At 53.7% G+C, this 57,671-nt stretch carries 43 protein-coding genes, 1 pseudogene and 1 riboswitch (2 of these 45 cut by a window edge); of the genes and pseudogenes, 20 read left to right on the top strand and 24 right to left on the bottom strand.

Annotated features, from left to right (window positions below; genetic code table 11):
- Nucleotides 1–3,321 carry the 5' portion of a response regulator gene (locus HCX89_RS11515; RefSeq protein ID WP_107005544.1) on the bottom strand. Its footprint begins 372 nt before the window's first position, so the window shows 3,321 of its 3,693 coding nt (coding positions 1–3,321); its start codon is at nucleotides 3,319–3,321; its stop codon lies beyond the left edge, outside the window.
- Between the two features lie 146 nt (nucleotides 3,322–3,467).
- A complete protein-coding gene (locus tag HCX89_RS11510; RefSeq protein ID WP_145839744.1) occupies nucleotides 3,468–4,862 on the bottom strand; it encodes a PhoH family protein in 1,395 nt (464 codons plus the stop codon).
- A 354-nt stretch (nucleotides 4,863–5,216) separates the two neighbouring features.
- Between HCX89_RS11510 and rapA the strand changes: the two genes are divergently transcribed.
- Together rapA and HCX89_RS11500 are read left to right on the top strand one after the other, a co-directional pair.
- Entirely contained in the window at nucleotides 5,217–8,123 is a 2,907-nt protein-coding gene (rapA, locus tag HCX89_RS11505) for an RNA polymerase-associated protein RapA (protein WP_145839745.1), read from the top strand.
- A 227-nt stretch (nucleotides 8,124–8,350) separates the two neighbouring features.
- A complete protein-coding gene (locus HCX89_RS11500) occupies nucleotides 8,351–9,343 on the top strand; it encodes a DUF3530 family protein (RefSeq protein ID WP_167716109.1) in 993 nt (330 codons plus the stop codon).
- A gap of 65 nt (nucleotides 9,344–9,408) precedes the next feature.
- Here the strand turns inward: HCX89_RS11500 and HCX89_RS11495 are convergent, their stop codons facing one another.
- Entirely contained in the window at nucleotides 9,409–9,912 is a 504-nt protein-coding gene (locus HCX89_RS11495) for a YqhA family protein (RefSeq protein WP_025010320.1), read from the bottom strand.
- 90 nt (nucleotides 9,913–10,002) lie between these two features.
- A complete protein-coding gene (locus tag HCX89_RS11490; RefSeq protein WP_167716107.1) occupies nucleotides 10,003–10,806 on the bottom strand; it encodes a crotonase/enoyl-CoA hydratase family protein in 804 nt (267 codons plus the stop codon).
- A gap of 365 nt (nucleotides 10,807–11,171) precedes the next feature.
- Between HCX89_RS11490 and HCX89_RS11485 the strand changes: the two genes are divergently transcribed.
- Both HCX89_RS11485 and HCX89_RS11480 read left to right on the top strand, forming a co-directional pair.
- The gene (locus HCX89_RS11485; protein WP_025888766.1) at nucleotides 11,172–12,167 is read left to right on the top strand and encodes a response regulator; all 996 of its coding nucleotides are present in this window, start codon (nucleotides 11,172–11,174) and stop codon (nucleotides 12,165–12,167) included.
- A 16-nt stretch (nucleotides 12,168–12,183) separates the two neighbouring features.
- On the top strand, nucleotides 12,184–13,143 hold the full coding sequence (locus HCX89_RS11480; RefSeq protein ID WP_025010319.1) for a sensor domain-containing diguanylate cyclase: 960 nt from the start codon (nucleotides 12,184–12,186) through the stop codon (nucleotides 13,141–13,143).
- Nucleotides 13,144–13,182: 39 nt separating this feature from the next.
- Here the strand turns inward: HCX89_RS11480 and HCX89_RS11475 are convergent.
- Nucleotides 13,183–13,820: pseudogene (locus tag HCX89_RS11475) on the bottom strand (transposase); the annotation flags it as partial.
- 378 nt (nucleotides 13,821–14,198) lie between these two features.
- On the opposite strand from HCX89_RS11475, the gene HCX89_RS11470 reads away from it, so the two are divergent.
- Nucleotides 14,199–15,470, top strand: a complete 1,272-nt coding sequence (locus HCX89_RS11470) for a hypothetical protein (protein WP_167716105.1) — start codon at nucleotides 14,199–14,201, stop codon at nucleotides 15,468–15,470.
- A 274-nt stretch (nucleotides 15,471–15,744) separates the two neighbouring features.
- On the opposite strand, the gene HCX89_RS11465 is transcribed toward HCX89_RS11470, so the two are convergent.
- The 9 genes from HCX89_RS11465 to HCX89_RS11425 all read right to left on the bottom strand — a co-directional run bounded on the left by HCX89_RS11465 (nucleotide 15,745) and on the right by HCX89_RS11425 (nucleotide 24,137).
- The gene (locus HCX89_RS11465; protein ID WP_133087289.1) at nucleotides 15,745–16,101 is read right to left on the bottom strand and encodes a hypothetical protein; all 357 of its coding nucleotides are present in this window, start codon (nucleotides 16,099–16,101) and stop codon (nucleotides 15,745–15,747) included.
- Nucleotides 16,102–16,301: 200 nt separating this feature from the next.
- Entirely contained in the window at nucleotides 16,302–16,916 is a 615-nt protein-coding gene (gene cobO, locus HCX89_RS11460; RefSeq protein WP_028781212.1) for a cob(I)yrinic acid a,c-diamide adenosyltransferase, read from the bottom strand.
- Entirely contained in the window at nucleotides 16,906–18,540 is a 1,635-nt protein-coding gene (locus tag HCX89_RS11455; RefSeq protein WP_096142565.1) for a cobyric acid synthase, read from the bottom strand. The genes cobO and HCX89_RS11455 overlap by 11 nt, the downstream gene beginning before the upstream one ends.
- 74 nt (nucleotides 18,541–18,614) lie before the next feature.
- Nucleotides 18,615–19,211: a bifunctional adenosylcobinamide kinase/adenosylcobinamide-phosphate guanylyltransferase gene (gene cobU, locus HCX89_RS11450; protein ID WP_096142525.1), complete on the bottom strand. Its 597-nt coding sequence runs from the start codon at nucleotides 19,209–19,211 to the stop codon at nucleotides 18,615–18,617.
- Entirely contained in the window at nucleotides 19,208–19,984 is a 777-nt protein-coding gene (locus tag HCX89_RS11445) for an adenosylcobinamide-GDP ribazoletransferase (protein ID WP_071237201.1), read from the bottom strand. Before HCX89_RS11445 ends, cobU begins: the two co-directional genes overlap by 4 nt.
- Nucleotides 19,984–21,048, bottom strand: coding sequence for a nicotinate-nucleotide--dimethylbenzimidazole phosphoribosyltransferase (gene cobT / locus HCX89_RS11440; RefSeq protein WP_071237202.1), 1,065 nt, complete (start codon nucleotides 21,046–21,048; stop codon nucleotides 19,984–19,986). Before cobT ends, HCX89_RS11445 begins: the two co-directional genes overlap by 1 nt.
- A 17-nt stretch (nucleotides 21,049–21,065) precedes the next feature.
- On the bottom strand, nucleotides 21,066–22,136 hold the full coding sequence (locus HCX89_RS11435; RefSeq protein ID WP_243888715.1) for an iron ABC transporter permease: 1,071 nt from the start codon (nucleotides 22,134–22,136) through the stop codon (nucleotides 21,066–21,068).
- Nucleotides 22,133–23,074 (bottom strand): ABC transporter ATP-binding protein, encoded by a 942-nt coding sequence (locus HCX89_RS11430; protein ID WP_096142524.1) that lies wholly within the window; start codon nucleotides 23,072–23,074, stop codon nucleotides 22,133–22,135. The genes HCX89_RS11435 and HCX89_RS11430 overlap by 4 nt, the downstream gene beginning before the upstream one ends.
- Before the next feature lie 98 nt (nucleotides 23,075–23,172).
- Nucleotides 23,173–23,310: riboswitch (cobalamin riboswitch) on the bottom strand.
- A 68-nt stretch (nucleotides 23,311–23,378) separates the two neighbouring features.
- Nucleotides 23,379–24,137: a histidine phosphatase family protein gene (locus HCX89_RS11425; protein WP_167716103.1), complete on the bottom strand. Its 759-nt coding sequence runs from the start codon at nucleotides 24,135–24,137 to the stop codon at nucleotides 23,379–23,381.
- A 241-nt stretch (nucleotides 24,138–24,378) separates the two neighbouring features.
- On the opposite strand from HCX89_RS11425, the gene metH reads away from it, so the two are divergent.
- The 7 genes from metH (at nucleotide 24,379) to HCX89_RS11390 (ending at nucleotide 36,889) form a co-directional block, all read left to right on the top strand.
- Nucleotides 24,379–28,098, top strand: coding sequence for a methionine synthase (gene metH / locus HCX89_RS11420; protein ID WP_167716101.1), 3,720 nt, complete (start codon nucleotides 24,379–24,381; stop codon nucleotides 28,096–28,098).
- Nucleotides 28,099–28,320: 222 nt separating this feature from the next.
- Complete coding sequence (locus HCX89_RS11415) at nucleotides 28,321–29,823, top strand: hypothetical protein (RefSeq protein ID WP_025011259.1); 1,503 nt, start codon at nucleotides 28,321–28,323, stop codon at nucleotides 29,821–29,823.
- Between the two features lie 209 nt (nucleotides 29,824–30,032).
- Nucleotides 30,033–30,290: a DUF2999 family protein gene (locus HCX89_RS11410; protein WP_025011260.1), complete on the top strand. Its 258-nt coding sequence runs from the start codon at nucleotides 30,033–30,035 to the stop codon at nucleotides 30,288–30,290.
- Between the two features lie 944 nt (nucleotides 30,291–31,234).
- On the top strand, nucleotides 31,235–31,840 hold the full coding sequence (locus HCX89_RS11405; protein WP_025011261.1) for a hypothetical protein: 606 nt from the start codon (nucleotides 31,235–31,237) through the stop codon (nucleotides 31,838–31,840).
- Nucleotides 31,840–34,365, top strand: coding sequence for a hypothetical protein (locus HCX89_RS11400; RefSeq protein ID WP_167716099.1), 2,526 nt, complete (start codon nucleotides 31,840–31,842; stop codon nucleotides 34,363–34,365). Before HCX89_RS11405 ends, HCX89_RS11400 begins: the two co-directional genes overlap by 1 nt.
- 213 nt (nucleotides 34,366–34,578) lie before the next feature.
- Nucleotides 34,579–36,504: a U32 family peptidase gene (locus HCX89_RS11395; RefSeq protein ID WP_144128793.1), complete on the top strand. Its 1,926-nt coding sequence runs from the start codon at nucleotides 34,579–34,581 to the stop codon at nucleotides 36,502–36,504.
- A gap of 10 nt (nucleotides 36,505–36,514) precedes the next feature.
- Nucleotides 36,515–36,889 carry a PH domain-containing protein gene (locus HCX89_RS11390; RefSeq protein ID WP_014386412.1) on the top strand — a complete coding sequence of 125 codons (375 nt, stop codon included), beginning with the start codon at nucleotides 36,515–36,517 and terminating at the stop codon, nucleotides 36,887–36,889.
- 12 nt (nucleotides 36,890–36,901) lie between these two features.
- On the opposite strand, the gene HCX89_RS11385 is transcribed toward HCX89_RS11390, so the two are convergent.
- Nucleotides 36,902–38,593 (bottom strand): ATP-binding cassette domain-containing protein, encoded by a 1,692-nt coding sequence (locus tag HCX89_RS11385; RefSeq protein WP_167716097.1) that lies wholly within the window; start codon nucleotides 38,591–38,593, stop codon nucleotides 36,902–36,904.
- Nucleotides 38,594–39,104: 511 nt separating this feature from the next.
- On the opposite strand from HCX89_RS11385, the gene hipB reads away from it, so the two are divergent.
- Together hipB and HCX89_RS11375 are read left to right on the top strand one after the other, a co-directional pair.
- Entirely contained in the window at nucleotides 39,105–39,353 is a 249-nt protein-coding gene (gene hipB / locus HCX89_RS11380; protein ID WP_025011264.1) for a type II toxin-antitoxin system antitoxin HipB, read from the top strand.
- Nucleotides 39,353–40,654 carry a type II toxin-antitoxin system HipA family toxin gene (locus HCX89_RS11375; RefSeq protein WP_167716095.1) on the top strand — a complete coding sequence of 434 codons (1,302 nt, stop codon included), beginning with the start codon at nucleotides 39,353–39,355 and terminating at the stop codon, nucleotides 40,652–40,654. The genes hipB and HCX89_RS11375 overlap by 1 nt, the downstream gene beginning before the upstream one ends.
- 140 nt (nucleotides 40,655–40,794) lie before the next feature.
- Here the strand turns inward: HCX89_RS11375 and HCX89_RS11370 are convergent, their stop codons facing one another.
- On the bottom strand, nucleotides 40,795–42,162 hold the full coding sequence (locus HCX89_RS11370) for an L-cystine transporter (protein WP_028781110.1): 1,368 nt from the start codon (nucleotides 42,160–42,162) through the stop codon (nucleotides 40,795–40,797).
- A 303-nt stretch (nucleotides 42,163–42,465) separates the two neighbouring features.
- Between HCX89_RS11370 and HCX89_RS11365 the strand changes: the two genes are divergently transcribed.
- Nucleotides 42,466–44,493 (top strand): S9 family peptidase, encoded by a 2,028-nt coding sequence (locus tag HCX89_RS11365; protein WP_167716093.1) that lies wholly within the window; start codon nucleotides 42,466–42,468, stop codon nucleotides 44,491–44,493.
- 77 nt (nucleotides 44,494–44,570) lie between these two features.
- Here HCX89_RS11365 and HCX89_RS11360 read toward each other — a convergent pair whose 3' ends face one another.
- Nucleotides 44,571–45,155, bottom strand: a complete 585-nt coding sequence (locus tag HCX89_RS11360) for a LysE family translocator (RefSeq protein ID WP_117200305.1) — start codon at nucleotides 45,153–45,155, stop codon at nucleotides 44,571–44,573.
- A 108-nt stretch (nucleotides 45,156–45,263) separates the two neighbouring features.
- On the opposite strand from HCX89_RS11360, the gene HCX89_RS11355 reads away from it, so the two are divergent.
- Both HCX89_RS11355 and HCX89_RS11350 read left to right on the top strand, forming a co-directional pair.
- Entirely contained in the window at nucleotides 45,264–45,707 is a 444-nt protein-coding gene (locus tag HCX89_RS11355; protein ID WP_144158747.1) for an Lrp/AsnC family transcriptional regulator, read from the top strand.
- Between the two features lie 118 nt (nucleotides 45,708–45,825).
- A complete protein-coding gene (locus HCX89_RS11350) occupies nucleotides 45,826–47,568 on the top strand; it encodes a diguanylate cyclase (protein WP_167716091.1) in 1,743 nt (580 codons plus the stop codon).
- Nucleotides 47,569–47,600: 32 nt separating this feature from the next.
- Here the strand turns inward: HCX89_RS11350 and HCX89_RS11345 are convergent, their stop codons facing one another.
- The gene (locus HCX89_RS11345; protein ID WP_107005583.1) at nucleotides 47,601–48,803 is read right to left on the bottom strand and encodes a NupC/NupG family nucleoside CNT transporter; all 1,203 of its coding nucleotides are present in this window, start codon (nucleotides 48,801–48,803) and stop codon (nucleotides 47,601–47,603) included.
- A 632-nt stretch (nucleotides 48,804–49,435) separates the two neighbouring features.
- Between HCX89_RS11345 and HCX89_RS11340 the strand changes: the two genes are divergently transcribed.
- Nucleotides 49,436–50,638, top strand: a complete 1,203-nt coding sequence (locus HCX89_RS11340; protein WP_107005528.1) for a porin — start codon at nucleotides 49,436–49,438, stop codon at nucleotides 50,636–50,638.
- Between the two features lie 46 nt (nucleotides 50,639–50,684).
- Here the strand turns inward: HCX89_RS11340 and mtgA are convergent, their stop codons facing one another.
- The 6 genes from mtgA to HCX89_RS11310 all read right to left on the bottom strand — a co-directional run bounded on the left by mtgA (nucleotide 50,685) and on the right by HCX89_RS11310 (nucleotide 56,098).
- Nucleotides 50,685–51,401 carry a monofunctional biosynthetic peptidoglycan transglycosylase gene (gene mtgA / locus HCX89_RS11335; RefSeq protein ID WP_037475400.1) on the bottom strand — a complete coding sequence of 239 codons (717 nt, stop codon included), beginning with the start codon at nucleotides 51,399–51,401 and terminating at the stop codon, nucleotides 50,685–50,687.
- Between the two features lie 206 nt (nucleotides 51,402–51,607).
- A complete protein-coding gene (locus tag HCX89_RS11330) occupies nucleotides 51,608–52,276 on the bottom strand; it encodes an alpha/beta hydrolase (RefSeq protein ID WP_051472849.1) in 669 nt (222 codons plus the stop codon).
- The gene (gene trxC / locus HCX89_RS11325) at nucleotides 52,252–52,677 is read right to left on the bottom strand and encodes a thioredoxin TrxC (protein ID WP_028781103.1); all 426 of its coding nucleotides are present in this window, start codon (nucleotides 52,675–52,677) and stop codon (nucleotides 52,252–52,254) included. Before trxC ends, HCX89_RS11330 begins: the two co-directional genes overlap by 25 nt.
- Nucleotides 52,678–52,757: 80 nt before the next feature.
- Nucleotides 52,758–53,498, bottom strand: coding sequence for a sporulation protein (locus HCX89_RS11320; RefSeq protein ID WP_028781102.1), 741 nt, complete (start codon nucleotides 53,496–53,498; stop codon nucleotides 52,758–52,760).
- A gap of 193 nt (nucleotides 53,499–53,691) precedes the next feature.
- Entirely contained in the window at nucleotides 53,692–54,882 is a 1,191-nt protein-coding gene (locus tag HCX89_RS11315) for a class I SAM-dependent rRNA methyltransferase (RefSeq protein WP_144216899.1), read from the bottom strand.
- Nucleotides 54,883–55,045: 163 nt separating this feature from the next.
- Complete coding sequence (locus tag HCX89_RS11310; protein WP_167716090.1) at nucleotides 55,046–56,098, bottom strand: endonuclease/exonuclease/phosphatase family protein; 1,053 nt, start codon at nucleotides 56,096–56,098, stop codon at nucleotides 55,046–55,048.
- Nucleotides 56,099–56,640: 542 nt separating this feature from the next.
- On the opposite strand from HCX89_RS11310, the gene HCX89_RS11305 reads away from it, so the two are divergent.
- Both HCX89_RS11305 and mgtE read left to right on the top strand, forming a co-directional pair.
- Entirely contained in the window at nucleotides 56,641–57,291 is a 651-nt protein-coding gene (locus HCX89_RS11305; RefSeq protein WP_167716088.1) for a hypothetical protein, read from the top strand.
- Nucleotides 57,292–57,313: 22 nt separating this feature from the next.
- Nucleotides 57,314–57,671 carry the 5' end (the start) of a magnesium transporter gene (gene mgtE, locus HCX89_RS11300; RefSeq protein ID WP_144220422.1) on the top strand. 998 nt of this gene lie beyond the right edge of the window, so only the first 358 of its 1,356 coding nucleotides appear in the window; its start codon is at nucleotides 57,314–57,316; its stop codon lies beyond the right edge, outside the window.

Below are 57,671 nucleotides of genomic sequence, written 5' to 3'. Positions count from 1 at the left end.
ACTACCGCTCTGATTGTCGGTAATTTCAGCCACGGTCGCCGGATGGGGTTTCTCGGCAAAGGCAGAGATTATCTCATCAAACAGAGTCGAGGCCTTGAAGGGCTTTTGCAGCAACGCAAACACATTGGCGTCTTCCACCTCCTGTGCCAGCGGTTCGGCGGCATAGGCCGTCATCATGATCACCACGGGGCGCTTGCTTATTCTGCCATCGGCCACCATCTCGTCCAGAGTACGGATCACCTCGCGGCCATCCATTTCCGGCATCATCCAGTCGATAAGCAGCAGGTCGGTTTCCTGTTTGCCCAGCTTATAGAGGGCTTCGGCACCGCTGGCGGCGGTGTCCACCTCGAAGTGGAAGTCGCGCATCAGGGTGGAGTATATCTGCAGCGCCGTGGAGTTATCATCCACCACCAGCGCCCGCAGGCTGTTGAGCTGCTCCGGCATCACCAGAGGTTCAATCTTGGCCTCTTCGGCGATCTCAAAGCTGATGGTAAAGCTGAACACACTGCCGACACCCGGCTCACTCTGCACTTGCATCTTGCCGCCCATCATGGACACCAGATGCTTACTGATGGACAAGCCAAGGCCGGTGCCGCCATATTTGCGGGTGGTGGAGCCATCCGCCTGGGCAAAGGCGTCAAACAGTATCTCCTGTTGCTCCTTGCTGATACCGATGCCGGTGTCCCGAACCCAGAATTTGAGGGTAATGCGATGATCGCGTTCGCCGACATCTTCACAGCCGAGTTCAATCTCCCCCTGGGAGGTAAACTTAACCGCATTGGACAGCAGATTCACCAGCACCTGGCCGAGACGCAGCGGATCGCCCTTGAGGATCAGCCCGGCGGTCACTGGGGCATACAACAACAGCTCGACCCCTTTCTCCTGAGCCTTGAGTGAGTTGATATCCAGGGCGTGCTCCAGCACCTTATCCAGCGGGAAGGAGACACGCTCCAGTTCCAGCTTACCGGCTTCAATCTTGGAGAAGTCGAGAATATCGTTGATGATCCGCAGCAGTGACTGAGCCGAGAAGCCGGCCTTCTCCAGATAATCTTTCTGCTGCACCGTCAGGTTGGTGCGCTGCGCCAGTTGCAGCATGCCTATGATGGCATTCATCGGCGTGCGGATCTCATGACTCATATTGGCCAGGAATTCACTCTTGTAGAGGTTGGCCAGTTCGGCATCTTTCTTGGCCTCCAGCAAGGCCACTTCATTGCTCTTGCTGCGGGTAATGTCCTTGTGGGTACCCAGCATACGCCTGGGCTCATTGTTGGCGGTAAATTCCACCACCCGGCCACGGGACAGCACCCAGTGATACTGACCACTCTTGCCGCGCATCCTGAACTCTATCTCGTAGGCTCCAATAGGATCGGCCAGATACTGCTCGCGATACTCTTCGACCCGGATCCTGTCATCCGGATGGATCAACTCGTCTATGGTCGACAGCAGCGCCGGAAACTCATTGGTCTTGTAGCCCAGCATGGTGTAATAAGCTGGGTTGCAGATGATCTGTTCCGAATCCAGATACCAGTCCCACAGGCCATCTTCCACCGCGTCCATCGCCAGGTGATAACGTTCTTCCGACAATCGCAGCTGTTCGGCCGATTCATATTCGCGGGTCACATCACGCCAAACGGCAATCAAGCCCAGCATCTCGCCGCGGCGGTTATAAAACGGCAGCTTGAGGGTGTCGAGCAGCACGGGCTTGCCGGCCAGCTCGACCTTTTCCTGATAACGCAGCGGCGCCCTGTCTTTGAGTACCTGTTCATCCTCGGCGCGAATTCTGGCGGCCTGTTCCGGGCTGGTAAGTGTGTCTGAATTCAGGCCTATCATCTCGGCTTCTGTGTAGCCAAGCACCCGCTCGGCCGACTTGTTGCAGCCGAGGTACTTGCCTTCTTTATCTTTGAAGACAATGGCTTCCGGAATAGAGTCCAGCAGAGAGCGCAGCAGGGCATATTCCCGCTCACGTCGCTCTGTGGTTTCTTTCAGCCGTTCGGTGCGCCGGGCCACCAGTTTATCCAGCCGCTTGTTCTGCTCCGCCAGGTGACGGGTATATTGCTGGTTCTCTTCAAAAATGCGGCTGACCAACTGGAACCAGGGCTCCCAGCCCTGGGTGATCTTCTCCGGCGGCCGAATCGGCTCACGGGAACAGTCTTCCAGGTGCGAAAGCAGGCGCGAGGCAGGGCTGACGAAAGAGCGACGAGTCTGCCAGTGCACTATGGTCACCAGCACGGACAGCGCCAGTACCACAAGAATAAAGGTCAGCTGCAGCTTCTCGAACGAGTCCAAAAACAGATCGTCGACATCCTGCAGATAGAGCAGGCGCCAGGGGGCGTTGTGCAGCGCCACTGAGTGGATGTAATAGCCGTTACGGATCATCCCCTCGTGGGCATCGAACAGCTCGGACTCCGGCAGTGAATGCAGCTCGGATGGGATCCGCTGACTGATGTGGTAGACCCGGTTAATGCTGGAGGTATCAAAATCGCTGTGGGAGAGAATATTGTTGCCTTGATCCAGCAAAATCACTGTGCCCGGCATCTTGAAATAGAGACGTATCTGTTTGGCGAGCGATGCCAGTGTCATGTCCAGATTAATGGAGCCGATAAACTCATCTTCGAGATAGATGGGCACCCCGAGCGTGGTCAACAGACCATTGCCGGCCGAGTCCACATAGGCCTCACTCCAGAACACACTGCGCTGGGGGTTCATCGCCGGCGTCGCCAGTTGAAACTGTTTCTTGTTCAGCAGTTCATCGCGAAAACGCTGCTCGTCCGAAGGCCAGGGGTAATAGGACATCATTCGCCGCTTGGACAGGTAATAGATGGCCGAGGCCTTGGGTGCGGCTTCCTTGGCGACCGGGAACGACAACGACAGCTCGAACAGCATCTCCAGTTCCTGATAGAACTTGTCGCTGCGGCCATCGAGAGAACCGGAACCGGTTATCCGCCCCATGTTGGTGAATGGCTCACCACTCTTGGCGTAATTGGGCTCCAGGGTAAAGAACTGACCGCTTTCGTTGAATTTCTCGTACTGGGGCAGTCTGTCCTTGCGTACCTGCTCAGCCAGGCGCAAGTGGTCCACGGCCACATTACGCAGGCTCTTGACCGCACGGATACTGGATTCCAGCAAGAGGTCAATCTGCATCACATGGCGATCGACCTGTTCTTCTCTGAGCTCCATCTGTTGGGTCTTCTGGCGCTCAAAAAACACCCAGGCGGTGAGCAACGCCAGTACAATTACCCCCATATAGGTGTAAAACACTGCGCGGTTGTAATTTTTCTGGATCGGAGATTTCAGCTGCAGATCCGGCTCACTCGATTTCATCCATTACCCTTGCATCACGTCCCATCCCCAAGCGGCGGGAAGGAAGAAGAACAAAGCCAATATCATATACTTAATTTGGTCGAATATGCAGTACCCCGCACAAAGCAAAGGCCCCGAAATGGGGCCTTTTTCAGTAGCAGGGGTTATCAGAGCTGCTCTTCGGCAAACTCCGCCAACCGTGAGCGCACTACGCCGTTGAGGTAGATGTTGGCGCTGCCCTCAAAATTTTTAAAGCGTTCAACCATATAGGTCAACCCCGAGGTGACCGCGGTCAGATAGTTGGAGTCTATCTGCGCCAGGTTGCCACAGCAGATAAGCTTGGTGCCTTCTCCCATACGGGTGATCATGGTTTTCAGCTGTGAGGCTGTCAGGTTTTGACACTCATCCAGCAATACCACTGAGTTCTGGATCGAACGCCCACGCATGAAATTGATCGACTTAAACTGGATATTGGCCTTTTCCATTATGTAGTTGAGTGAGCCACTGGGATTAACGTCATGCTTGTGCAGCACCTCCAGGGTATCGGTAATTGCCGCCAACCAAGGGGCCATCTTCTCCTCTTCCGTGCCCGGCAGGAAGCCTATCGATTCGGCGATTTCCGGAGTATTCCGGGTGACTATTACCTTATCGTAGAGATTACGCTCTACCACCAGCTCCAGTGCCGCCGCCATTGCCAGCAAGGTCTTGCCGCACCCTGCTGGGCCGGTGAGAATAACCAGATCGATATCTGGGTCCATCAAGGCCTGCAGCGCCATGCCCTGATAGATGTTCTTCGGCCTCACGCCCCAGGCCTCCATATTCATCAGGCGCTCGCGACCGAGATCCAGCACATTGAGACTGGTTTCGCTGCGGCCGACCACCCGGCCACAAAACTCGGATTCCTCATCCAGCAGATATTGGTTGATGTAAAAGAGATCGTCGCCCAGGTCCTTGAGCGGCACATCATGCACAGTATGACGGCCATGACGCTCGGTGGCCACCTTGTGCAGATGCTCCCAGAAGTTGCCTTCAAATTGATGAAAACCCTTGGATAGAAAACGTATGTCATCGATCAGCTGATCTGTGCGGTAGTCTTCTACCAGGAGTATCCCGGCACCTTTGGCCTTGAGACGCATATTGATGTCTTTGGTGACCAGCACCACGGTACGGGGCTCGTATTGATTTTGCAGATGCAGGGCTGTGTTGATGATGCGGTTGTCGTTGTTGTCGCCGGGCAGCGAGCCTATGGTGAATTCAATCTGGTGGTCGGGGAAGATAGCCAGAGTACCTGAGGCATCTGTGTGCCCTTCGCGGCTTGGAAGGGGAACCCCTTTGATTATCTGTTCCGGAGTGGTCTTGCCGCCGAGGATATCTTCCAGTGCCCGAATGGCGACCCTGGCATCGCGGCTGACATCCCGCTTTCTGTCTTTTATCTGGTCCAATTCCTCCAGTACCGTCATTGGGACCACAACATCATGTTCTTTAAAGGAGTAAATCGCTAAGGGTTCATGTAATAACACATTGGTATCAAGTACAAACAACTTTCTGTCGTCTTGTTCCATGGCGCCTCCATTTGCGTCAATGAGCTACTCACAGCTTTGTTGTCATGGGCCAGCGCAGGCCTGGGGTTGGGGTATATGGCACTCCTGTTTCTGACAGATGGCGGGTAGGTTTCACCACTGTGACATGGCTTAAACTAATACTGGCACCTTTAGCTGCGGATGACAAATACCCTTTGCAGTCTGTTCAATGGCCACTGCGCGGTATCCGTTTTTGAGTGTAGGATGCTAAAGATGACGATTGGATGACAAGCGGGCGAAAAGGCCTGCGTCATAAGGGGGGCAGGATTGGTATTATACTCGGATTGGTATAACATACGCGCCCTTTGAGAATCCGCCCGGAGATGAGAGTTAAAGATGCCCTTCGCCTTAGGTCAACGCTGGATCAGTGATACCGAATCAGAGCTTGGTTTGGGTACAGTAGTACAACTGGAAGGCCGCATGGTCTCACTGCTGTTCCCCGCCACCGGAGAGAACCGCATGTTCTCCCGCAACGACGCCCCGTTAACCCGGGTGATTTATAACCCAGGTGATCAGGTCAAGAGCCATGAAGACTGGACACTGACCATCAACTCTTTGGATGAAAAAGACGGGCTGGTGATCTACACCGGCATTCACAGCGAAACCGGTGAAGAAGTGCAGCTGAGGGAAACCCTGCTGGATCACAACATTCGCTTCAACAAGCCGCAGGACAGACTCTTCGCCGGCCAAATAGACAGACTGGACAGATTTGGGGTGCGCTACGCCGCCCAGCAACTGCGCCACAATCTGGCCACCTCAGATCTGCTGGGGCTGCAGGGTCCCAGAGTTGGCCTTATTCCGCATCAGCTGTGGATTGCCCATGAAGTCGGGCGCCGCTATGCGCCACGGGTGCTGCTGGCCGATGAAGTGGGCCTGGGCAAGACCATAGAAGCCGGCCTCATCATTCATCAACAGTTGATGACAGGCCGCGCCGAGCGGGTACTTGTGATAGTGCCCGATACCCTGCGCCACCAATGGTTGGTGGAGATGCTGCGCCGCTTTAACCTGCGGTTTGCCGTATTCGATGAAGACCGCTGCATCGAGGCCTTTGCCGACCATGACAACCCCTTCTACACAGAACAGTTGGTGATCTGCTCGCTGGAGCTGCTGCGCAAGAAGCGCCGTCTCGACCAGGCGCTGGATGCCGACTGGGATCTTATGGTGGTCGATGAGGCCCATCACCTGGAGTGGACCGAAGAGGCTCCGAGCCGCGCCTATCAAGTGGTTGAAGCTTTGGCGGAAGTGGTGCCCGGCGTACTGCTGCTGACCGCGACCCCGGATCAACTGGGCCATGAGAGCCACTTTGCCCGACTGCGACTGCTGGATCCGGATCGTTTCTACGACTATCAAGCCTTTATCAAAGAGGAAGAAGGCTACAAAGAGGTGGCCCTCGCCGCCGAGGCGCTGGCCAGTGGCAACAAGCTGCCCGACAATGCCATCAACAGCCTGACCGAGCTCTTGTCCGAGAAAGATATCGCCCCCGCCATTCGCCTTATCCAGGCTGAAGGCGTCGATTCTGAGCAGCAGCAAGCCGCCCGTGACGAGCTGCTGCAGGAGCTGCTCGATAGACACGGCACGGGTCGGGTGCTGTACCGTAACAGCCGCGCCTCGGTCAAAGGCTTCCCGAAACGCATTTTCAACGCCTATCCACAGGCCATGCCGGAGCAGTACCTCACTGCGGCCCGAGTCAGTGCCATGATGAATGGTCACCGCACCCTGGAAATGAAGGCCGCCTACGCGCTGGCGCCGGAAAAAATGTATCAGGAGTTTGATGAAAACTCCGCCGCCTGGTGGAAGTTCGACCCCAGGGTCGACTGGCTCATCGACTTCCTCAAGCAAAACCGCAGCAAGAAAGTGCTGATCATCGCCAGTCAGGCTGCCACCGCGCTGAGTCTGGAAGAAGCGCTGCGTACCCGTGAAGGGATCCTCGCCACTGTGTTCCATGAGGGCATGTCCATCATAGAACGTGACAAGGCCGGTGCCTTCTTCGCCCAGGAAGAAGGTGGTGCCCAGGCGCTGATCTGCTCGGAAATCGGTTCCGAAGGGCGTAACTTCCAGTTCGCCAGCCAGTTGGTGCTGTTCGATCTGCCGCTGAACCCGGATCTGCTGGAGCAGCGCATAGGTCGCCTGGATCGCATAGGTCAGAACCATGATGTAGAGATCCACCTGCCCTTCCTCACCGACACAGCGCAGGAGCGTCTGTTGGCCTGGTACCACGAGGGCCTCAATGCCTTCGAACTCACCTGCCCCGGCGGCCATATTCTGTTCAAGGAGTTTGGCGCCCAGTTGCTGCCACTGCTGGTGGAAGAAAACGAAGAAGAGATGGCCAAGTTGCTGCGCGACACCCGCAGCCGATATAAAGAACTCAAGCAGGCAATGGAGCAGGGCCGCGACAAGCTGCTGGAACTCAACTCCCACGGCGGCGACAGGTCATTGGCATTGGCCGAGAGACTGGCGCAGATGGATAACGACACCCAGCTTATCGGCTCAGTGATCCGTCTGTGGGACATCATAGGTCTGGATCAGGACGATAGAGGTGAAAACACCATAGTGCTGCGCCCGAGTGAGCACATGATGTTTCCCACTTATCCTGGCCTGCCGGAAGATGGCATTACCGTGACCTTCGACCGGGAAACCGCCCTGTCCCGCGACGATATCGCCCTGATAACCCAGGAGCATCCGCTGGTGCAAACCGGTCTGGATCTGATCACGGGCTCTGAAACTGGCACCACAAGTGTTGCCATCCTCAAGAACAAGGCGTTGCCGGCAGGTACTGTGTTCCTGGAGCTTATCTATCTGGCACAGGCCTCGGCGCCCAAGTCCAGCCAGTTGTATCGTTATCTGCCGCCGACACCGCTGCGCATTCTGCTGGATAAGGACGGCAACAATCTGTCTGACAAGGTGAGTTACGAGCATTTCGATCGCCAGCTCAGCGCGGTTAACCGCCATATCGGCAGCAAACTGGTCAATGCCTCGCAGGCGATATTGCATCCTTTGCTGGCCAAGGGCGAAGCCCACGCCATGGAGGCTATGTCCAACCTGCAGGCCGAAGCCCAGCAGCAGATGGAGCGCCAATTGGGCGCCGAGCTGGAACGTCTGGAAGCCCTCAAGGCGGTGAACCCCAATATCCGCGATGCCGAGCTTGAGTATCTGCAAAATCAGATAGCCGAACTACGCGGCTATTTGGATCAATGCCAGCTGCAGCTCGATGCCGTGCGCCTGGTGCTGGTCAGCCACGCCTGATAATCCACTCAAATATCATCCCCCAAGACCCGCTAACTGCGGGTCTTGTTTTTTGCGCTAAATTTCAGAACCCCTGGTGCACCACGCCTTCAAGCATTGGATCGACACACAAACTTTCGATACAACAGCTACTAGTGCACAAATTTGCGGCTTATAATTTTGGCATTGAGTCAATAAAGGCTGCAGAATCATGCTATTCCAGCCTATGAAAAGTTTAAGGAGTTCACTTGGCGCTGATATCCAGGACGATAGCTATGCTGTGCTTTTTCCCTTTGATGGCACTGGCAGCCGACGAGCCAGCCAACAAAGACATGGCCAACCAGGAGCAGACTCAACCGCAACCGGTGCAGAAGCCTGCCAAGCAAACACCTGAAACAGCCCCAATGAAACCCAGAGACAATAGCCGGGCGTTGGAGCATGTCGCCGCCTCAGAACAGCAAAAGATCCAAGTAGATGGCGAGGAGCAAACCGTTCTGGTGCGCCCCTGGAGTGGCCCGAAACAATTGGGCGCAGCGCTGTTGCTGCCGCCCCCCGGCACCCATGCCGATGCCCCCGGGCTCAACGCCTTCTTGCGCCGCAGCATCAATCCGGCAGGCTGGGCCAGTCTCAGCATGACACCACCGCCCTTTCCGGAGCAGCCCAACTTCACCACAGAGGCCCAGGAAATAAGCAAGGCCGGCGATGGCAAGGTGCAGGGCAAGAGTAACCAAGCAACAAGCCGCAGAGAGGCGGAGGAGTGGCAAAAGCTCAGAAAGCAGCAACAGACCTTTATCCAAAAGAGTCTGGCGCAACTGGACGCCTTGGGTGAGCCCTTTCCCGGCAAGCGCTTGCTGATAGCCCAAGATCAGTCCGCCGCCTTGGTGATTGAGTTGTTGGCGGCGCAGGAGTTGGCCAAGCCGGACTTGTTGGTGGTGATCAATCCCTACCTCGACGATCCCTATGCCAATTTGGCACTGCCAAAGAAACTGGCCGGGTTGGAGTTGGCGATACTCGATATCCAATCTCCCGACGGTCACCAGGCCTCGCAGGCTACAGTGGAAAGTCGAAAAACCCTGGCTTCAAGCAAGCCGGACAATCTATATCGGCAGCAGTTGCTGGCGCTGGATCTACGCCAGGATGTTGCTTTTGAAAACACCTTACTGATGATAGAAGGCATGGCCAGAAAGGTGCTGAAACAGCAGGCGCCAAACGAGAAGGCGGCCGCTGAAACCAATCAGTGACCGCCTAATTGCAGAAAGTCGGCCGGCAGACCAAGCTTCCCGTAGAGCAAATATCGGGAGTGCGATTACTCTTTCTTGCCGCCCTTGGAGAACATCAACGCCAGGGAGATGAGCACCACAGTGCCGCCCATGAACAGCAAGTCCAATGCCGAGCTGGGTTTGATATCGGCAAAGAAGGAAAACACCTTGATGATCAGCATCATCAATATCACTTTGCCCAACTTGCTCTTGAGCGCATCTATGCTGGAGATGATCAATATCTTGCCGCCGGTATCCGAGTTACCAGCAGGCTCCAGGTTACGGATAAAGAGCTCATAGAGGCCGAAAGCGAAGATCAGCAGCACAGCCCCGAGCAGGAAGGTATCCAGTATCTCCACCAGTACCATCACAAGATCGTTGCGCACATCATAGCTGCCACTGAGCAGGTATTCCCACAGCAGGGCAAACATATGCAGCACATCCTTGACCCCCATAACAAAAGTGACCAAGGCCGCCAGCACACAGGAGAAGACTCCGACCATGACAGACAAGCGACTGCCCCAGAGCAAGCGTTCAAAAAAAATCCGCATCCCAATTTCCGTCTAAAAATAAAGTGACGGATTTTCAGGCAGTTTTGCCATTGAGGTCAAGTTATTATCCCATCATACGTGATAGGTATCTCACCAGTTTCGCCGCGGTTCAAAGGCCCGCTCGGGATCCTTGCCCTGACGCACGGCGGCAATGGCTCTGTTGCGCCCCAAAAGCAGACGCACCTGGCTCCAGGACTCCCGCGCCAGCAGCCGCCTACGGGAACCGTTCCAGCTGCGGTTAATACTCAGCTTTATCGCCGCCAACGCATCGGGAGAGCGCTCATTGAGCTCAGCGGCCAGTTCTTGTGCCCGGGCCAGAGGCTCACTGCAGCACTCGGTCACCAACCCAAGCTCCAATGCCTTGGAAGCCGGGATTAATTCCGCCGTCATGCTGAGTTTCAATGCCTGATCTTTTGCCAGAATTTCCCGCAAACTCACCAGGCCGCCCATGTCGGGAACCAGGCCCCACTTGGCTTCCATTATTGACAACTCGGCGTCATTGGCGGCAATGCGAAAATCGGCGCCGAGCGCAATTTGCAAACCGCCGCCATAACAACGGCCATCCAAGACGGCAATGACAGGAACCGGCAACTCACGCCAGGCGACAGACACCTGCTGCGCCAGATTGGCATTGCCCGGTAACAGCTTGAACAGCAGTTTCAGCGCTTGCCAGGGAGAGTTGGCCACACTCTTGATATCCAGGCCTGAACTGAATTGGCCGCCCTCACCTCTGAGGATCACCGCCCGCAAATGTCGTTGACGGCGCAAATGACGCGCCATCGCCTTGAGTTCACTGAACATGGTGTAATTAATGGCATTGAGCTTATCCGGCCGATTCAAGCTAACGATAGCCAGCTGTTGTTGCCATTCCAGGCTGAGTGTCTGCCACTGCATCTGCAGGTCCTTGAAAGTTGAAGTTATGTTAACGGTATCACCATCACACTGGTCAGGCCAGAGCAAAAAGCGTCCCGTTTCAACAACACAGAGCAGTCTAAATTTTGACTAACGTCAACAATCTGACATTAGCTTTGACTTAGTGGCGACAAGTGTTCACAATATCGACCCTCAACAGGCAAGCCATTGCACTATAATAAGATTTTCTCCTGCCAAATGTATGAGAAACGGGCATCAAGCCCGAGCTCGCCGATAACTGACTATCGGCCCAGTCCTCACTGATCCAGCGGCATAATCAGAGGATAATCACAAAAATGCCGCTGTAGGTGTTATCTTCAAGTAATGCAGTAGAACAGGAAATCTCTATGGCGATTCCGGTACTCATATGCGACGACTCTGCGCTGGCGCGAAAGCAGATGGCCCGTACTCTTCCCAAAGATTGGGAGGTAGACATCAGCTTTGCCGCCAATGGCGCCGAAGGACTGGAGGCAATTCGCGCCGGCAAGGGCGAGATTGTCTTTTTGGATCTCAACATGCCGGTCATGGACGGCTACGAAGTGCTGCAAACGATTCAGCAGCAAGACCTGCCGGCCATGGTGATAGTCGTCTCGGGCGATATACAAATTAAGGCTCATCAGCGAGTCAAGGCCTTGGGCGCGCTGGATTTTATTCAAAAACCCGTCAGCGCAGATGCCATCAGCAGCATACTGCAGGAATATGGCATTTTGCAGTTGGCCGAAGGCGGCGAAAGCAATGAAGAGCCAATGATCCAGGTGGATATGCGCGATGCCTGCCAGGAGGTTGCCAACGTTGCCATGGGCCGCGCCGCCGATCTGCTGGCCAAGCTGTTGGATGTATTTGTGCTCTTGCCTATTCCCAACGTCAATGTGCTGGAGGTCAGCGAATTGACCATGGCACTCAAGGCCACAGAGGAAAGCCCCAAAATTTCGGCGCTGTGCCAAGGCTTTATCGGTGCCGGGATTGCCGGTGAGGCTCTGCTGCTGTTTCACGACTCCAGCTTTAAGGATATGGCCAAGTTGATGGGCCTGTCGGATCCCGAAGATGCCAACACAGAAATCGAGGTGATGATCGACACAGCTAACGTGTTGATCGGCGCCTTCCTCAGCGGTATCTCGGAGCAACTGGACATGCAATTCAGCCAGGCGCACCCTGTGGTGCTCGGGCGACATTGCACAGTAAACGATCTGATCCACGATAACTCAGATCGCTGGCAACGCACGTTGGCGATGGAGATCAATTATCGTATCGAAGATCACAATGTGCAGTGCGATCTCTTGCTGCTCTTTACCGAAGACTCCTTGCCGACGCTGAATTTCAAGCTCGGCTATCTGATGAACTGACAAAAACAGGTTTGCCATGGCAAAGGATTTGGATGCAATGAATGAACTGCACTGGCTGATCGATATGGTACAAACCATAGAGGTCGGCCTGGTGGTGCTGGACAGAGAGTACAATATTCAGCTGTGGAACGGTTTTATGGAGAACCACAGCGGCGTTTCTCCCAACGATATCAAGGGCGACAACCTGTTTGAACGTTTCCCGGATCTGCCGGCCAACTGGCTCAAGCAGAAGATGGAGTCTGTGTTTCTGCTGAAGAACCGCGCCTTCATCAGTTGGGAGCAGAGGCCCTATGTATTCAAATTCAAGAACTACCGGCCCATCACAGGCCGCGCCGAGTTCATGTTCCAGAATGTCACCCTATTGCCGCTGGCCTCTCTGACCGGGCAGATCTCCCATATCAGCATCATCATCTATGATGTGACGGATATTGCCATCAACAAGCTGCAGCTCAAGAGTGCCAACGAGCGCCTGGAACACCTGAGCCAAACCGATGGCCTGACCCAGCTGCATAACCGCAGACACTGGCAACTATGCATGCAGCGGGAATTTGATCGCCATTCCCGCTATGGCGATCCTGCCAGTCTGGTGATGTTCGATATAGATCACTTTAAGCGGATCAACGACAGCCTGGGGCATATCGCCGGAGACAGGGTTATTCAGCATCTGTCCCATATTCTCAGCCAAAACCTCAGGGAAACCGACTGCGCCGGGCGCTACGGGGGCGAAGAGTTTGCTGTGGTCTTGTCCCACACCAGCGCCGAGGATGCCCGCTCCTTTGCCGAGCGGCTGCGCTCTCAGGTGGAAAGCAGCCGCTTCAGCTTCAATGGTCAGCCGGTGCCCTTTACCATCAGCCTGGGGATCTGCGATCTGAGTGATGAGGTGGAAAACAGCGATCAATGGCTGGCCAATGCCGATCAGGCCCTGTACCAGGCCAAGGTTTCCGGCCGCAACTGTGTCAGTATTTTCAGTGATTGATCCACAGATGACGGCCAATAAAAAACCACCTTCAGCGTTAATGAGATAATTGTTTTTATTCATTTTTAACGCACGTGGATAGGCTCCCATCAAGCTTGAATTGCCTCCTCTTGGTGCATTTCCCGGCGTTTGAGATGACAGTTGAGTCAGTTTAAAAATAATATAACTCGACGCATCTCTAAAACTTAATTGGTTCGGATGTAACGACGGTAAGCTTTTAGCCATCAACACCCTCTTGTATCTGATGAAGTTTTAGGCCAACAGTACACACCATAATTCTTGGATAACCAACTCGGCAATTGACTGCGTAACGTAAAGCGACTCTCCAGAAGATGCTGCTTCACTTCCCGATAGCCCACTTCTATCTCCCATCGATGGGCATATAAATCCACTATCTCTGCCCCAGGATAACGCAAGGGGTCAGTTAATGAGGTCAAAATGGAAACCGACTTACCTTTTATCGTCTTCGTCAGTAAGCGAGCTTCAATACTGTCAGGCAGCATAGGCCACTTCTTTCTGGCTTGAGGCGTGGTGGCTAACTGCACTAGTTGGTCGTGTTTTCCTAAAGAGCGTACCACTTCATATTGCGTCCCTTTCTTCAACGGCAGCGGCCAGTGACTCTTCGGTTGAGCCTGTTACCAGGCGTGCAAAAGTCCTAACGAATGGAAGCCTCTGTCAAGCTGCAATGGTATGGCGATTTATGGAAACGGTTTCACCATTTCCGGGCAGCGGACACGGCAAAGAAGAAATGTAGCAGTATTGCAGTTATTTAGAGCCTTCGCTCAGCTAAAGGGATCTCTATTGTTGTACTGCTGTCTTTTACGCCCAGAAATAGCCGTTGCACTAAAAGCCTCATGCCGCAGCTATTTCCCCCTCCCCCTTGTTCCCTATAAACTAATGACAAAGCGGGACTGTTCACGATAGCATAAGCGAATGAAAAACCATCATTCACTAAGCCCCTCATTTTAATTGTAAATACAGGGGGATTTCGCGAAAGAGTGATGGCAAAAGCCCAGCTACAAGCTTAATGAAACAACTCGCAACAAGGACTTTGCATGAAACAAGGATTGGTATTTCTTGGCCTGACCCTGGGTGGCCTAACCCTCAATGTCAACGCTCAGCAGTGCGATCTCAGCATCACAGGTACTGTGCCCGAAGGGATTAGCCTGGATAAGTTGGTCGTTTCCACCTATGACAAGGAGCTACCGGCCACCAGCAGGGACTACTCCCTGTGCGCCAGTAAGCAAGATCTCCAAGTCGTCGGCCGCCATAGCCCCAACAACACCATCTACCTGATGGATAAGAGTGGTGCCATCCCCAGAGGCATCTATACCGCCGAAGTATTTATCCAGAGCGAGGCGATCACCTTGGGCCCGGCTTCCAGTTTGACCAAGCAAGCCTGTAACCTGCGCTGTGGCTACTATGCCAGTCAAAGGGTACAGAACTCTAAAGAGTTGCAACAACTGGCGGCCGAATACCAACGGCTGTCTGCCAAAGATGGCAAGGCGATTGGCGCCTTCCTTAGCCAAAACCAAGCCAAATTAGATCGAATCTATTACGGCGATATCCACCCTAAGCCATCAGCCCCAATAAGCACGGGCGATCTCTGGGTCGATCCCTACAGCGGCGCGGGACTCTACTTCGATGCCCCCGAAACCATACTCAACAGCACCTTTAGAGATTATGTGAGCTCCGAAGCCAGAGCGGCGCGGCAACAGGATGAGGCCATAGCCGAAGCGATGAAGCAGCATAAAGCTTCACTGCAAGCTCTAGTGAAGGGTTTCAACAGTTGGCAAGAGCGGGTGGAGGCCGTCAACAGAGTCAGCGCGGAGCTAAAGGCCAACCAGGATCCGGCGGCGATAAAGGTGGCGCAAATATTCGATCGCGGCCTTGAGGAAGCCGAGGCAACTCTTAAAAGTTACCTTACCAACGACAACAAGACCCCCATCGCATCTCTGACCCAGGCAAAAAAGACGTTCGAACTCTTGTTGGCCGACTGGACCAACGCCGCCTATATCCACAGCAAGGACAAACAGGCCTTCGCCGCCCTGTTCAGTGAGCAGTTTAAGCAGCAACTACCGATACAAGATCGCGAGTTGGACAAGGCGCTGAGCCGCCTTATCGATCTGCCAAATCATCTGGGGAAGTTGTCTATCGAGGATGGTTATCAGAACATTCAGCTGGAGTTTAACAATCTCCTGCCAGACTCGAACCAACGCTATGACTTTAAGGATGCCCTGCACAGCGTTAGCTTCGTGTATGAGAAGGGAGCCTGGCGACTCGACAGCGTCAGCCAGCTGCCCATTCGCCACTATGATAAGGGCTAGATATAAAATGGGAGTCAAAGGGGTGAGTTTGAATCAACACCTCAACCCCTTGATTCCCACTCTTTCAACAACTCTGGCATCTTGACTTTGTTCACTCTTAACACGCTATTTTTATCAAAATATAATAAACCAAGCCAAAGCAACAATTTATAAATCATAGCAAGCCATCATATTATCTAATCTCTTTATCATAGGTTTTCATCAATTTGGCCAAGGGAGTCATATCAATGTCATGGTCTTAAATTCGGGGGAAAGGTCAGTTTATTATTACTTGTTAGGGTAAAAAGTTAAGATCACGCCTAATCCACCTTGCTTGGTATCTTGCAGCATGCCCACCAGTTTCTAAATATATGACAAATGTAGCCATACACGAATCACAACGATATACATCACTACCGTTGTAAGGGTAATGCGATAAACTCACAGGAGCCATATCTGAAAATGGATTACTACCATTTTTGCTGTAAGTCTGATAACCGAGAAAAGTCATTGGTTCTATTTTACCCATAAAATGAAGTTTGTTTTCCAGGCCATCAGAGTTAGTCAAATGAAGCTTGGATTCCTTTCCGCACTCAGAACAAGAATTAGATTCTTGTTCTGCTACAACATTGAGTAAGTCATCGATATTCATAAAGCCCTCAGAACAGAAATCAAAATGGGAAAAGATGAGTCACTTCAATCCCTAAACCAATGCACCTATTTCAAGCTGTTTGCGGCTGTGGCTAAGCCATCAAGGTTGCTCAGCCCATGAGCATACAATGAGTATGTGATTGGGTGAGCCGACGCAGACAATAACGCCACGGTCGCAAACAGGAAGAAATAGAAGAAATATCAGTAGTCGAAACCAGGCTGGGCTTTAACCCCCGCCTCAAACGCATGCTTCACGCTATTCACCTCACTGACAGTATCTGCCAATTCAATCAGTTGCCTGTGGCAGTTGCGGCCGGTGATGATCACATGCTGCATGGGTGGACGATTTTGCAACGCATTTATCACTCGCTGCAGATCCAGATAGTGGTAGCTGACCATATAGGTGAGTTCATCGAGCAGGAGTATGTCTATGCTGGCATCCTGAAGCCATTTTTCGGCGGCCGTCCAGGCCTTTTCGGCGGCGGCGATATCCTTGGCTTTGTCCTGGGTGTCCCAAGTAAAGCCTGTGCCCATGACTTCGAACTTGACCCCGGCGCCTTCCAGTAGCTTGCGCTCACCGCACTCCCAGGTGCCCTTGATAAACTGCACTACGGCGCCCTGCTTGCCATGACCGACCGCGCGGGCCAGAGTGCCAAAGCCGGAAGTAGACTTACCCTTGCCGTTACCTGTGACTACCAGGAGTATGCCCTTCTCTTCGGTGGCGGCCGCGATTTTGGCATCCACCGCCGCTTTCACTTTCTGCTGCCGCTGTTTATGACGCTCTGCCTTGATATCGGTTTGATTATTATCGGTCACCCTGGTCTTCCTCTTTGAATATGTTGATTATTTTATTGAAATCCAGATGTTGCTCCAGCACATCGGCCAAACGATCCAGCTGTTGCTGACGCTGCTGATTGATATCCACTGTGCGGCCCTGTGGCGCCGTCATCCCGGCCCAGGTGAGCAGCAGTTCACAGGCCTCAGGGCTGTCAAACAGGCCATGCAAATAACTGCCGAGAATTTGATTATCCTCCGACAGCAGACCTTCGTTGCGGGGTGCTGTGGTTTTTGCAGGCTCAGTGATTTTTGCAGGCTCAGTGGCGCTGACACAGTTGGCGTCACTGCCTCGCTCATTAAGCAACAGTGGCTGGGTGCATCTGTCAGGGATCCGCGATGCTCCGCAGTGGATCTCATAACCGGAGACTGATGCCGATGATTGCCCAAGCCTCAGGGTACCGCTGACATTGAGCAGCTGTTTTTCGACTTGCAGCTCGGTAGTGAGTGGCAGGTAGCCCAGCCCTTGGCTGGTACCGGGCAAGTCTTCCAGTCCCAAGGGGTCGGCAATGCTCTGCCCCAGCATCTGAAAGCCGCCGCAGATACCCATAAGCTTGCCGCCATAGCGCAGATGACGGGCTATGCCCTTATCCCAGCCCTGTTGGCGGATAAAAGCCAGGTCGGCGCGCACATTCTTGCTGCCGGGCAGCAGCAGGAGATCCAGCCCTGGAAGTTCGCCCTGATGGGTCGGCCCTATATAATAAAACTCGATATCCGGATGCAGCCGCAGCGGGTCAAAGTCGGTATGGTTGCTGATCCTGGGGTACACCAAGACGCCGACTCGCAGTCGCGTCCCAGTTCTTTCAGATTGAGTTGTTTCAGATTGAGCTCGTGCTGATTGAGCTGTTACCGCCTGCTCGGTAGCAGCCTGAGACTGAGCAGTTGTTTGCACCAGTGCATCTTCGGCGTCCAGATGCAGGGCATCGAGGTAGGGCAATACGCCCAATACCGGCTTGCCGGTGTGAGCCTCGAGCCAATCCAGCCCGGACTGCAGCAATGAGATATCACCGCGAAAACGATTGATCACAAAGCCCTTTACCCTAGCTTGCTCACTCTCGGACAGCAGGGCCAAGGTACCGACCAGGTGGGCAAATACCCCGCCCTTGTCGATATCGGCGATGAGGATCACCGGGCAGTCCACCGCTTCGGCAAAGCCCATATTGGCAATATCGCCCTGGCGCAAATTGATTTCGGCCGGGCTACCGGCGCCTTCTACCAACAGCCAGTCAAACTCCTGCTGCAACCTGTGCCAGGATGCCAACACCGCCTGCATGGCAGCGGCTTTATAGTCACGACTCTCGGGGCCGAAAAAGGCGGCGGCTTCCAGGCTGGTCAGCGCCTTGCCCTGAATAATCACCTGCGCCTTGGTATCTGAGCTGGGTTTAAGCAATACCGGGTTGAAGTCGATTCTCGGCTCAAGACCGGCGGCCACCGCCTGCAGCGCCTGGGCCCGGCCAATTTCACCGCCATCCCGGGTGACGGCGCTGTTGAGTGCCATATTTTGCGGCTTGAAGGGGGCCACTCGCTGACCATGACGATGAAACACCCGGCAGAGTCCGGCTACCAAGGTGCTCTTACCGGCATCCGAAGTGGTGCCCTGCACCATAAGGCTGCGGCCAGGCCGGGCCAGAGCCGAAAATTCAGCTTTAAGTTCTGCGCCATTATGGGGTACTGGGTTACTCATGCCTTGCCCCGCGGATCCGGGCTTGTACCCGAAGCACTCAAGCCTAGGGAGCCACTGCTATCAGAGCTCACAGGCTTTAACGCCAGCGGTAAACCGGCGACCACCAGAGTGACTCTATCGGCCTTGGCGGCCAGCGCCTGATTGAGCCAACCGGCCTCATCCACAAAACGCCGACTCAGCTCCCCAAGCGGCACTATGCCGGAGCCAACTTCGTTGCTCACCAACAGCAGATCGCCGTCAAATCCGGCTACCGCCTGCAGCAAGGCCGCGCGTTCGCTAGCCATATCGGCACCAAAGCAGAGCTGGTTACTGAGCCAAAGCGTCAGGCAGTCTACCAATACCGGCGCTCCAGAGCCTGAGCGCTGCCCAAGCGCCTTGGCCAAATCGAGCGGCACCTCGGCCAACTGCCATTCGAGGCTGCCACCTTGGCGCGCAGTTTGATGGTGGGCGATACGCCGAGCCATCTCCTCATCGGCGGACTCGGCTGTTGCCAGATACCAGGGGCGGACATTGGCCGGGCACAAGTCGGCCAGTTGCCGCTCGGCGTAACCACTCTTGCCGCTGCGGGCACCACCCAGAATAAGATGGATCATGCCGGGCTGCCCCCCAATGCCAGCAACAGCATATAAACCACCAGCTCACTCACCTGCTGCGCCGCTCCCAGGGTATCGCCGGTGTAACCGCCAATCTGGCGCCGGAACCAGAATACCAGGGCCCAACGCAGCAGCAACATGGTCGGCAATAGCCAGAACAGCAGCGTGGTGGACAGCAGTGCCGTCAGCACAATTCCAGTCAGCAGCAAAATACCCAACTCATTGAGCCCCTGCTGCTGCGCCAAAGGTTTGCTCTTGCCCTCGTCGCGAACATAGGTTTCGCTGAAGATAATGCTGGCCGCCGTCACCCGGCTGACACAGTGCGCCAATACCAGGGCCAGCGCCGCCTGGTTGATGTCGTAAAGTGCTAACTCCAGCAGTAACTGGTACTTGAGCAACAACACCAACACCAATGCCAAGGCGCCATAGCTGCCAAGGCGGCTGTCTTTCATGATTTTCAGTTTGTCTTCAACCCGCCAACCGCCGCCGAAACCATCGGCGGTATCGGCCAGGCCATCTTCATGAAAACCGCCGGTAACCAGCACACTGCTAATCATCGCCAGCACTATGGCGATGGAGCTTGGCAATATGCCGGCGGCCAGCAACAACACCAAGGCGGAGATCAAGCCCACCACCACGCCCACCAGGCCAAAGTAGCGGCTGGCCTTGTTGAGGCTGTCGCTGTCCACCGTCAGGGCGCTGGGCACAGGAATACGGGTGAAAAAACCTATTGCGATCAAAAACAGCCGCAGCTGCCCGAGCCAGAATCCCATCAGAACACCTCTTGGGTAGCCGGCTCTACCACCTTGTCGACCCCGGCTTCACCAAAGCTGGCCATCTGGTTGTAGAAGTTGGCCGCCGCCTGCACCAAAGGCAGCGCCAGCGCCGCGCCCGAGCCTTCGCCCAACCTGAGCCCAAGCCGCAGCAAAGGCTTGGCGGACATGGCCTCGAGCAGCAACTTGTGGCCGCGCTCTTCAGACTCATGGGCAAAAATAAGATAATCCCTCACCCCCGGCGCCAAACGCACAGCCGCCAGCGCCGCTGTCGACGCGATAAAACCGTCCACCAGCACGGGCACGCCAAATTCGGCCGCCGCCAACATGGCTCCTGTCATCTGCACTATTTCAAAGCCACCCAGGCAGGCGAGGATACTGAGCGGCTCGGTCAGCTCGCAGTGGTGCAGCAGCAGTGCCTGCTCTATCAGCAGGCATTTGCGCTTAAGCGTCGCGGCATCTATACCGGTGCCGCGGCCGACACATTCACTCACAGGAAGGCCGGTCAGGGCGGCCATCACGGCGGCGGCAGAAGAGGTGTTGCCTATTCCCATCTCCCCCAGCGCCAGCAGGTTGCTGCCGGCATCGATATGGCGTTTTACCAAGGTGCGCGCCATGGCAAACCCTTGATGCACAGCGCCCAGAGTCATGGCGGCGCGTTTGTGGATAGGCCCGGTACCGGCGCCCAGACGCTGCTCTGTAACCTCGGGGATCCCCAAGGGGCTGAGAATGCCGCAGTCAATCACCTCCAGCTCGAAGCCGGTCTGGCGACAAAACACATTGATGGCGGCGCCGCCGGCAACAAAGTTGAGCACCATTTGGGTGGTCACCTCGCTGGGGGCAATCGACACCCCGGCCGCGGCAATACCATGGTCGGCGGCAAACACCAGCATCACGGGACGGCGGATGACCAACTCATCAGTAGCGGAACCGAGCTGAATGCGCCCCAATTGCAGCGCCAAAGCCTCCAACTCACCCAAAGCGCCCAGGGGTTTGGTCTTGTTGTCTATGCGGGCCTGAATCGCGTCATCCAGCGCGTGATTGATTGCTGCTACCTGGTACATCCTTCCCTCTCTTATCGTTATTGGCCGCGTTTACGCAGCACCATCAGGAAAAACAGACTGCCGATGGCCGAGGTGATCACCCCCACCGGCAGCTCTTGGGTGGGCAGTATGCTGCGAGCCAGCACATCGACCCAAACCATAAACAGGCCGCCCGCCAGTGCCGTCAGCACCATGGGGTGCTGCCCCGGCAGCAACAACCTAACAATATGAGGCACCATCAGCCCCACAAAACCAATCCCGCCGCAGTGGGCCACCAGAGTGGCGGTAATAATCGAGCATAACAGCAGCATGGAAACCCTGAGCCTTTGCACCCTTATTCCCAGAGTGTGGGCGGTTTCATCACCGGCAAGCATCGCCAGTACCTGGCGCTTGAAGGCCAGGATCACCAGCAAGGCCGCCAGCACCACCAGAGTGGGCAGTCCAAGCCCATCCCAACTGGCGCGGGCAAAACTGCCCAGGCTCCAAAACAGCAAGGAGGTGGTAGCCTGCGGGGTGGAAAAATACAAGATCAGGCTGGTGAGGGCACTGAACATAAAGGAGATGGCGACCCCGGAGAGCAACATTCGCTCTATCTGGTTGCCGATATTCCTGCCCGCGAGCAGCAGTACCATAAGCACAGCCAAACTGGCACCGATAAAGGCTCCCAGCGGCAGCGATACCCCGGAGATGGCCGAACTCAGCCCAAGGCCGGTCGCCAGGGCGACCGAGACCACGGCGCCGAAGCTGGCGCCCGAGCTGATACCGAACAGGTAAGGATCAGCCAGCGGGTTGCGGGTCACCGCCTGCAATACATAACCCGACAATGCCAGACCGCTGCCGGCGATAAAGGCCAGCAAGATACGCGGCAGGCGCAGATCCCAGACAATACGCTCGCTGATGGCGGACGGCTCCCCCACGCCCAGCAGGTGTTTGCCAATCACTCTTGCCACATCGAAGAGACTGATATCGGCGGCGCCAAAACCGGCGGCGGCCAAGGGTGTCAACGCAGTGCCGAGCAGCAACAGCAGCCAGCACCAGTAAAGTCTGGGCAAGGGTTTGAGAAACCAGCCAATAAGCGAGCGCCCCGGTGCGACCATGGAAGTATTCATGCGCCACCTCCCACCGAGCCTGGGCGCCGGTCAGTTTCCTTGTGGGCAACACAGGTTTCGGCCGAGGCAGGCCCTGCCATAGGCTCGACTATCGCAGCGCCGTGAACCTTGCCACTAGCGAGAGCCGCCGAGCTTACAGCCTTGCCGTGACCAGGCTCTGGCGACTGATAGCCATAAAAGTAGTGGATCAGCGGCCTTCCCAACTGCGGATGCGTCCCCACCTGGCAGCAGACACCGAAGACACCGGCAATTCTGTCTTCGGTCAATACGCTCTGGGGCGAGCCGTGGGCAATACGGCGGCCGTTATCCAACAGCAAGAGTTCGTCACACAGGGCCGAGGCCAGATTGAGATCGTGAATCGAGGCGATCACCGTGACCCCCAGGCTGCGCACCAGCTCGAGGATCTGGATCTGATAGCGGATATCCAGATGATTGGTGGGCTCGTCCAGGATCAAAAGCTTGGGGCGCTGCACTATGGCGCGGGCAATCAAGGCCCTTTGCTTCTCACCGCCGGAAAGCTGCGCGAAAGGCTCTGCGGCCTTGTGCTGCAACCCGACCTGCGCCAATGCCGCCTGCACCTGGGCCTTGTCGGCCGCCGATGGCATATCAAACAACCCCTTGTGGGGAGTCAGTCCCATGGCCACTAATTGAGTCAGATCCAGTGCCAGTTGGGCCGGGGTATCCTGCAGCACCACGGCCACCTCTTTGGCGAAAGCTTTGGCTGACAAACTATTGATATCCTGCCCAAACAGCTGGATCTGACCGCTGTCCGGGCGGATATAACGATAGAGGCAGCGCAGCAGGCTCGACTTACCGGCACCATTGGGGCCTATGAGCCCGAGCATCTTGCCACTTGGCAGCTCAAAACCCACATCGGCCAATACGATGTGACCACCGGGAAGCCAGCTAAGCTGTTGCACCTTGAGTGCCAGGCTCATAACCGCCTCCCGACATTGAGCCTGTGACCAGCAGAAGGCTCAGGCTGCAGTGGAAGAATCATCTATTCGCTCCCCCGGTTTACCCGCCCGGGTTTCTGGTTTGGTTTATCAGCCTGGGCAGGTCTCCTGACTCGTCGCCAACGGCGACTCACAGTTGCGGGCACAGTCCGGGCTTTCCCGGTTCCCTGGGTTGGTTCACCTGCAAAGGTGCCAACACCCTGGCTGCTGCCGCACTTGGCGGCTATTTGGGGTTATTATCCCGGTTTTATCGTCCGGCACAATTGCCTGGCGCAATAGCGCAGCACTATTGCGGCCAGTGGAGCTTGCTGAAACACTGCCATTCCTGGTCACTTTCACCGCTGGCATCACGGCTGGCATAGAGGGTTATTCTGACCCAGGCCGCATAAGGTAGTTCCAAGGCGTTGAACACTGCCGCAGGCGGCATTTGCCCTGGCAGCAAAATCTCGGCCAGCAGCAACCGGATAACTCCGCTGTGAGTCAGGATCAGCGCTGCATCGGCACTTGCTGAGGAACCAGAGCCTTTTGAACCAGAGCCTTTTGAACCAGAGCCTTCGGAAGAATTAGCCTCTCTAGCAAGCCAGCGCTGCACCATAGTCTGCCAGCCATCCAACACCCGGCTACGAAAGGCTGGCAGCGATTCCCCGCCCGGCGGAGTATTGGCCACAGGGTCACGCCAGAAGGCTTCGGCCGCCTCGCTATGCTGCTGATAGACACTCGCCACCTTCATGCCGTCCCAGTCACCGAAGTCCAGCTCCCAGAGCCAGTCATGCTGCTGCAGTGGCGCCGGGAAATAGTCAGGCATATCGGCCTTGAGCTCGGCGGCAAAGGCCTGGCAACGCTGGGCCGGAGAACTCAGCAGCACCAAGCTTTGGGGCGCACTCGGCAACTGCTCCAGCTCACTACTGATAGCCCGCCAGCTACGCCACATCTGCGCTTTGCCCTCATCGCTCAGGGCCACATCACTGCGGCCGCGGATAATCTCACCGCCTTCACATTCGCCGTGCCGCAGCAGATAGATATTCAGTTGCCTATGTTCAGCCACACACTTCTCCCGTCAGAGTCCGGTGGTTACCGGGCCAATTTAACCTTGCCGCAGGCCGCCGGAATCCGTATATTATGGACGTCTATACGTATAAATGTCCAAAATAACTTTCCGCGCCCACACACGCCTTTGGCTATCATGCCAGATAGTGTCCCGGGCGTCAGGTCGGCAGAGATGATGTCGCGGATGCCAAGCGCCGCGAATGTAAAACAGCAATAAGACAGGTATGAAAGGTAACCCTATGGCGACTTCCCAGCACTCCCAAAGCCAGACAGAGCTCAAGCTCAAACAGACCCTCGAAGAGCGGATCCTGATTTTAGATGGCGCCATGGGCACCATGATCCAGGACTACAAGCTGGAAGAAGCCGATTACCGCGGCGAGCGCTTCAAAGATTGGCATTGCGATGTCAAAGGCAACAATGATCTGCTGGTACTGACCCAGAGCGAGATCATCAAGACCATTCACAGGGAATACCTGCTGGCCGGTGCCGACATCATAGAAACCAACACCTTCAACGCCACCACCATTGCCATGGCCGACTACGAGATGCAGAGCCTGGCGGCGGAGATCAATTACCAAGGCGCCAGAATCGCCCGCGAAGTGGCCGATGAGGTGGCCGCCGCCAGCGGTATTCCCCGCTATGTGGCCGGGGTGCTCGGCCCCACCAACCGCACCTGCTCCATCAGCCCGGATGTGAATGACCCCGGCTTTCGCAACATACATTTCGACGATCTTGTATTGGCCTACAGCGAATCTACCGAGGCGCTGATCGCCGGTGGCGCCGACATCATCCTGGTGGAAACCATCTTCGATACTCTAAATGCCAAGGCGGCGTTGTTTGCCATCGAAAATGTGTTCGAGAAACTGGACCAAAGGTTGCCGGTGATGATTTCCGGCACCATTACCGATGCCTCGGGCCGCACCCTGACAGGGCAAACCACAGAGGCCTTTTACCATTCTCTCAGACATATCAAGCCGCTGAGCATAGGCCTCAACTGCGCCTTGGGCCCGAAAGAACTGCGGCCCTATGTCGAGGAGCTTTCCCGTATCAGCGAGTGCTTTGTCTCGGCGCACCCCAATGCCGGTCTGCCCAATGAATTCGGCGGCTATGACGAGACTCCGGCGGAGATGGCAAGCGTGATAGGCCCCTGGGCCGAAGAGGGGCTGCTCAATATTGTCGGCGGCTGCTGTGGCACCACGCCTGCGCATATCAAGGCGATTTCTGAAGCCGTTAGCCTTCACGCACCAAGGCCGCTGCCTGAGCTGCCGGTGGCATGTCGCCTCTCCGGACTGGAACCCCTGACCATAGATGCAAGCAGCCTGTTTGTGAATGTGGGCGAGCGCACCAATGTCACCGGCTCGGCCCGGTTTCTCAAGTTAATCAAAGAAGGCCAGTACGAAACCGCGCTGGAGGTGGCCCGTGACCAGGTAGAAAACTGCGCCCAGATCATAGATATCAACATGGATGAGGGCATGCTCGACGGGGTCGAGATGATGCAGAAATTCCTCAACCTTATCGCCTCAGAGCCGGATATCAGCAAGGTGCCTGTGATGATCGACTCCTCCAAGTGGGAGGTGATTGAGGCCGGGCTCAAATGCATTCAGGGCAAGGGAATAGTCAACTCCATCTCCCTCAAAGAGGGCGAGGCCAAGTTTATTGAACAGGCCAAACTGGTGAAGCGCTACGGCGCCGCCGCCATCATCATGGCCTTCGATGAACAGGGCCAAGCCGACACACGGGAGCGCAAAACCGAAATCTGTACCCGCGCCTACCGGGTGCTGGTGGATAAGGTGGGCTTCCCGCCGGAAGATATTATCTTCGACCCCAATATCTTCGCCATCGCCACCGGCATAGAGGAGCACGATAACTATGCGGTGGACTTTATCGGCGCCATTGAAGATATCAAGGCCAACCTGCCCCATGCGATGATTTCCGGCGGGGTGTCCAACGTTTCTTTCTCTTTCCGCGGCAACAACCCGGTGCGGGAAGCCATTCATGCCGTGTTCCTCTATCACGCCATCAAGGCGGGTATGGATATGGGCATAGTCAACGCCGGTCAGTTGGCCATCTATGACGATATCGACCCTGAGCTGAAGCAGAAGGTAGAGGCCGTGGTGCTCAACCTGCCCTGCCCGGTTGCCGACTCCAGTAACACAGAGCAGCTGCTCGAGGTCGCCGAGAAGTATCGCGGTGGCCCGGGCGGCGCAGGCAAGAAAGAAGATCTCGAATGGCGCAAGTTGCCGGTCAACAAGCGCCTGGAACACGCGCTGGTGAAAGGGATCACCGAATACATAGACGCCGACACAGAAGAAGCGCGCCTGCAGGCCAAGCGGCCGCTGGATGTGATTGAAGGCCCGCTGATGGACGGCATGAACGTGGTGGGCGATCTCTTTGGCGCCGGTAAGATGTTTCTGCCGCAAGTGGTCAAGTCCGCGCGGGTGATGAAAAAGGCGGTCGCCTATCTCAACCCCTATATCGAAGCCGAAAAAGTCGAAGGCCAGAGCAACGGCAAGGTGCTGATGGTTACGGTCAAGGGCGATGTTCACGACATAGGCAAGAACATAGTCGGGGTGGTGCTGGCCTGTAACGGCTATGAAGTGATAGATCTCGGTGTCATGGTGCCGGTGGAGAAAATCATCGAAGTCGCCAAAGCCGAGAAGGTCGACATCATAGGCATGTCCGGGCTCATTACCCCGAGCCTGGATGAGATGGTGCACAACGTTAAAACCTTCGAGCGCGAAGGTCTGACCCTGCCGGCGATTATCGGTGGTGCCACCTGCTCCAAGATCCATACCGCAGTGAAGATAGCGCCTCATTATCCCCATGGCGCCATCTATATTGCCGATGCCTCGCGCGCCGTGCCCATGGTCAGCAAGCTCATCAACAATGAAACCCGCCAGGCCACCATAGACGAAACCTATCGCGAATATGAAATGATGCGCCAAAAGCGTCTGTCGCAGACCAAGCGCAAGCAGATAGTGCCCTTGCAGGTAGCACGGGATAACCGCTGCAGCCACGACTGGGCCAACTATCAAGCGGTGAAGCCCAACACCCCGGGGATCCAGGTGTTTGACGACTATCCGCTGGAGGACTTACTCGATCGCATCGACTGGACGCCGTTTTTCCGCGCCTGGGAGTTGCACGGTCATTTCCCGCAAATACTGGATGATGAAGTCGTTGGTACTGAGGCCCGTAAAGTCTATGCCGACGGCAAGGCGATGCTGGAGCAAATCATCCAAGAGAAGTGGCTCACCGCCAAGGGCGTTATCGGCCTCTTTCCCGCCAACAGCGTCAACTTCGATGATATCGAGATCTACACAGATGACTCTCGCAGCCAAGTGTTGCTGACCACCCATCATCTACGGATGCAGCTGGAGCGAGTGGGCAACCACAACTTCTGTCTCTCTGACTTTGTTGCTCCCAAAGAGAGCGGCGTGGCCGACTATATGGGGGGATTTGCGGTCACCACCGGCCATGGCATCGATGCCCATATTGCCCGTTTCGAGGCGGCCCACGATGACTACAGCGCCATCATGCTCAAGTGTCTGGCCGACCGCCTGGCCGAAGCCTTCGCCGAGCGGATGCACGAGCGGGTGCGGAAGGAGTTCTGGGGTTATGCCAGCGAAGAAAACCTGGATAACGAGGCGCTTATTCGTGAAAAGTACAAGGGCATACGCCCGGCTCCAGGCTACCCTGCCTGCCCGGACCACACGGAAAAAGGTCTGCTTTGGCAGCTTCTTAAGCCAGATGAGTGTATCGACCTCAAGATTACCGAGAGCTTTGCCATGTACCCCACGGCGGCGGTCAGCGGCTGGTACTTTGCGCACCCGCAATCACGCTATTTTGGGGTAAGCAACATAGGCCGAGATCAGGTGGAAGACTACGCCCGCCGCAAAGGGATGACAGTCGCCGAAGCCGAAAAATGGCTGGCCCCCGTATTGGATTATGATCCTGAGTAAAAGAGGCTCTTAAGCGAACAACTGAGCTGTTCAGGGGCTCTCGCCTATTCGGGTGAGGATCCCTGAATTCAAGACCGTTCCACATTTTTGATAACAGCCATACTCATCAAACACTTACTGTATCTCTCCTTCGCCCGTAAGCTGGTGCTTTTTGCAAGAACCTGAAACTGGGATTACTTTTAATGAGGTTGTCTCCATCACTTCATTGAAAAGGAATTCACTATGCGAACAGTGCATTTGGCCGCGGCCTTGCTTTGCCTATCTGGATGTACCAGTACACTCACCACAACGGTCATTAAAAGTAATGACGATCCCGGTGCAACATCGGCCAAGCAAGGTTTGGTTTACCATTTGCCGGCTTCATCGCAAACAGTAACGCTGACTCATAAATTGGTCTTTTGTCGTGTGGTCAATGATACCCTGGAGTTTGATTTCAACACTACCGCAACAGTCAAACAAACAGGGCATCCTGATCTAACCAAAGTATTCGTGATTAACCCTTCAGAGTTACATGCTTTCTCCAAAGCCTGGGGCATGAACGTGGTGATGCATCCTAATGGTTTGCTTAAATCCTTTTCCACCCATGCTGACGACAAATCCATAGAGTTGGGCATGGCGGCGATAAAAACCGTAGCCAACATTGCCGCCATTTCACAGGGAATTCCTATATCGATTGGTTCAGCTTCTCTCCCTCCAAGCGATAAAAACAATCAGGGGCAAGGCGTTACGCCTCCCAAAGCAGCTTGTATTCCAAAACTTTTGCATCAACCCTTGGTATCCGTGGTTATCGATAACCTGAAAGCTACAGTGACAAATAAACAAGGAGAGCTGAAGAAAAAACAGAAGCTCCTGGCCGCAAAAAAAGGGAATACCTCTGCAGAAGAAGCTGCGGTACTCAGCGCACAGAAAGCCGTATCCATGGCGACTCTTGAACTCGATACATTCCAGAAAGAAATCTCAGTGCAACGCGAATACACCATAGATACAGTATCAATCCCCCAAAATCAGCCTTATCTATTGCCTCTTGTTAGTGATGATTTCTTGCCTTGGGTAATATCCCGGGATACCGAGTTAAGAAATGACGTGGCGATAACTATGGCCAATAGATACCTATTTGGACTATCACTTGAAAAACTGGCTGATGTCGGATTAGCGAAAGAGAGCACCTTAAAAGCGGAAGAGGATTATCCGGGGTTGTATTACACAACGTTCGGAACCCGCAAACTACTATTAGTGCGACAAGACACTGCTAAGAAACAAAATAACCTGACGATGGTATTCAGCGGTTTTATTAATGCGCCTGAATTCGGCCACGTAGGCATTTTGCCCTACCAAAACCATATTGGAGAAAGTAACTCTTTTACGGCCGTATTCGACGCCAATGGTGCACTGACTTCAGTCGATTACGGAACTGAACGCCCTGCCTCAGAAAAAGTGGAGTCTGCCCTCTACGAGGTCACTGATTTTTATAGCGATTACGCCAATAATCGACAAACTATCCGCGATGCAGACAAGCTGGAGAGCCAGACATTGACCATCCACGCATTATCGATAGCCAATAGCACTTATCCGAACCTGACCGTTGATCAGTTAACCGCACGTGCCAGCATAGTCCAATCACTGCTCATCAAGCTTGGTGACACGGAGCAGAGTCGGGCGGCAATAACCTCTCTGTCGATGAACATAGACAATGACAATCTGATTCGATTAGCTGAGGCGTTATAAGCTGCCAAAGGTACTCGTCGGCTATCGAGTGGAACTGCTTAATATTTGCAATATAGGCAATTGGTTAGCCACCAATTGCCACTATGACTAGGGCTGATGTAATCGATATCCTGCTTCATTTTCTTTCACTAGTAAGGAAATACCTATTCGGGTCTGTTTCTTCTGTTAAAATCAGCGCAAATTGAATGTTTCAAACCAATGAGGAGCTTATGAATCCTATTATTGCCCTGCTGAAAGAGCACAATATCAGCGATGAACAAATAAACAGCCTGTTCCAGAGCCTGACCGAAAATCCCCTGATGGCCATGGGCACTCTGGGGCAGTTGGGATTGCCACCGGAAAAGCTGCAGGGGTTGATGATGCAAGTGATGCAGAACCCGGCACTGATCAAAGAGGCCGTCGAAGAACTGGGACTGGATTTCTCCAAGGTTGAAGCCGCCAAAGCCCAAATGAACAAGTCTGTTTAATCCTGTGCGCCCTCAAGGCCTGACTCATATGGCTTTGAGGGCCGATGTCATGTTCTGTCATTCATCAAGTATTGGGCTGACAAATTGGCAGTGCCATCAGCTCAGTTCGCTGCAACGCTTAGGAAGGTGCGAATAGGTCCTCGTGGCACTCTGGCTTACACAGCAATTGGCGCTCAAGGCATCTGACTGAAGGCATGCCGGGGCATGTTGAAGTCGGATAACGCAGAGAGCCGGTTGCTGTGAAAGCCCCGAAGGGCGTGGCTTACAGACCTGTCTGCTGTGTTGTGCTTCTTGCAAAGGACTAGGGCCATTTGCTGCGAACCACGCCTTGCATCCAGGCCTGTAAGCCGACGCAGAGCACACATGGGACTTGTTCGCACCTTCCATTTTTGATAGTTCTCTGAATCAATACCCGTATCAAGCGCCCGACAATTTCTGCAATAACTTTGGTGCCCGTCCGGATTGGCCGCTATCACTCGTGCCGGCGTATTACCAAAATCAGCGGGATAGGGATGAAATATATGTTCCTCACCATGAGTCGTTGAACAGTTGGGACACGACTTAAACTTCCGACCGCTTCCCGGCTCCTGCTTACGTAACATTCCGTTATTCAAACGCCCACCACAAAAGTTACAGCTCATCAGCACTCTCCCTGTTATTAACTGATATTCAGCATGGCAAACAGCTCACGCTGAGCAAAAGATAACCAAAGGTGTGTTGAAAGCCAATCTATTCCCTCTTGTCTCTCCGCCATCGCCCTCACCTAACACAAGATTGAGACAAACCGTGTGTGTTTAACAAAAACGCTACAAAACGCTACATCATTTGCCGTGCCTCCCATTGAGTCGGCGTGCTTAAGTAGGTGCTCGGTCAATATTCGGCCAAGGAAGTATGGGTCGATGATCGAAAGCTGAATTTATCCCAATCATACAGGAGGTATTACAGTGACAAGATCCCAGTGGTTCCAGCGTCTATCGGCGCTATGTCTCGTCTCAGCCAGTTTGCTGCTGACACCGGCAGCCGTAGCCCAAAAACATCTCAAACAAAATCTCAGTCAATTGACCAGTCAGGCGTCCAGCATAGTCTCGGGCCAAGTGGTGTCTGTGACCGATGGCTTTGATGAGCGCAAACGCCCCTATACCCAGATCACCATTCGGGTAGGTATGGATGCCAAGAACAAACATAAGGCAGGCAGCGAATATACCTTCCGCCAGTTTGGTTTGCTCAAGCCCCGTTCCATGGGTAACGGCAAAGTCTACCTGGGCGTATCCCCCGAAGGCTTCGCCCGCTGGTCGGTTGGCGAGCAGGTAGTGGCCTTTATGAATCCGGATCTCGGTGCCGGCCTGACTTCTACCGTAGGGCTGGAACAAGGCAAATTCATTGTGCAAAACGGCAAAGTCAGCAATCAACTGGGCAACATAGGCCTGTTTGATGGCATGAACACCCAGTCGCTCAGCCCTGAAGAGCAGAGCCTTATCACCACGGCCGGCGCTGTGGATGCCGCCGCATTTATGTCTCTGGTTGGCAAACTGGTACAGGAGGCCAAATAATGAAGCTTTCAAGAATTGCCACGGCCTTACTGTTGGGCTCAGTCTCCTCTGCCGCGCTGGCCGGTGGCCCGCTGTATATTCACGAACCCACAATGCAGCCCTATAAGTGGGACACTTCCAAGGGGGCGATTCCCGTCTATACCGACGGCGGCCCTGTGATTAAAAACAAGGATGGGGTTGACGTACAAACCTTCACCATTCTGGAAAAGGGGCAGGTGTTCAATCTCGACATCACACTGCCGGACGGCACTGTGATCCCGGCAGGTACAGTGCTGGACAGGGATTACACCTTCCTCAGCATAGCTCAGGCCAATGCCATTACCGCCAAGGCCGTGGGCGAATGGTCAGCGGTGGAAACCTCCACCTTTGAGATGTCGGTGCAGGGCACCATTGAACAGCAAATCGGTATCCAGGACGTCAATCAAACCAATGTCGATCAGATCTATTCCGCCGTAAACGGCTATGGTTTCTGGGTCAACTATGACACCGACGGCCAGATACTGGAACAGTATTTCGGCGTACCACGCAGCCAGGTCCTGGGGATAGCCTTCCCCGAGTGGGCCGATGAAGAAACCGGTGAAATCCTCGAGGCCACTGCCTTGATGAACGGCTGGTACGTGGGTATAGATGACACAGAAGGCGAAATGATTGCCGGGGTATTTACCCATGAATTCGGCCACGCCCTCAACATGTCGCACTCCCAGGCCAATGGCCATCTCAGCTATATGTCGGCCTCTTACAGCCCGCAATATGACGGGGTACCGGGCTGCGCCATCACCAATCAATACACCAGCGCCAGCCAGATAGCGCCGGACACTATTGAAACCATGTTCCCCTTCATCAATGTGTTGGGGATTCAGGGCGCCGAGCAATCAACGGTCAATGTGCGCGACGACATAGTCAACCTGTCCGATCTCTACCCTACAGCGGAATATCGTTCTGGCTACGGCTCGATTTCCGGTACCTTGTACACCAAGGAAGGAGTGGATTATTCGGGCATGAACATGGTGGCCCGCAATCTGGATAACCCGCTGTACGATGTGGTCACTCAACAGTCCGGCAACCTGACTCAAGGGCTTGTAGGCCCGGATGGCAAGTTCACCATCAATGGTCTGACACCCGGCGGTCGCTATGTGCTCTACATGGAGACTATCAAGGCCGGTGGTTATCCTACCCGACAAACCGCCCTCTTGTCAGAGGCCGAATACTGGAACAGCGATGAAAGCAGCAATCCGGCCAGCGATAGAGCCTGTGATTTCACTCCTATCATTGCCGAAGCCGGGGTGACCAAACAGGCCGATATCTATTTCAACGGCTATAGCGATGGCATCCAATATACCCCACTGGTAAGCGCCTTTGTGCTGGATCATGCCAAGAACGGCAAACGTGCCATGGGGATAACCGGCAGCACGCCTTTCCTCTATGACAGCACCAAGAAAGCCCTGTTCGAGCTGCACCCGGCCGGTAATGCCGTGGTTGCCGGACACGCCACCATGAACAAAAACGCTACCAAGGCCGGTGTCATGGCGGACTTCAGTGGCAACGGCATCAGCAATGCCGCCATCTGGGATCTGCGCAGCGACAAGCTGACCTCGCTTGGGGATCTCAACGGTAACAGCTGCGGTGGCTCGGGGCAGTCAGGCACCAACTCCAGCTATGTCTGGGATATGGATGACAATGGCGACACAGTTGTCGGCACCGCCTATCTGGATACTGACGGTAACGGCGCCTGCCAGAGTGCATTCAAGGACGAGATAGTACCCTTTATCTGGACCAAGAAGGCCGGTATGCAGCAACTGCCTTATCAATTTGCCGAAAAGGTTCAATGGCTGCGTGCCGACAGAATAGCCGGCAACGGCAGTACTATTACAGGCACTTATGATGGCACCAGTCAGGTTGCCTGGGTCGATGGCCGCTTCCACGACACCTCAGCTGAGTTTGGCGCCCAGGACTCCTCGGTGATCTCCAACGACGGCAGCACGGTTGGCTTTGGCACCCGCACCGGAGTCACCCTATGGCATACGGACTCGGGCCAACAGGAGAACATAGGCAGCCTGCGCTGGTGTGAGCAGGTACCTTTCAATCACTTCTTCCTGGGTAATCTGTGTGCCGAAGGTTGGGATCACGACAGCATCAGCGCCGAGTTTGGCGTACCGCGTATGCTGCTGCTTGATGCCAGCGACGATCTGTCGATGATTACTGCTCGCTCCGGCAGCCTGTTTACCGGTTTCAGTGGTGGTATCTACCTGGAAGGTTTGGGCTGGATGAGCACCAGGGAGTTCTTCGCCAAGCAGGGCGTTACCGAAGCCAAGGCGCTGACCATAGATAACCCATTTGCCATCAGTGCCAACGGCTCTGAAATGATGGGTGGTATCGCAGGAGCTGTCTTGTCTATCGATGTCGATCTGAACAAAGCCTTTGTCTGCCGGGATGGCCAGGATGTTCAGCTCAGCTTCCCGAAACAGGTGGTTGCTGCCGTCAAAGACGGAGCCGAGTTTGGTCGCTGTGCCCACCTGAACGATTGATGCAAAGTTGAAGTAAACAACTGCCAACGGGAGCCTCAGGGCTCCCGTTTTTTGTCTGCCTAAAACCTTCCATCATGCGGTTGTTCTCAAGCCAGGCTGCCACTTTCCAACCGAAGAAATTGGTGCATCTAATTCCTTAGGCTTTCATGAATTACTGGCTCTGCTATAATTTGTGCCCGAAATTTCCAGGCATTTCCAGACGAGCGGTAAGCCATGTCCACTACAGGTGTTGAACTCTTTAATCCCGGCCAACAGGCACAAGCCCCTGATGCCGCCCCCAGCCAAGCGGTGCAACTGGCCGACAACAAGCTGGAGTTGATGGCTCCGGCCAAGAATGCCGATTTCGGTATTGAGGCCATTCGCCACGGGGCGGATGCCGTCTACATTGGTGGCCCGGCGTTCGGTGCCCGCCATACTGCCGGCAACAGTGTCGAGGACATTGCCCGCCTGTGTGAGTTTGCCCATAGGTATCACGCTCAGGTATTTGTCACCTTCAATACCATATTGCTGGACGATGAACTGGAAGAGGCCAAGCGCCTGATCTGGGCCGTGTACGAGGCAGGTGCCGATGCCATTATTGTGCAGGACTTAGGGCTGCTTGAGCTGGACTTGCCACCGATTGCACTGCACGCCAGTACCCAGATGGACAACAGGGTTCCTGCCAAAGTCGCCTTCCTCGAGCATGTGGGCTTTTCTCAGGTGGTGTTGGCGCGGGAGCTGAGTCTGAGCCAGATTCGCGCCGTCGCCGCCGAGACCAAGATGCGACTTGAGTTCTTTATCCATGGCGCCCTGTGCGTGGCCTACAGCGGCCAATGCTATATCAGTGAAGCCTACACAGACCGCAGTGCCAACCGCGGCGAATGCTCACAGCAATGCCGGATGCCGGGTAATCTCAAGACCCGCCAGGGCGACATCATTGCCAGCAACGACCATATGCTGTCGCTGAAGGACAACAATCAGACAGATAACCTCGAAGCGCTGATCGACGCCGGGATCCGCTCCTTCAAGATAGAGGGCCGACTCAAGGACCTCAGCTACGTCAAGAATGTTACCGCTCACTACCGCCAGCAACTGGATGCCATCATGGCGCGTCGGCCCGAGTTTGAACCCTCGTCCCACGGCCGTTGCAGCTACAGCTTCACCCCGGATCCGGACAAGAGCTTTAACCGCGGCAAGACGGACTACTTTGTCAATGAGCGCAAGGCAGACATCGGCGACTTCCGCACTCCGAAATACTTGGGAGTAGAGGTAGGCAAAGTCAGCAAGATAGGCAAAGACTTCATCCAGGTCGACTCGGATGCCGAGTTCCACAACGGTGATGGCCTGGGCTTCTTCGCCGCCAACTATCAAAAGGCCAGGTTGTCGGATGACAAGCTGACAGGTTTTCGGGTCAACCGCGCCGAGGGTAACACCCTGTACCTGAAAAACATGCCGAAAGATCTCTATGTCGGTGCCACCCTGTATCGCAACAAAGATCAGGCCTTTGAAGCCCTGCTGGCCAAAGAATCTGCCGAGCGAACCCTGTTGCTGGACTTCAGCCTCAGCAATACCCAGACAGGTCTGGCACTGACCGCTGCCGACCGTCATGGCCATCAGGCGACAGTGACCGCTGACTTCGAAAAACAGCAGGCCAAGGATATTACCCGCAACCGTGAATCACTCGGCAAGCATCTCGCCAAGCTGGGCAATACCGATTTTCGTCTCGGACAAGTGGATTTGGGCGATGCCGAAGCCGTTTTTGTACCGGCATCCATCATCAATGGCCTGCGCCGTGATGCCATTGCTGCCCTGGACGAAGCGCGTATTCAGGGGTATCAAAGACCCACACCCTGGGTACGGGACGACAGTGCCCGCTTCCCGCAGCGCAGCCTGACCTATCTTGGCAATGTGGCCAACCAAAAGGCCAAGGACTTCTATACCCGTCACGGGGTGGTATCCATCCGTGATGCCTATGAAGTGCGGCCGGTGAAAGGCGATGCACCCTTGATGATCACCAAGCACTGCATACGTTACAGCTACAACATGTGCCCCAAAGAAGTGCCGGGGATCAAGGCCGAGCCGCTGGAAATGGAGCTGGGTGGCAAGCAGTTCAAGCTGGTGTTCGACTGCCATAAATGTGAAATGCTGTTGGTAGGGTAAGGAGAAAAACATGGGATTTTTGAACGCCTTGATGGGCAACGCCAGTGAAGTGGATCTGGATAAACTCAACGAAGAACTGACGCCGATTATGGCCGACAGCGAACAGTTGCAGCTGGCCTATAAACTGGTTCGCGACATGTTTGTCTTCACCAACAAGCGCCTGATCTTGATAGATAAACAAGGCATGACCGGCAAGAAAGTGAGTTATCACTCCATCCCCTACAAGGCGATAGTGCACTTTGAAGTGGAAACCGCCGGGCGCTTCGATATGGATGCCGAACTCAAGCTGTGGATCTCAGGCCAGGCAGAGCCCCTGGTCAAAGAGCTCAAGCGCGGCACTGATGTGGTAGGTATTCAAAAGACCATAGCCAAATTCACGCTCTGAGGTTAAAAAAGTCTAGGATCCGCTATTTGGCAGGGAAAGCGCTTCTTCAATGCCGGTCTGCGCCACAAACTCCTCATCATGACTGATCAGAATAAAAGCGCCCGGGTATGCTGCCAGTGCCGCGGCCAGACGCGCTTTCGATTCAATATCCAGATGATTGTCAGGCTCATCCAGCAGCAGTAAGGGATTGCCCCGCTGATGACTGACATAAAGCATGGCCAGCTTCATCTTTTCACCGCCGCTGAGACAAGCCACAGTGCGGTGCACCTGCTCGGCGCGAAAGCCTATCTGGGCCAGCAGAGTGCGGCGCTGACTGTCATCCATCAGGCTGGGATTCACCTGGTTATGATCAATCGGGCTGCTATCAACTTGAGCACAGCGCTGCAGGGTTTCCAGCAATGTCCACTCTGGCTTGAGTAAGCTGAAATGCTGATCCAGATAGACACTGTGGCCATTGAGTTGCACTTGCCCAGAGCTCAATGCCAGCCTAGCCTGCAAGACCCGAAGCAAGCTGGACTTACCACTGCCATTGAACCCCGCCAGACGCAGTTTCTCGCCACTGCTGAGGGTTAAATTGATAGGCTCTCGACTGCCATAGGGCAAGACAGCATCCAATAGCCGTACCAGCGTCTGCTTCGCCACTGGCTGGCCAAGGGTTTCGCGCCCCAGAGTCAGGTTTTGCCTATGCCTTTGCTCACACTGCTGTTTCAGCCCGGCAAGCTCAGAGTCCAGCAGTCGCTGATGTTGCCGCTCCCGGGTCGCCATGGCCGCCGCATTGGCACCGGCCCGCTCTTTTTGACGGTCGAGCAACACCTTGGCCTGGCTGCCACTGCGCGCCAATTTCTCCCCTTTGGCTGCCCTCTGTTGTGCCCGCTCCCGGCTCAACTGCGCCTGCTTTCTTGCCTGACGCCGGGCCTTGACGACATTCTCCAACCTGCGTTCAAGCGCTTGCTGTGCCAGGGTGTGCTGATGCCAATAGCTGTCATAGTTGCCTCCATAGGAATCCAACCCCAAGCTGTTGAGCTCCCAGATTTCATCCATCTGTCGCAGCAGATCTATGTCGTGGCTTATCAGCAGGATCTGCCCTGAAAATGCCGACATCCGCTGCCGCAGCCACTGTCTGCCGCCTCTGTCCAAATGATTGGAAGGCTCATCGAGCAGCAACCAGTCGGCCTCGCTTTGAAACAAACGCCATAGTTTCAGCTTGGCCTGCTGGCCGCCGCTGAGGCGTTCGAACTCAAGCTCGGGCTCTGCCGGCAACCCCAGCTCCCGGCAGAGTTCGCAAAAGGTTTGCCGCACCTGCCAGTCGTCATTGAGCTGCTCAAACCAATGACTGTCACAACAGCCCTGCTCTATTTGTGTCAGTGCCTGTAATCTGGTCGCCAAACCCAGGCATTGGCTCAGGTAGCTTCCGGTTTGCATTGTTGGCACTTGGGATGAGGGGCCATCAACCCGGCTTGCTGCGGCCGTTAGCAGCTTTGGTTCTTGCTGCTGCCGGTATATACCGCAAATGCCCCGGCGCTCAACCGTGTCGCTATCCGGCGCTCTCAAACCGCAGAGTATTTCGCCCAGCAAACTCTTGCCTATGCCGTTGCGACCAATCAGGCCGGTCATTCTAGCGCTCAGGTTACAGCTGATATCGGCAAACAATGGCTCAAGGCCATGAGTATAGAGTGAGATTTGTCTTGCATTAAATGCCTGCATCTTGCCTCCTGCAGACAGGGAGGCACGGCGAGATCCGATCCGGGTTTAAGCAGTCATGATATGGCGAATGAGTGCCAACTGACTGCAACAATAAAGACTTGAGCGAACACGCCGACCGACCCTGCCAATCTAATAATGGAAAAGTAAAAAAGATTGGTGATCAGGTGTCAGTTGTTCATTTTGGCGTGAGCTCCAATAGGCGAGGATGGCGGAATTATAACCGCCTGAGACAACAAAAATCCAGCTTGTCCCCTTTGGGGGTTGTCCTTTGGGATGAGAGTGCGGCTCAAAACTAAACAGGATGCTAGAGCAGTCTATGACTCAGCTCAATATCATTGTTCCTTCTGACTTCTATTGACTAAATATCCTCAATAGCGGATATTTAGTCAATTATACCCACCGGGGTATAAAGTAATATTTATCCCAACAAAGGGATAAATGTTATCTCATCCTCTAGTGGGGATATGAGATAACTTTAAAATTCATCTCTAATCATTGAGGGCTGGAACTAATGATATATAGTCCAAAGCAACTCGCAGATATGATGCTACTGATACGCCAAAAGAATGGCTGGACTCAGTCAGAGTTGGCGAAAAAAGTCGGTATAAAGCAAGCAACAATCTCGAACTTCGAGAACAACCCCAACAAAACAACGCTTTCTACCTTCTTTAAGCTTGTACAAGCGATGGATCTAACACTGAGTATCCAAGAAAAAACACAGCTGACTTCGCCAAGTGAAAATGATGATGAGAGTTGGTAATGCAAAAGCTAATAGCATACATGAATGGTGAACTTGTTGGCACCTTGGCGAAGCATAAGAACGGCGCTCACACTTTTCAATATGATAAGGACTGGATAACCAATGCAATGGCTCGCCCACTGTCATTGTCTTTGAGGCTTCAATTACCGACTATCACTTCCGATGCCGTTATCAACTATTTTGACAACCTCTTACCAGACAGCCCACAAGTCAGAGATAGGATCGTTGCAAGGTACAGAGCCTCGTCCAAACAACCATTTGATCTCTTGAAAGAAATTGGAAAGGATAGTGTTGGTGCTATTGCACTATTTCCTCCCGAACACCCCTATAAAAAAGAGCCACTCAGCTACGAAATATTGGATAACAAGAAACTAGAAGCCGTTCTTTCTGCATACAAGTCTGATATTCCCCTCGGAATGCTCAAAGAGGAAGAAGACTTTAGGATCTCAGTGGCAGGTGCTCAAGAAAAAACCGCACTCTTATTCATTGATGGACAATGGTGTATACCGAAAGGAAACACCCCAACCACTCACATTATCAAGCTGCCAATAGGCGAAATACCACAAGCTAACGCGACCCTGGATCTCAAAGATAGCGTAGAAAATGAATATCTTTGCATTGAGCTAGCTAAAGCGCTGGGATTCGCAGTTCCCAGCGTCAATATAATCAAAACTGACAACCTTAAAGCTTTAGCTGTAGAACGATTTGATCGACGTTGGACAAAAGACAGAGCAGGCTTGCTACGCTTACCTCAAGAAGATATTTGCCAGGTGTTTGGTATGCCATCATCCATCAAATATGAATCTCAAGGTGGCCCAGGCATAGCACAGATCATGAAGTTATTAATGGGCTCAAGTAATGCACTTGAAGATCGATATAACTTCATGAGATTCCAGGTATTTCAATGGATCATTGGGGCTACTGATGGACATGCTAAAAACTTTTCTATCTATATTGATAGAGGAGGTAGCTATCGACTCACTCCATTCTACGACATTCTGTCGGCCTACCCATTACTGGGAGGAAAAGGACTCAATATTAGACAACTTAAGCTCGCAATGGGATTAAAAGCCACAAAAGGCAAGAAGTACGAAATCAATAAAATCCTGCCTCGTCACTTTTTAGATACTGCTAAAGCTGTGAATTTTAGTCAGGATAAGATGCAAAGAATAATGGATGAAATGAAAGGTGCGTTACCTAAGGCAATCTCGCAAGTAAGGGCGAATCTACCAGAGGGCTTTCCAGAGCATATCTCCAACTCAATTTTTGAGAATGCCAAGAAAATAATTAAAAAAATCTAGCTATAAGCTATTAATTTTAAATGCTATTTCCATAAGCGGATGCGGGTTAATTTCCTTTTTAAGTAAGATTTTCATTACCCGTGCCAATCTAAAAAAGGATGCCGCAGCATCCTTTTTCTCAAGCCGTTAGCCGGGGCAACTTACTGCTGCTCGGCCGTCTGGTTTTCCGTGGTTTGCTTCAATAGCCGACTGGTCATGGTACCTGCGGTCATGGAGCCGGATACGTTCAAGGCGGTACGCGCCATATCAATCAGCGGCTCGATGGAGATCAGCAGCGCCACAATGGCCACCGGCAGCCCCATGGCAGGCAGGACAATTAGCGCCGCAAATGTTGCACCGCCACCGACGCCGGCTATCCCGAAGGAGCTGATGGTCACTATGGCAATCAAGGACAGCATGAAATGCAAGTCCAGTGGATCTATGCCCATGCTGGGCGCCACCATGACAGCCAACATGGCAGGATAGATACCGGCGCAGCCGTTCTGACCGATAGTGGCACCGAACGAGGCCGCCAGATTGGCAATGGCCGGCGGCACATTCAGCTGGGTCACCTGAGCCTCGACATTCAATGGAATAGTCGCCGCCGAACTGCGCGACGAGAAGGCAAAGGTCAGCACGGGCCAAATTTTACGGAAGTAGTCCAGCGGGCTAACGCCTACCATGGCCACCAGCATGCCGTGAACAACAAACATCAGCAGGATGGCGACGTAAGACGCCAGAATAAAACCCAACAGGTTGAGCATGTCGGCAGCGCTGGAAGAGGCGACCACCTTGGCCATCAGCGCGGCAATACCATAAGGAGTCAGCGCCATAATCATCTTCACCAGGCGCATAACAATCGCCTGCGCACCTTCAACAAAGGTCCGTATGGGGGATTCCAGTTGCTCTTTCTCATGCATCACTTTGCGGGCCGCTATCCCGAGGAGGATACCGAAAATCACCACGGCAATGATGGAAGTGGAACGGGTACCGGCCAGATCGGCAAAAGGATTTACCGGAATAAAGCTCAGCAGCATTTGCGGTACAGTCAGATCGGCAATCGAAGCCGCCTTGGTATCCAATACCGCCATTTGCGCCGTTTCCCGGCTACCGGCTATCAGCCCCTCGGCAGAAATCCCTGAGATGGAAGTGACCAGAATACCTATCAAAGCCGCTACGGCCGTGGTCGCCATCAAAATAAATATGGTCAGGGAGGAGATCTTGCCGAGCGAGCCGCCCTTATCCAACTTGACCACTGCCGCGACCATGGACACCAACACCAAGGGCATGATCACCATCTTCAGCAAGGCCACATAGCCACCACCGACTATGGCTATCCAACTGAGCGTCTCTGCAGTGACCGGGCTGTCCACGCCAAAGTAAGACTGCATCAGGAAACCATAGGCACTGCCGAGGATTAAACCTATCAGCACCAGACGGGATAATTTGTGCTCTTTTTGCTGTTGGTGAAACAGAATAAACAGAACGCCGAGAAATACCGCAATGGATGCGATAACTGCAATAGACATATGGAACCTTATACGGGAAACGGTATATGAAGAGAGAATCTACCGCATAATAAGCGCTAGTTTAAGCACGACAAAATATTAAGTTATTATTCTTTATAGCCTCTGATTATAAATAACCTGACTTAACCCAATACAAAACGGCCAAATTTCGCACGATACCGTACGAGCGATAACAGAAAGTTACACAAAATAATCCCATCAAACCGTGCCCGGATAAGCTTGTTTTCATCATCCGGGGATATACTCCCGAGGCAGCCTTCGCTGCCAAATATAATAACTATCTGTATCTAAAGGAGACTTTCCGTGAAGAAGGTTGGAATTCTGTTGCTCTGCCTCTTGATGCCACTGGCATCGGCGTGGGCAGAGCCGGGCAAGCCCTTGTCGGTTGAGCTATTGTGGCAACTCAAGCGTATCGGCAGCCCGGTAGTATCGCCCGGCGGCGAGCATATCATCGCCCCCGTGACCGAGTATGATATCAAGGCCGACAAAGGGTCGACCCAACTTTGGTACTTTGATGCCGATGGCAAACATCAACGCCCACTGACTGCCGCCGGACTCAAGGTGAGCAACCCGGTATTTTCTCCCGATGGCAACACTCTGGCCTTTGTCAGCCAGCGCAATGAAGACGATGCCGGGCAGATCTATCTGCTGCCGATGAATGGCCCGGGTGAAGCCCAGCGGCTGACAGAGGTACCTACCGGCGTCTACGGCATCAAATGGGTTGGCAAACATCTCTATTTCATCAGCAACATCTTCCCCGGGCAAGACTGGAAGCAGATGCAAGAGCAGCTGAAAGCCGACAAGGACAACAAGACCTCGGCCAAGCAGTGGAATGCCCTGCCCTATGCCCAGTTCGATCACTGGCTGGATGAACGTCGTCAGGCGCATGTGTTCCGAATTCCCGCCAAGGGCGGCGAGATAGAAGCCATTACTCAAACGCTGGGCCATGAGCTGCCTCGTTCGAGTCAAAGTGCCGGCAGCTATGATGTGTCTGCCGATGAGAAACTGATCGCCTTCAACGCCTACGGTTCCGACAACCGGGTCGATCCCAAGCTGGACATCTTCCTCGGCAAGATAGGCGCAGACAAGGCAGAAAACCTGACACCAGACAACGAAGCGCCCGATAGCCGCCCAAGCTTCAGCCCCGACGGCAAGACGCTGGCCTTCACTCGCCAGAAGATCCCGGGTTTCTATGCCGACACCTCCAGGCTGATGCTGCTGGATATCCACAGCCGTAAGCTCAAGACCCTGACCGCCAATTGGGACAGATCTGTGTCTCAGTTCAGTTGGACGCCGGATGGCAAAGGCTTCTACGCCGCCATTGATGATGCCGCCACCAGCCGTATCTATCATATCGATGCCAAGAGCGGCAAAGTGAAGGCGATCACCAAGGACACCAACTATGGTCAGCCGCAGATAGGCAAGAAAGGTACTCTGATTGCCCTCAACGACAGCTTCCTTTATCCGGCGCGACTGCTGGCGATCAATCCCAAGAACGGCAAGGGCCAAAGGCTGGAGCAGTTCAATGACGAACTGCTCAAGGATGTGGATCTGGGCAGCTATGAGTCTGTGACCTACAAGGGTTACAACAACCAGGATATCCAGATGTGGGTGCACTACCCACCGGGTTTCGATCGCAGCAAGAAGTACCCGCTGTTTATGCTGGTACACGGCGGCCCACACAACGCCATCAGCGATGGTTTCCACTATCGCTGGAACGCCCAGACCTTCGCTTCCTGGGGTTATGTCACCGCCTGGCCTAATTTCCACGGTTCCAGCGGCTTCGGCCAGGACTTTGCCGATGCCATCAACCCGGACTGGAAAAACAAGTCTCTGGATGATGTCCTCAAGGCAGCCGACTGGTTTGAACAAAAGAGCTGGATCGACAGCGATCGCATGGTGGCCGGTGGTGCCAGCTACGGCGGCTATCTGACCTCCATCATCCTCGGGCAGAAACATCCGTTCAAGGCGCTGTTGATCCATGCCGCCGTGTACGACATGTACTCCCAGATGGCTTCCGACTTCGCCGTGCACAGCACCCGCTTCGGCCACTACTGGGAAAACCCGGAAATCTACCAGTCGATTTCACCCCATTACTTTGCCGCAGGTTTCAATACCCCGACGCTGGTGAGCCATGGTCAGCTGGACTACCGGGTACCCGTGGGGCAAGGTTTTGAGCTGTTCCGCACCCTGCAAAGCCGTGGAGTGGAATCGCGGATGATCTATTTCCCCGATGAGAACCACTGGATCATGAAGCCCAACAACTCCATCTATTGGTATAACCAGGTCAAAGACTGGATGACCCATTATGCCGAGCCGGGCCCACGTTAATCGCCGATAATCGGCATCCAAGCAAGAAGGCGACTCAGGGTCGCCTTCTTTCATATTAATGCCATGGAAAGCGAACATCAGAGCATGGGTACTATGGATGCCAGCAAGAGACCGCCCATCAACAGGTTAAAACCACGGGCGTAGTTGGGCGCCGTCAGCCAGCGACTCAACTGTTTGCCGATAAGGGTCCAGATACTGACAGACGGGACATTGACCAAGGCAAATATTACAGAGATCAGCAACAACTGCTGCCAACTGGCACTCGGGTTGTAAAGACTCACCGCCGCCAGCGCCATGGACCACCCCTTGGGATTGAGCCACTGAAACAATGCCGCTTGAATGAAGGTCATGCTGCGATAACCTTCATTGGTATTTCCCGGACGACTCAAGGCGATTTTCAGCGCCAGATACACCATGTAAGCAATACAGAGCAAACTCAGTAACTGGTGCAACCAAGGATAGGCCTGAAACAAGCCGGTCACGCCGATCCCCACCAACAACAGCATCAGGCTGAACCCCAGTACTATCCCCAGCATATGCGGTAAGGTGCGAATAAAACCCACATTGGCACCTGAAGTCATCAACATGATGTTGTTGGGCCCTGGGGTCACGGTTGAAACAAAGGCAAACATCACCAAAGGCCATAGCAGATTAGGTTCCATTCTTGCTTTACTCCTGAAATAAACAGTCAGCAAATACTAGATGGATTGGTACGCAATTTTGTGCTTATATTTGCTGTTAAAGCGAAAAGTAAGCAACAAAACATCACCATGGATAGATTTGACGAAAGAATATTGCAAGAGCTACAGAGTGATGGCCGGATCTCCAATGTCGAGTTGGCCGAGCGGGTGGGATTATCTCCCTCTGCCACCCTGAGGCGGGTACAGGAACTGGAGCGAAAAAAACTGATCAAGGGCTACCGGGCCGTATTGGACAAGAGCCAACTGAACATAGGTTTTATTGCTTACGTGGCCATAGGCCTCAACAGTCACAGTAAACAATCCCAGTTGGGCTTTGAAGAGCATATCCGCTACGCCAGGGAAGTGGTAGAGTGCCACAATATCACAGGCGCCAACGAATACCTGTTGCGGGTCGAGACCAAAGATCTCAGCAGTTATAAACGTTTTCATGCCGAAGTCCTCGGAGAATATCCTCAAGTCAAATCCATCACCACCATGGTGGTAATGGATTCACCGAAAGATCAACGTCAATAATTGTCTGCGATAAACCGCATGTCGCATGGTATTGCTGGCGACACTTTTTATCCTTGGGTACCATTGAGCAATAAAGAGGCGCCTGGACATGCCGGCGCCAGGGAAGATGGATACCTGAATGGAATTGAGATACGCGTTGCTGTGCCTGTTTTTGCTGCTAACAAGCCTAAAACTATTTGCATTAGAGCAGGTTAAGCTTCCCATTGTTGACATAGAACAAAGCAGCGTCGCGCTTGATGAATTCAAAATCGGCTATTTTGTTGATGACAGCCAGAGCCTCGGTTTTGAGCAGGCAAGCCAGAAGCCTTTCGGCGTAACCAATAATGTCACCACCTTGGGCACCAATGCCAGGGTCACTTGGTTCAAGCTGAACCTGCACAATAAGCTCTCGCAGGAAAAGCCGCTGTTTTTACACCTGCCCCATGCTTACCATGTGCAGCAAATCGACATCTATGAGGAAAGCGGCCAACAACTGCAACGACACGAGCAGTTGGATCTCGAACAGGCCGCCGACAACCCACTCATGTATCGGGGTACAGGCGTCTACCCATTGAAGCTGGCCCCAGATCAGATAACAACCCTGTATATTCGTAGCCACGCCTACTCCCATCAATGGTTTGCCATGACACTGATGGATGAGGAAAACTCGCGGCGGGCCCTGGTGAGCACTCACTATGATATTGCACTTATGGTGGGCATGTTGCTGGCACTGGTGTTCTACAACTGCCTGCTGTATTTCGCCACCAGTAAGAAAGAGAACATCTACTATTCGTTGTATCTGATCTCGGGTCTGGTGTGGATAGCCTTATCCTATGGTCTAGTTGCCAGCGTGTTCAACGCCTACGGCTCGAGCGTCTTCATGCTCAATCTGTCGCTGATCACCATGCCGATTTTCCTGCTGCTGTTTATGACGGCCATCTTCGAGACCAGGCAGTTCTACCCCACAGAGCACAAGGCGTTGCAGCTGATGTTGCTGTTACTGCTGGCGACCCTGTTCTGGGGCTTATTTGATATCTCTGCGGCACTCAAACCCGCCAGCAGCCTGGCTGCACTCATGATGCTGGTGACCTTCTCTGTGAGTATCTCCCTCTATCGCAAGGGCAACCCCCTGGTGAAGTACTTTCTGGTGGGCCACAGCTTCTTCGTGATCTTCAACGGCATAGCCGTGCTCTTCTACAAGGGCTTGATCTCTCCGAGCTATCTCAGCAGCCACGGAGTCGGCATAGGCATTATGCTGGAAGCCCTGACCCTGGCATTTATCATCTCCTACAGGATTAAAATCCTGGAGGATATCCGCGCCTCGCAGGAAGAACTCAAACGCCAGGCGGCCACAGACCCTCTGACCAAACTCTATAACCGGCGCTATTTCTATTCTGAGGCCGACTATCAACTTAAGCTGGCCGGCCGCAATGGCGAGGCTATCTCTGTGCTTATTCTGGATATAGACAGTTTCAAGCAGATCAACGATAACTTTGGTCATCACTTGGGCGACAGGGTGATAGTCGCCCTGGCCAAATTATTGAAGCAACACTGCCAAGGAGCCGAGATGGCGGCCCGCTTCGGCGGTGAAGAGTTCGTGATCTTGCTTCCGGGAGCCCCCCTAAACAAAGCCTTGCAGCGAGCCGAGCAGCTGCGCCTCAATGTCGAAGCGATGCAGCTAACCGCCGACACGGGAGACAGGATAAGTTGCACCATAAGCTTGGGCGTGGCTGAGGTTGAAATTGCAACAGAATCGATAGAAGCGGCCGTAAAACGAGCCGACCGCGCGCTATACCAAGCCAAAAACAGTGGCCGCAATCGTGTATGTGCCGACACGCCAGGGGCGCTAGAGAGCTTACCGGCCGCCGCAGACTCGGTTTGAAGAAACAGGGGGGAGCCTCGGCTCCCCACTGCTTAGAGCATGATGCCTGCAATAACCGCCGACAATAAGCTCACCAGAGTCGCCCCGTAAACCAGTTTGAGACCATAGCGGGATACTACAGCACCTTTTTCGGGGCTGAGCGCCTTCACCGCGCCGGCGATCATTCCAATTGAACTGAAGTTGGCAAAAGACACCAGGAACACCGACAACACTCCCGTGGTATGAGCCGACAAGGCCCCCTCTTTGACCATTTTGCTCATATCTATCATGGCGACAAACTCATTGGTTACCAACTTGGTGGCCATGATACTGCCCGCTTTCATCGCTTCGCTGGCAGGAATACCTATCAACCAGGCCAAGGGATAAAACACATAGCCCAATACCTGTTGGAAATTGATACCGAACACCACCTCAAACAGATAGTTGACCAAGGCAATCAGGGCGATAAAGCCAATCAACATAGCCGCGACTATGACGGCAACGGTAAAACCGGCAATGATATATTCCCCCAGCATCTCGAAGAAACTGACCTTGCCACTACTCTTTTTATCGGCACTCATCAGTTGGTCTGTGGTCGAATTATCCACTTCATAGGGGTTAATAATATTGAGCACCACAAAGGTACTGAACATATTCAGTATTAAGGCGGTCACCACAAAACGCGGCTCTATAAGCTGCATATAGGAACCGACAATCGACATGGATACTGTGGACATGGCTGTGGCAGATAGGGTGTACATCTGCTTGTCTGTCATGTGGGGAACCAGGTTCTTGATGGCAATGAAGTTCTCTGACTGGCCCACAATCATGGAGCTCACGGCATTGAATGACTCCAACTTTCCCATACCGTTAATCTTACTGAGACAGATACCTATCCCCTTGATGATCAAGGGCAGGACTCTCAAGTACTGCAATATACCTATCAAGGCAGAAATGAAAATAATCGGCATCAGCACCATGAAGAAAAAGGTAAATCCCCCCTCATTGGTCACACTGCCAAATACAAAATCCGTCCCTTGCTTGGCAAACTCCAGTAACTTGGAGAAGGCGGCGGCAAAGGCTCCCACTATTGTCACCCCAACAGAAGAGTTCAACAGGAACCAAGCCAGCAACAATTCCACCAGCAGCAGTTGTATCACGTAGCGGATTTTTATCTGGCGCCAGTTATTAAGGTTAGCCAATAGTGCCAAGCCAAGAATGGCCAACATACCTACAAAAAAATTTACATATTCCATAGCATCCACCTAACGCTGTTTTATTTTTAGCCACTCAAAATTTAATTCAGTAGAAACTGAATATGAGTGTGTTGTGATTTTAATAATCTTGAATAAGTTAAAAACAATGTGATCGGCAATAGTACAACAGTGAATTCAAGCAAATTCATGAATATTAATTAATAATAGATTATTAAATCTATTCATAGTGTTATCGATCAAGCTTGATAAGAGTAAGTTCAAAAAACAAACAATCTTCTTATTAGCAATAAAAAAAACAAAATATATAGCAACAATTCAAAACACAAAACCAATCACAAAAGCCAACAACTGCAACCTGAAAACAAGCCATACCACCAAAAAACAACAAAAAACCGAAAAGCGAAAACGGATTAAACACAAAAATTAATCATGCTTTATATTCCACTTTTCACTTAAGTGTAAAAACCTACTCAAAGGAAAATACAAAATACCGATAATTAAAAGGTTAGAGAAAAACAACCATCATCAACCTAGATTAAAACCCATCAATAATTTAGCCACAGAACTCGGCAACAAGTGTTAATTCCACAAGAGCCAGAACAAACCACTTTCAAAAAGAAAAAGCCTCAATAAAATCCGGATAAAAATAGTGAGAGTGAAACAAAAACAAGATGAAAGGTTCAAGTCCGGCAATTAAACCCATAGCCTTATTGGTCATATCAATATTGGCAAGTTTTACGGCCAGTGCCGTCGAAATCTATGGCGATGAGGATAACCAGGTGATTGTAGGCGGTAGGTTGCAACTGCATGTGATCAACACCCAGGGAAAAACCGAGATGGCCAATGCCGGCTCCAGAGTACGCTTCGGCTTCGACCATAAGCTCAATAACGGCTGGGTCATAGACACCCTATTCGAATGGGGCGTCAACGCCGTTGGCAAAACCGATTTGGTATACAGCAGCGACAGTGCCTTACATGCCGAAAGTGACGATTTTCTCAGTAATAGATTGGGTTATGTCGGCTTCAGCCATGAAAACTATGGCCGCCTCTCCTTCGGTAAGCAATGGGGGGTATGGTACGACGTTGTCGGTGCCACCAACCAAGGCATGGTGTGGGATGGCAACGCTGCCGGAGTATTCAGCTATAACAAAGGCGATGGCGCAATCAATGGTGTCGGCCGCGGTGACAAAATCATGCAATACCGCAACAGCTGGGGAGCATTCGAGTTGGCTGTTCAGGCACAAATTAAAGATGAATTAACCAAACTCAAGGCCAGTGGTGACCCAATAAATCCTTTCCCTCCGGGTTCCATGTTGAATGACTCATTCCATGACACTCAAGTGCGAATGTACAACACCTACGGAGTTGCCCTTGGCTACCAGCTGGGCGGAGGTTGGAAACTCACCTTGGGTGGCAACACGGGTGATATAGATATCATACGTACCGGCCAACGGCAGCAACAAGAGACAGATTACATCTATGGCATGGGAGTCAGCTATGGTTGCTTTGGCTGTGACGGCCTGTTTGCAGCAGCCAACTACAATCACAACGCCTGGCACGATACCGATAACTTGGGGCGCATGTTGCCAAAATCCCAAGGTGTGGAAACTTGGATATCCTATCAATTTATCAATGGCCTGCGTCCATTCATCTCCTACAACATGCTCGATGCCGGTGCCGAATATGCCAGCGCCTATGGCGGCGATGAATTCAAGCGGCAGTTCGTATTTGCCGGATTGCATTATCAACTGGACCGCAGTGTGACCCTATTCCTGGAGGCTCGGAAAGACTGCAGTGAGATCCATTCCAGCCTCGCCGGCATGGCCGACTCAGAAGATGACGGCGCAGCCATAGGAGTGCAATACAACTTTTAGACCTGTTCTCCCTTTGCAGGTTTGCCCGTTTGACCAGCGGGCTTTTTTATTGCAATTGCTTCAGGGTTCCGCTTCCCAGTTGCCGCATCTGTTGCTGGATCCAGTCGGCGCGGCGGTTCATGTAAGCGCTGGGGGGATTGATTTGATATTGCCAGGGATTGGGCAACAAGGCGGCCAGCAAGGCTGCCTCGCGGGACGACAACTGGGCGGCGCTCTTATGAAAGTAGTGCTGCGCCGCCGCTTCGACGCCGTAGATCCCCGGGCCGAACTCGACAATATTCAGATACAACTCAAGGATCCTGGGCTTATCCAACACCAGCTCCAGAAGCAGGGTGAACCAAGCTTCGGCCCCCTTGCGAATAAAGCTGCGCGAAGACCACATAAACAGGTTCTTGGCGGTTTGCTGGCTCAAGGTGCTGGCGCCTCTGAGACGCTCCCCCTGGAGCTTTTCCTCTATGGCATTCTGAATCGCCTTGAGATCAAAACCGGAATGAAGGGCAAAACGCTGATCTTCACTGGCGATCACCGCCAGTTGCATATTGGCAGATATCTTAGTCAGCGGCTGCCATTGATGTTGCACCTGATGTTGTACCTGTTTGACCGGCGCAGGCGGAAACCAATAGCGTTCAATACGCCAACTCCACAGCGGTGGGTTAACAAACTTAAGGGTAATCACCATAAGCAGGGACAGTATCACCAGCCCCAACAGCAGTTTTATCAACCAGGCTGTCAGTCGCCTCAACCATCCTTTTTTCGCGGCCAAATTCGCTCCTGATAAATAAGCTCCCCCAAACTGAGTGAGCCTGGAAACCCTCTGTGAATAATAATTGAGTATTTTGCAAGGTGCGAACCCGGTCCGGAATGACAATCTGTAAGCTTATCCGGAACACCCGGGAGACTCAGTGGCACTTTTCTTTAGCCAGTGCCTATTAACCAGAGCCCTTAACCAGTGCCGATTACCAATGCCCGTTAGTCAGCGCCGAAGCGGCCGCGCTCAAGAAAACCCTGTACCGCCGCCAGCGTATCCTGATGCCAATGTATGGCCTTATGGCACAGGGGCAACACCATCCAATCATTAGCATCATCACAACGGGTGGACGCCAGGGGTACCCGGCCATCGGACTCGCCGTCAATCAAGGTACCCAAGGGATCCTGAGTCCCACTGCCGGCGATGATCCCAAGATGAGCCTGGCTATCCTCGCGCCAACTTGCCCAGCGCTGCCCCGGCAGCAAAGATTGCAGCGGCTGAAATAGCCGGGAATATCCCGGAAGCTTATCGGCCAGGCTCGCCAGCGGTGAACCATCATGGGGCGTGGCAATAAACACACTGTGGCCCAAATTGTCGGGCGGCTGCTCTGCCAGCAGTTGCCGGACGATTAAGCCTCCCATACTGTGAGCCACAAAGTGCACCCTGGGATACTGCTGCCAATTCTGCTTATCCAGCGCCTGGCGCAATGTCGCTACCGCTTGTTGCAGTGAGCCGAAACGGGTGGGCAATCTGGGGCACAGGATACTGTATTGCCGGGCCAAGCCTTGGGCCAGAAACTCCATGTCGCGCTCATCTTTGTTGAAGCCATGAACCAGCACCACCAGAGCTTTGCTGTTATCCAGCCTCAAATTGGCTGGCTCTTGAGCCATTGCTGGAATGCCTGTTTGGGCATGGCACCGGCCTGTTGGGCTATCACGCGGCCATTTTTGAACAGCATTATGGTCGGAATGGAGCGGATCCCATACTGAGCCGCCAGCGCTTGCTGAGCCTCGGTATCCAGCTTGCCGAAACGAAACTCCGGCTCCAGCTCGGCGGCACTCTGCTCGAATATGGGGGCAAACTGTTTGCAGGGGCCACACCAGCTGGCCCAGAAATCCACCACCAACGGCAGCTCTGACTTGTGGGCATGGTTGGCAAAGTTGGCGCCGGTCAGCTCAAAGGGTTTGCCCTGAAATAAAGGCTGCTTACAGTGACCGCACTTAGGGCCTTGAGACAGCCGTTCTTCCGGCACCCGGTTCATTCCAGCGCACTGGGGACACGCAATCAACATAGAACTCTCCTCTCAAGCGGCGTTATCGCCGCACATTGTGAGATATGGGGATGACTCACGCCAGGCTCAAGCCAGTCGACTCAAACCAGATGAGGCTGCAACGCGGCCAACACCTGGGGATAATCGGCCTGGTTATCCAAGGTCAGACTCAGATAGCCATCGCCGCGAAAGGCCCGGTCCAGCTCCAGCAAGATATGGGTTTGCTTTCCGGCCGGTACCAGGGTGAGCTCCACTTCACGCAAAAGGCGGATCCCAAGCCCTGCGGGTACAAACTCCAACTCTTGATAGCAGCCTGAACCACTGCGAAACCCAGAGGTGTTGATATAGCCTTGCTCGACATCGGCTTTTTTAAGGACAAAGCCCAGCTCCTCCATGGCCTGCAGCAGGTGCAGCAACAGCTGGGTAGGCTGGATCTGCAGCAGATCCTGATCGCCCGGATCTATGGCGTAATCTATCGCCAGCCCGGTTTGCAGCCAGACCCGGCATTGATTGTTACGCACAGGCAACTCGGTAAATGGGGTCTCAGGATGCAACTGACCGATGAAAGGCAGTTCTCTCTCCTCTCCGGCCTGAAGTTCAAAGCCCTCGCTGATGCGCCAGCTGGCCAGGCAATGATTGATAAAGTGGCTGCTGTCGCCATCACTGACCTTAACCCGGGTCATTAGGGCCAGCTCCAGGCCGGCAATACTTTGGCTTACCTCGCCGCCTTTGAGCACGATTCTGGCTTCAAAGGTTTGCCCGGGTTGCAGGCTGGCATTGAGCAAGCGGGTATCTACACTGGCACCACCAACGCCAATTGCGGCAAGCAGTTTCTTAAACATCCTATGTTCCTGTTTACTTAATAGACCTTGCCGCATTTAAGCCCCTTTTCCCCATAGAGTAAAGGGCGCCAGGGGTTAACCCAAGACGACAACAGCACAGATAGCGGTGGTTGAAAAAGATTAGGAACAAAAAAGGGAGCCAGGCCCCCTTTGTTCTTTGTTGATCATGCCTGGTTAATCAAAGTGGCCTGAGTTACCAGACTCTGGCCACCAAACCTTTGAGATAAAAGCCTTCCGGGAAAGCGCCACCTATGGGGTGATCCGAAGCCTGTGACAGGCGCTCGATAAACTGCAACTCACGCTTTGCATCCAACGCCGCATCGGCCACTATCTTCTGGAACAGATCCGCCTGCATCAGCCCCGAGCAGGAGAAAGTCAACAGAGTGCCGCCCGGCTGCAACAGCTGCATGGCGATCATATTGATATCTTTATAACCGCGGCAGGCACCGTTGAGTTGCGCCTTGTTATCGGCAAACTTGGGCGGATCCAGCACTATGACATCAAACTTACGCCCTTCATCGCGATATTGTCTGAGCAGCTTGAAGACGTCGGCCTCATGGTAATGCACATGGCTGTCGTCCAGTTGATTGAGTGCCATGTTCTGCTTCGCCGTGTCCAGCGCCAGCTTGGAAACATCGACATTCTCAATACTGGCGGCGCCGCCCTTGGCGGCATAGAGGCCAAAAGTGCCTGTATAACAGAAGCAGTTGAGCACAGACTTACCCTTGACGAAACGGGCAGCCATGGCACGGTTGTCACGCTGATCCAGATAGAAACCCGTCTTGTGACCCTTGGTCACATCCACGGCGATCTTGATACCGTTTTCCTCTATCACCACAGGCATGGCCGGCAATTCGCCATGCAGCAGGCCGGTAACCAGCTCCAGGCCCTCTTTTTTACGTGACTCGACATCGGAGCGCTCGTAGATGGCGCAGTCCGGGTAGAGCTCAGAGAGCACAGAGACCAATGTATCGCGCCAATAGTCGGCGCCGGCCGACAGCAACTGACACACAAGCACATTGGCATACTTGTCTATGGTGATCCCGGGCAAACCGTCCGACTCGGCGGCAATAAGGCGATAACCTGTGAGCCCCTTCTCGGCAATCAGGGCATCACGCCCCTTTTGGGCCCGCACTATGCGGCGTTTGAAGAACTCCCTGTCTATCTCTTCATCGCGATTAAAGCTCCAAACCCGCACCTGGATCTGCGACTCCGGCGACCATGAGCCCCGCCCCAGCCAGCGGCCATCATGGGCAACAACTTCAACCGTTTCGCCCATTTGTGGTTTGCCTTTGATATTGTGAATGCCGCTGGAAAAGACCCAGGGGTGATGCCGCAGCAGGGATTTTTCCCGGCCGGGTCTAAGTTTGATTTTGAGTACCATGATGCGCCTGTCTGGAGTGTCGGCAACCGGGTCCTGATGACCCGACTGACTTTTCAAGGGGCGAATAATAGCCTAAAAGTCGGCTCACCACAGGAGTTTTCGACAACTTTTTCGCGCGTTTTTGGGACTTTTGGCCGTTTGATTAGCCCACCTGAGTGCAACGTCAAGGATGGCGTAAACGGACTTCTGCCAGTATTGGTGTATGGTCGCTCGCCTGTGCATCCTGCTCAAACTGCGGCCGCAGCAGATGTTTGTCATAGACCCGATAATCCACCACTTCTGCCAGGCTATGCTGGCTACGGGCATCAAACTCCTGACTCAACAACAGATAGTCGACCACACTGCCTTGAGAGCCGTGAAAATGGGTCACGGGGCGAGTAGCTGTCACTTGATCGCCAGTTTGCTCAGAGACTTCTAGCCAGAGCTGCCAGGCGTCAAGCAGCTGAAAATGTGCCAGTTGCAGTTTCAACCTTTCATCAGGCAGGCCGTGAAGGCCTGCAGCGCGAATATCCCCGTTGTAGAGCTGTCCGGCGCCCACCAATAGGCCCTTGAGTTCACTGGAATCTATGCCGGCGTTGAAATCCCCCATCAACACCACAGCGTTGTCGCTTTGCCGGCGCCGCTTGAGTATCGCCTGATACAACAACATGGCCTCACTGCCACGCTGCAAAGCGGCTGACCAACGTCCCAGCGCACTCTCGGCAAGCAGCCCGGCGGCACCTTGCAACTCGACCGCGCCCTTGGGCAACTTGTTGCGAGGTGATTTGAAATGCACCACATAGGTATCACAGTGGCCGATCCCAGGCAGCATCAAGGTGGCTCTCAGTATCTGACGACTGCTTTGAAACTCATCCTTGAGTCCCAGTGAAAATGCCAGTTCGGCATCCAGCGCTACCGCCGCCAAGGAAACAATCGGAAAACGGCTTGCCAGAGCCACCACACTCTTGCGGGCAACAAAGCCTTCTATGACCGGCGAATCCACCAGCGCAAAATGGACAAGACCGGCAGCCTGACACAATTCGCGTAGCGGCTCGGGGCTGAATACCTCCTGCCAGCCCACCAGATCTGGCTGCGCCTGCTGCAGCCAGCGGGCTATCCAGTCGCACTTTTGTTGCCACTGTCCTTGGGTATAGATGTTGTTGAACTCATGAAACGCCAGCGGCGGCATGGCAAAGTTGAACAGATTCAGGCTGGCGATGCGGATATTGGAAGACATGAAAAGCGTTGCGGCTCCGGTAACTCTGCTGAGTGATAGTGTTGATATTAAGCCGCTGCTGGGATTTGTCCAATAGCGCCCAAAAAACAACCTTACGGCTACCCATTCCACCCCAATAGCCCAACAAATAAACAACATACCGCCGCTATTTGTGACTCAAAAACCCTGTTTGACAGGCTTTTTCAATCTCCCGCTTGACTTGTTTGGTTTCGACCATACAATCGCCGCTGAATTAACCATACGGAGACCCACTGTGGACACACACATAGGTGACAGTAGATGCCCTGTCAGTCAGACAGGATTATTTGCCCGGCACTAGTCTGCAGCTTCGCAAACTACTGCCAGGCCTGGCAGTAGCGTAGTAAAGAATCCCTTTTCCGTTACTCCCCATTAAAACCTTTTGAGCTTTGCATGCGCGAGCATGCCGCAGCGATCCCCTGTGGCTGTCAGCTTAATGCGCTTGCACCAACACAGGTTTGCTTCGGGTAGCCTTGCTGCCCCATCTACGACCTTGAGTGTTCCCCCACACAGGAGGAACAAACATGAAACTCAGATATACCAATGCGCTGCTGCTGGGCGGCCTGCTCTGGCATGGACAACTGCATGCCGGCATTCAGTTACTGGAAGATCCCGATATTGCCGCTGCCACAGAGCTCGCTGTCGACTGGCAACGACAAGCGGGCAACAACGGCTTTGCCCTGGGGCTCAACCAAGCCGTCTTTGGCGGCGAGTTGGCGCTGGAACTGCAAACAGACAACCGGGATGCCCCCTGGGACAGGCATGAGAGCCGCGGCTGGCAACTCGGCTACAAACAACCGCTGGCCACAAACGGCTTATCCCAGGCTCTGGCACTGGAGCTGGGGCGTCATCACAGAGATGGCTGGCAGGGTCACGCCCTGGTAAGTAGCGATCTGCCGATTGCCACCCAGGGCTTCTTTGTACGCAACAACTTGGGGCTGAGCCTGGAGTCTGGTGAAGGCCCGGCGATGATTTTTGGCCTGGGAGCCGGCTTCAAAGTTCAGCAGCAAACCCTGCTGTTTGAAAACCAGTATCTGGGCCAAGGCGACTATGGCTACCAGCTACTCTGGCAAAACCAACCCAGCGCCCATTGGCAGTGGCAATTGGGTTATGGCAATCAGTATGGCGGTGGCGCCCGCCAATTTGGCGCCGGCATACAATTTTTCTTTTCTTGATAGCTCATTGGGAGAATGACCTATGAACAGCAACAACATCATACTCAACCTGCACCTTATTCTGGCCAACAAAGACGCCAAGGCGATGCAGATGCTGGCATCCGAGCTGCACCCGGCGGACATAGCCGCCGTGCTGCCGGCTTTCGACAGCCAGCAAACGGCCTCAATACTGACCCTGTGCCAGCCCAAAACCGCGGCGGCGCTGCTGCGGTATCTGTCCCATCTGCAGCAAAAACTGCTGGCGGAAGCACTGGATCATCAAACCCTTGGGAAAATTATCATGGAGATGGCGGCGGACGAGCGCGCCGACCTCTACAACGAGTTGGAGATTGAGCAGCAAGCCCTGCTGCTGCCGACACTGGCCAAGGCGGAACGCGAGG

It is taken from the genome of Shewanella sp. Iso12, from assembly GCF_012030025.1.
Classification (GTDB): domain Bacteria; phylum Pseudomonadota; class Gammaproteobacteria; order Enterobacterales; family Shewanellaceae; genus Shewanella; species Shewanella algae.
This window is presented reverse-complemented; position numbering and strand designations above follow the sequence as displayed.

What these genes read in the sequence shown, in the direction of transcription:
- HCX89_RS11510 (WP_145839744.1), bottom strand. Translation starts at nt 4,862, where the DNA reads ATGGAACAAGACGACAGAAAGTTGTTTGTACTTGATACCAATGTGTTA.
- rapA (WP_145839745.1), top strand. Translation starts at nt 5,217, where the DNA reads ATGCCCTTCGCCTTAGGTCAACGCTGGATCAGTGATACCGAATCAGAG.
- HCX89_RS11495 (WP_025010320.1), bottom strand. Translation starts at nt 9,912, where the DNA reads ATGCGGATTTTTTTTGAACGCTTGCTCTGGGGCAGTCGCTTGTCTGTC.
- HCX89_RS11490 (WP_167716107.1), bottom strand. Translation starts at nt 10,806, where the DNA reads ATGCAGTGGCAGACACTCAGCCTGGAATGGCAACAACAGCTGGCTATC.
- HCX89_RS11485 (WP_025888766.1), top strand. Translation starts at nt 11,172, where the DNA reads ATGGCGATTCCGGTACTCATATGCGACGACTCTGCGCTGGCGCGAAAG.
- HCX89_RS11480 (WP_025010319.1), top strand. Translation starts at nt 12,184, where the DNA reads ATGGCAAAGGATTTGGATGCAATGAATGAACTGCACTGGCTGATCGAT.
- HCX89_RS11470 (WP_167716105.1), top strand. Translation starts at nt 14,199, where the DNA reads ATGAAACAAGGATTGGTATTTCTTGGCCTGACCCTGGGTGGCCTAACC.
- HCX89_RS11465 (WP_133087289.1), bottom strand. Translation starts at nt 16,101, where the DNA reads ATGAATATCGATGACTTACTCAATGTTGTAGCAGAACAAGAATCTAAT.
- HCX89_RS11455 (WP_096142565.1), bottom strand. Translation starts at nt 18,540, where the DNA reads ATGGTGCAGGGCACCACTTCGGATGCCGGTAAGAGCACCTTGGTAGCC.
- cobU (WP_096142525.1), bottom strand. Translation starts at nt 19,211, where the DNA reads ATGATCCATCTTATTCTGGGTGGTGCCCGCAGCGGCAAGAGTGGTTAC.
- HCX89_RS11445 (WP_071237201.1), bottom strand. Translation starts at nt 19,984, where the DNA reads ATGGGATTCTGGCTCGGGCAGCTGCGGCTGTTTTTGATCGCAATAGGT.
- cobT (WP_071237202.1), bottom strand. Translation starts at nt 21,048, where the DNA reads ATGTACCAGGTAGCAGCAATCAATCACGCGCTGGATGACGCGATTCAG.
- HCX89_RS11435 (WP_243888715.1), bottom strand. Translation starts at nt 22,136, where the DNA reads ATGAATACTTCCATGGTCGCACCGGGGCGCTCGCTTATTGGCTGGTTT.
- HCX89_RS11430 (WP_096142524.1), bottom strand. Translation starts at nt 23,074, where the DNA reads ATGAGCCTGGCACTCAAGGTGCAACAGCTTAGCTGGCTTCCCGGTGGT.
- metH (WP_167716101.1), top strand. Translation starts at nt 24,379, where the DNA reads ATGGCGACTTCCCAGCACTCCCAAAGCCAGACAGAGCTCAAGCTCAAA.
- HCX89_RS11415 (WP_025011259.1), top strand. Translation starts at nt 28,321, where the DNA reads ATGCGAACAGTGCATTTGGCCGCGGCCTTGCTTTGCCTATCTGGATGT.
- HCX89_RS11410 (WP_025011260.1), top strand. Translation starts at nt 30,033, where the DNA reads ATGAATCCTATTATTGCCCTGCTGAAAGAGCACAATATCAGCGATGAA.
- HCX89_RS11400 (WP_167716099.1), top strand. Translation starts at nt 31,840, where the DNA reads ATGAAGCTTTCAAGAATTGCCACGGCCTTACTGTTGGGCTCAGTCTCC.
- HCX89_RS11395 (WP_144128793.1), top strand. Translation starts at nt 34,579, where the DNA reads ATGTCCACTACAGGTGTTGAACTCTTTAATCCCGGCCAACAGGCACAA.
- HCX89_RS11390 (WP_014386412.1), top strand. Translation starts at nt 36,515, where the DNA reads ATGGGATTTTTGAACGCCTTGATGGGCAACGCCAGTGAAGTGGATCTG.
- HCX89_RS11385 (WP_167716097.1), bottom strand. Translation starts at nt 38,593, where the DNA reads ATGCAGGCATTTAATGCAAGACAAATCTCACTCTATACTCATGGCCTT.
- hipB (WP_025011264.1), top strand. Translation starts at nt 39,105, where the DNA reads ATGATATATAGTCCAAAGCAACTCGCAGATATGATGCTACTGATACGC.
- HCX89_RS11375 (WP_167716095.1), top strand. Translation starts at nt 39,353, where the DNA reads ATGCAAAAGCTAATAGCATACATGAATGGTGAACTTGTTGGCACCTTG.
- HCX89_RS11370 (WP_028781110.1), bottom strand. Translation starts at nt 42,162, where the DNA reads ATGTCTATTGCAGTTATCGCATCCATTGCGGTATTTCTCGGCGTTCTG.
- HCX89_RS11360 (WP_117200305.1), bottom strand. Translation starts at nt 45,155, where the DNA reads ATGGAACCTAATCTGCTATGGCCTTTGGTGATGTTTGCCTTTGTTTCA.
- HCX89_RS11355 (WP_144158747.1), top strand. Translation starts at nt 45,264, where the DNA reads ATGGATAGATTTGACGAAAGAATATTGCAAGAGCTACAGAGTGATGGC.
- HCX89_RS11350 (WP_167716091.1), top strand. Translation starts at nt 45,826, where the DNA reads ATGGAATTGAGATACGCGTTGCTGTGCCTGTTTTTGCTGCTAACAAGC.
- HCX89_RS11345 (WP_107005583.1), bottom strand. Translation starts at nt 48,803, where the DNA reads ATGGAATATGTAAATTTTTTTGTAGGTATGTTGGCCATTCTTGGCTTG.
- HCX89_RS11340 (WP_107005528.1), top strand. Translation starts at nt 49,436, where the DNA reads ATGAAAGGTTCAAGTCCGGCAATTAAACCCATAGCCTTATTGGTCATA.
- HCX89_RS11330 (WP_051472849.1), bottom strand. Translation starts at nt 52,276, where the DNA reads ATGGCTCAAGAGCCAGCCAATTTGAGGCTGGATAACAGCAAAGCTCTG.
- trxC (WP_028781103.1), bottom strand. Translation starts at nt 52,677, where the DNA reads ATGTTGATTGCGTGTCCCCAGTGCGCTGGAATGAACCGGGTGCCGGAA.
- HCX89_RS11320 (WP_028781102.1), bottom strand. Translation starts at nt 53,498, where the DNA reads ATGTTTAAGAAACTGCTTGCCGCAATTGGCGTTGGTGGTGCCAGTGTA.
- HCX89_RS11315 (WP_144216899.1), bottom strand. Translation starts at nt 54,882, where the DNA reads ATGGTACTCAAAATCAAACTTAGACCCGGCCGGGAAAAATCCCTGCTG.
- HCX89_RS11310 (WP_167716090.1), bottom strand. Translation starts at nt 56,098, where the DNA reads ATGTCTTCCAATATCCGCATCGCCAGCCTGAATCTGTTCAACTTTGCC.
- HCX89_RS11305 (WP_167716088.1), top strand. Translation starts at nt 56,641, where the DNA reads ATGAAACTCAGATATACCAATGCGCTGCTGCTGGGCGGCCTGCTCTGG.